Genomic DNA, 56,444 nt, shown 5'->3' on the forward strand with positions numbered 1-56,444 from the left:
GCAGACCGCCGAGAAGGCCGCTGACAAGCTCACGCACGAAGCGATCGATCTGCTGCACAAGACCTTCATCACGCCGCTCGATCGCGACGAGATCCACAAGCTGATCACGACGATGGACGACATCCTCGACCTGATGGAAGACGTCGCGACGGCCGTGTCGCTGTACGACGTGCAGTCCGTCACCTCCGAGGCGAGCCAGCTCGCGCACATCGTCACGCAATCGGCGCAACACGTGCAACAGGCCGTCGGGCTGCTGTCCGACATGAAGCAGTCGGCGCAGATCCTCAAGCAGTGCGAGGAAATCGACCGCTGGGAGTCGGAGGCCGATCGCGTGCTGCGCTCGGCGATGTCGAAGCTGTTCCGCGAGGAAGACGACGTGAAGACGCTCATCAAGCTGAAGGCGATCTACGAGCTGCTCGAAGAGATCACCGACAAGTGCGAGGACGTCGCGAACATCATCGAAGGCATCGTGCTGGAAAACGCCTGAGCGGATCACGATGCATTCGATACAACTCGCCCTATGGATGGTCGCGACGCTGGTGCTCGTCGCGCTCGTATTCGACTTCATGAACGGCTTCCACGACGCGGCGAACTCGATCGCCACCGTCGTGTCCACCGGGGTGCTGAAGCCGCAACAGGCCGTGGTGTTCGCGGCCGCGTTCAACGTCATCGCCTATTTCATCTTCCACCTGAAGGTCGCGCAGACGGTCGGCAAAGGTACGATCGACCCGGAAATCGTCGACCACTACGTCGTGTTCGGTGCGCTGGTCGGCGCGATCGGATGGAACGTGATCACCTGGTACTACGGGATTCCGTCGAGCTCGTCGCACGCGCTGATCGGCGGCCTCGTCGGCTCGGCGCTCGCGAAGTCCGGCTGGAGCGCGCTGAACATCGACGGCCTGATGAAGACCGTCGCGTTCATCTTCATCTCGCCGCTGCTCGGCTTCATCCTCGGCTCGCTGTTCATGCTCGGCGTGTCGTGGCTGTATTTCCGTACCGCGCCAAGCAAGGTCGACCGGCGCTTCCGGCGGCTCCAGTTGCTGTCGGCCGGCCTCTACAGCCTCGGCCACGGCGGTAACGACGCCCAGAAGACGATCGGCATCATCTGGATGCTGCTGATCGCGACCGGCTATGCGTCGGCGACGTCGGATGCGCCGCCCGTGTGGGTGATCGGCGCATGCTATCTGTCGATGGGTCTCGGCACGCTGTTCGGCGGCTGGCGCATCGTGCGCACGATGGGCCAGAAGATCACGAAGCTCAAGCCGGTCGGCGGCTTCTGCGCGGAGAGCGGCGGGGCGATCACGCTGTTCATCGCGTCGTTCCTCGGCATTCCGGTATCGACCACGCACACGATCACCGGCGCGATCGTCGGTGTCGGCGCGACGCAGAAGCTGTCGGCCGTGCGCTGGGGTGTGGCCGGCAACATCGTATGGGCCTGGGTGCTGACGATCCCGGCGTCCGCGCTGATCGCGGCCGGCGGATGGTGGGTCGGGCACCAGATCTTCTGATCGCGACGCCGCCCGGGTCGCATAAGAACCATGCGCCGCTAACCGAAAGGTTGCGGCGCATTTTCTTTTGCGGTGTACGGAATGCGGCGCTGCGCCGCAATGACTCAGTAGCTGCCGTTCGCGAAGCGGGCGATCGGATCGTCGGCGGTGCTGGTGCGCGGGCTGACCGGCGCCGCTTGCGTCGATGCACGCAACACCTGCACTTGCATCGGCTCGGCGCTGCCCGGCGAGTTCGGGGCAGGCATCGCGGACGGCGGTTCCGCATCGAACGCGGCCGCCTGCGCGGCCGTTAGCGCCGTCGTCGGGATCTGCGTGCCGACTTCTTCGGATGATGGGCCGATAGGCGGCAAAGCCGGCGTCATGGCCATCGTGTCGCCGCCCGCGGAGGAGACCGGCGCCGACATGCGCGGCGCCGGTTCGTACGGAGCGGGGGACGCAGCGGCTGCGGCGGCCGTCGTCACGGCCGTCGTCGTCGATACGGCCGGCACAGCAGCCTGCGCCGTCGCACGGGCCGGCGACGAAGCATAGGCAGGCCGCCGCACTGCCGCGGCCGCGACGACCGGCGCGGTGGCCGCAGCCGGCGCATCGCGCCGTGCATCGTAGATCGGGGCATCGAACGGCGTCGGCGTGCCGCGCGGCGGGGCGACGCGGCGAATGCCGTCGAAGCGCTTCGCCCAGTACGGGTTGGTCAGGTAGTCGAGCCGCACGGTGCCGCCCGTCGACGGCGCATTGACGAAGCGCAGCTTGCCGACGTAGATGCCGACGTGCGAGTGCGGCCGGCCGGTCGTGTTGAAGAAGATCAGGTCGCCCGGCGCGATCTGGTCGGGGTCGATCGACGCGCCGCGGCTGCTCATGTCGGCGGTCGTGCGCGGCAGGTTCACGTCGGCCGCGCGGCCCAGCACGTAGCGCACGAGGCCGCTGCAGTCGAAGCCGCTGGTCGGCGTGTTGCCGCCCCAGCGGTACGGAACGCCGACGAGGCTCATCGCCTGGATCGAGATTTCTTCCTGGCCGACGCTGTGATCGACGAAATTCGGGAAATTGGCCGGAGCGGGGAACGCGCGCGGTGTCGTGATCTTCATGCCCGCGCTGCGCGATGCGGACTGCGGCGGCACGCTGGAGCAGGCCGCGAGCAGTGAGACGACGGCGACGGGAACCCAGATTCGAAGCATGACAAGGTGACGAGCGCGCTGCGCGCGAATCGTATGACGACAGACACACCCGATGGTAGACGGTCCCACGGGCCTCACGCAACCATTCGTGAGAATTTACTTGAAGTTTCGCGCGTAAGTCACGCGTTTCGCGACGCAGGCGCGCGAATGCTTTCGACCCTGAAATAAAAACGGCGCTCCGAACCGGAGCGCCGCAGCAGGTCGAGCCCGGCAGAACGCCGGGCGTATCGCGTTACAGGATGTCCGACGCGTAGTCGGCGAGCCGCGAGCGTTCGCCGCGCGCGAGCGTCACGTGGCCGCTGTGGCCCCAGCCCTTGAAGCGGTCGACGACGTAGGTCAGGCCCGAGCTGCCTTCGGTGAGGTAGGGCGTGTCGATCTGCGCGATGTTGCCGAGGCACACGATCTTCGTGCCGGGGCCCGCGCGCGTCACGAGCGTCTTCATCTGCTTCGGCGTCAGGTTCTGCGCTTCGTCGATGATCAGGTACTTGTCGACGAAGGTGCGCCCGCGCATGAAGTTCATGCTCTTCACCTTCAAGCGCGAACGGATCAGCTCCTGCGTGGCCGCACGGCCCCATTCGCCGGCCGCGTCGTCGGTCTTCTGCAGCACTTCGAGGTTGTCGTCGAATGCGCCCATCCACGGCTGCATCTTCTCTTCCTCGGTACCGGGCAGGAAACCGATGTCCTCGCCGACGGGCACCGTCGCGCGCGTGACGATGATCTCGTTGTAGCGCTTGTCGTCGAGCACCTGCGCGAGGCCGGCCGCGAGCGCGACGAGCGTCTTGCCGGTGCCGGCCTGGCCGAGCAGCGTGACGAAGTCGATCTCGGGATTCATCAACAGGTTCAGCGCAAAGTTCTGCTCGCGGTTGCGCGCGGTGATGCCCCACACGTTGTTCTTGTGATGGCTGTAGTCGCGCAGCGTCTGCAGTAGCGCCGTCTTGCCGTTCAGCTCGCGCACGATCGCGTGGAACGTCGGCTCGCCGTTCTGCGGCTCGAGATAGACGAACTCGTTGACGAGCATCGACGCGACGAGCGGGCCCGTCACGCGGTAGTAGGTGGTGCCCGTCTTCGTGTCCTGCCAGCTCTCCATCCCCTTCGCGTGCTTGGTCCAGAAGTCCTGCGGCAACTCGCGCACGCCGTTATAGAGGAGATCCTTGTCCTCGAGTACCTGGTCGTTGAAGTAGTCTTCCGCGGGCAGGCCGAGCGCATGCGCCTTGATCCGCATGTTGATGTCTTTCGACACCAGCACGACCTGACGGTCCGGCCGGTCGCGCTGCAGCGCGCGCACGACGCCGAGGATCTGGTTGTCCGCCTTGCCCGCCGGCAGCCCTTCGACCGGAGCGATGTCGGCCAGCCTGGTCTGGAAGTACAGGCGGCCGAGCGCCTCGCGGCTGCCGAGTCGCGACAACGGAATGCCGGCCGAGATCGGGCCGCCGTCGGCGACCAGCGCGTCGAGCGTGCGGCTGACCTGGCGCGCGTTGCGCGCGACTTCGGACATCCCCTTCTTGTGGTTGTCGAGCTCCTCGAGCGTCATCATCGGCAGATAGACGTCGTGTTCCTCGAAACGGAACAGGCTGCTCGGGTCGTGCATCAGCACGTTGGTGTCGAGCACGAACAGCTTCTGCTGTTCGACCTCGGCCGGCTTGCGGCTGCGCGACTTCGGCGCCGCGCCGGCATCGCGCGCGGGCGCGGCAGCCGGTTTGCCGGCGGCCGGCTTGTCGTCGCGTGCGACGACCGGAGCGGGGGAGGCCGGTGCGGCGGGTTCGGCGGGCGGCTGGAGCGGCTGCAACAGCGCCGCGGTCTGTTTGGTCCTGCGACCGCGTGCGGGCGCGCTCGCGGTTTCCTGCGCCGGCGCCGCGACGGCGCGCAGCGGCGCGGCCGTATTCGCGGCTTCGGTCATCGGTTGGGCCACGCTGGCCGGGCCGTAGTCACCGGCTGTGGATGCGTCCCCTTCGGCGGATTTCTTCGCGGCTTTCGCGGGCCGCGCTTTCGCCTTGTATTCGTCGGGCGGCAGCAGGCTGCCGAGCTTGCTGGGGGGGGTAGGCAAAGGCATGGTGTCCCTCGGGAGGAATCGTGTCGCATGAAGTGCGCCGCTGATCGCATCCTGCGTGACGTAGACGCATGCAGTTTGCGCGCGGTGGCGCACAGGAATTTCGTCTAGCCGGTTCGCCTAAGTGTCGATCAACTCCTTCACGGGGTGACGGCCGGACCGAGGCCCGGCGCGCAATCCATAAAAAAAGCCGCTGCCCCGTCGACAGGGACATGCGGCTCGGCTGATACCGTCGTGATGCGCGTCAGATGCCGGAGAGCGTCGCAACGGACACCGGCGCAGCTACGAGAAATATGGGGCGAACTGGCATTCATTGCGGCCCAATATAACGCGCCTCAAAGCGCTTGTACAGCACTTAGCACGTCGTCCACGTGACCGGGTACCTTGATGCCGCGCCATGCCTGGCGAAGCACGCCGTCGGCGTCGATCAGGAACGTCGAGCGCTCGATGCCGCGTACTTCCTTGCCATACATTTTCTTCATCTTGATGACATCGAACAGCGTGCACAGCGCTTCGTCGGCATCCGAAATCAGCGGGAACGGCAGCTCGAGTTTCGCCTTGAAGTTGTCATGCGAGCGCAGGCTGTCGCGCGACACGCCGATGACTTCCGCGCCGGCCTTCGTGAACTTCGGATAGAGATCGCGGAACTGCAGGCCTTCGGTCGTGCAGCCCGGCGTGTTGTCTTTCGGATAGAAATACAGGACGAGCTTGCGGCCCTTGAGGCCGGACAGCGAAATGTCGCCGCCCGTCGCGGGTGCGGTGAAATCGGGAACTTGACGGTCAACTTCGACGGACACGTGTTTCTCCTGTTGTTATGGAAAGGCGCCGCTCGGGCGGCGCGTTCGGCGGGGTGTCGCGGCGGCAGGCCGAAACGACAGCGCCGGCTGGGCCGGCGCGCGCGAACTCAGTCGGGCTGGACGATCAGTTCGCCGGAGCGGCCGGGGATCTCACCCCACGCGACAGGGTACGATGGCAGCGAGTCGCGGTCCAGCGTTGCGTGGTAATCGCCCATCGTCGCAAACGTGTGGCCCTGCGCATGCCAGCCGGCGAGCAGTTGCTCGAACACCGGCGCGAGTTTCTGGCCTTCGAGTTCCGCATGCAGCGTGAACACCTGATCGTGCGGATTGGTCTCGGTGAACTTCAGCAGATGCGCGGCGACGTTGTGCGTGTCGATGCCGTCGATGCCGAGCACCTCGTCGAGCGTCGGCAGCGTGGTGGGCATCTGCACGTGCGACAGCGTGCGGCCGCCCACCACCGGCAGATACGGCGAATGGCCGCGACCATCGGACGCATAGTGCATCCCCCATGCGTCGATCTGCTCGAATGCCGCGTCGTTCATCTGCCAGCCGGCCGCGCCGTGCGTGACGGGCGGCGCACCGAAGATGTCGACGAAGCGCGCGTGGCTCTTCTGCATTTCACGCGTGGTCCAGTGGCGATCGCGCACGCGCACGTTGTCTTGCCAATACACGTGATCCCACGTATGGATCCCGCACTCGAAGCCGGCCTCGTGGATCGCGCGCATGTCGGCGATCGCACGGCGGCCGATGTCGGGGCCCGGCAGCAGCACGCCGTACATCAGCTGCTTCACGCCGTAGTGCTCGACCACCGACGTACGCGACACCTTCTGCAGGAAGCCCGGCCGGAACACGCGCCGCAGCGCCCAGCCCGTATGATCGGGGCCGAGGCTGAACAGGAAGGTTGCGCGCGCACTGAAGCGGTCGAAGATGCGCGCGAGATTCGGCACGCCTTCGCGCGTGCCGCGCAGCGTGTCGACGTCGATCTTGAGGACGATGCGAGCCAAGCGTGCGTCCCGTCAGTGCTGCTGCTCGACCAGCGCGCGCGCGTCGGCGACATGGCCGCGATACGCTTCGAAGATCTTGCGCAGCGCGTCGTCGAACGTCGATTGCGGCGCCCACGCGAGCTCCTGCATCGTGTTGTCGATCTTCGGCACGCGGTTCTGCACGTCCTGGTAGCCGTTGCCGTAGTACGCGCCCGAGGTCGTCTCGACGAGCTTCACCTGCTTGGCCGAATCGGCGTACTCGGGGAATTCCGCCGCCAGTTCGAGCATCTTGTGCGCGAGCTCGCGAACCGAGAAGTTGTTGTGCGGATTGCCGATGTTGTAGATCTTGCCCGACGCGACGCCGCCCTTGTTCTCGATGATCTTCATCAGCGCGCTGATGCCGTCGTCGATGTCGGTGAACGCGCGCTTTTGCGAGCCGCCGTCGACGAGGCTGATGTTCTCGCCGCGCACGATGTGGCCGAGGAACTGCGTGACCACGCGCGAGCTGCCTTCCTTCGGCGTGTAGATCGAGTCGAGGCCCGGGCCGATCCAGTTGAACGGACGGAACAGCGTGAAGTTCAGGCCTTCCATCCCGTAGCCCCAGATCACGCGGTCCATCAGCTGCTTCGAGCACGCGTAGATCCAGCGCGGCTTGTTGATCGGGCCGTAGGTGAGCGCCGATGCGTCCGGATCGAACTGCTCGTCCGAGCACATGCCGTAGACCTCGGAGGTCGACGGAAACACGAGGTGCTTGCCGTACTTGACGGCCGAACGCACGATCGGCAGGTTCGCCTCGAAGTCGAGCTCGAACACGCGCAGCGGCTGCTTCACGTAGGTGGCGGGCGTCGCGATCGCGACCAGCGGCAGGATCACGTCGCACTTCTTCACGTGATACTCGACCCACTCCTTGTTGATCGTGATGTCGCCTTCGAAGAAATGCATCCGCTCGTGGTTGACGAGGTCGCCCAGCCGGTCGGTCTGCATGTCCATGCCGAACACTTCCCAATCGGTGGTTTCAAGAATGCGCTTCGACAGGTGATGGCCGATGAAGCCGTTCACACCCAGGATCAGGACTTTTTTTGCTTTCATGAATGACGGGAAGAATGAATGAACTGCGCGAATTCGGCCGGCGTCACGACGGTTTCGCTGCCGTCGCGCTGCTGCCACAGCTCGAGAATGGATAGGGCGCGGCTGTCGCCGCAGACGCCGAATAGCGCATTATCGCTTACGTGCAGGCCGGCGGGCAAATTCGCCGCGGCCGTCGCGGCGGCGCTGCCGGGCGCCGCGAGGCGCGCGCGCGCGATCACGAAGCGCATGCCGCCGACGTCGGTGAACGCGCCCGGATAAGGCGGCGCGACGGCGCGCACGAGGTTGTAGACCTGCGCGGCCGGCTTCGACCAGTCGATGCGGCCGTCCTCCGGCTTGCGTCCGCCGTAGTAGCTGCCGCTCGCGAGATCGTTCGGCAGGTGCGGCGCGTCGCCGGCCAGCAGCGCGGGCAGCACGCGCCAGAGCGTCTGCTCGGCGGCGACCGTGACCTTGTCGAACACCTGCGCGGCCGTGTCGTCGGGCAGGATCGGCACGGCCGTCTGGCCGAGGATCGCGCCGGCGTCGGGCTTCGCGGCCATCTCGTGCAGCGTCGCGCCGGTTTCCGTTTCGCCGTTCAGCACGGCCCAGTTGGTCGGCACGCGGCCGCGGTATTTCGGCAGCAGCGAACCGTGCATGTTGTACGCGCCGCGCGGCGCGATCGCGAGCAGGTCCACCGGCAGCATGTGGCGGTAGTAGAACGAGAAGATGAAATCGGGGCGCGCATCCGACACCGCGCGACGCAGCGCGGGGTCGGATGGATCGGCCGGCGTGATGACCGGGATGCCGTGTTCGGCGGCGACGGACGCGACGCTGCCGAACCAGATGTTCTCGCTCGGGTTGTCTTCGTGCGTGACGACGAGCGCGACGTCGACGCCGCGCGCCAGCAGCACCTGCAGGCAGCGCACGCCGACGTTGTGATACGCGAACACGACGGCGCGCGGCTTCATCGTGCGGCTCCCATACGGTCGGCGGCGGCCGGCACCGCGGGCACGCCGTCGTGCTGTTCGAGCACGGCCTGGACCAGATAGCGCGGCCGCGCGCGCACCTGCTGGTAGATGCGGCCGATGTATTCGCCGAGCAGGCCGAGCGCGAACAGGATCACGCCGAGCAGGAAGAACGTGATCGCGAACAGCGTGAACACGCCTTGCACTTCCGCGCCGACGATGAAGCGGCGCACCAGCAGCAGCACGAACAGCGCCGCGGAGCCGAGCGACAGGATCACGCCGATGAACGACAGCCACTGCAGCGGCACGACCGAGAAGCCGGTGACGAGATCGAAGTTCAGCCGGATCAGGCTGTACAGCGAGTATTTCGACTGGCCCGCGAAGCGCTCCTCGTGCGCGACCTCGATTTCGGTCGGGTTCTGCGCGAACGTATAGGCGAGCGCCGGGATGAACGTGTTGACTTCGCCGCACACGTTGATGGTGTCGATGATGCGGCGGCTATACGCGCGCAGCATGCAGCCCTGGTCGGTCATCTTGATCCGCGTGATGCGCTCGCGCAGCCGGTTCATCACCCGCGACGCCTTGCGCCGCCACAGGCTGTCCTGGCGCTGCTTGCGGATCGAGCCGACGTAGTCGTAGCCCTCGCGCATCTTCGTGATCAGCTTGCCGATCTCCTCGGGCGGATTCTGCAGGTCGGCGTCGAGCGTGATCACGATGTCGCCGCGCGACTGCGCGAAGCCCGCGAGGATCGCCATGTGCTGGCCGTAGTTGCCGTTGAGCAGCACGACGCGCGTCGTGTCGGGACGCACGTGGAACTGGTCGGCCAGCATCGCGGCCGAGCGGTCGCGGCTGCCGTCGTTGATCAGGATCACTTCGTACGACGTGCCGAGTGCGTCGAGTGCCGGGTAGAGCCGCGCGAACAGCGCGTCCAGGCCGTCTTCCTCGTTGTACACGGGGATGATGACCGATACCTCCGGGGTCGCGGCGCCCGGATGCCCGGCGCGTGCTTCAAGGTGATTCATGTACGCTTACTTTCCGTATTGTTCGCAAATCTGATTGATGGCGTCGGCCACGCGACGCACGTCGTCTTCCGTCATCTGCGTGAACAGCGGCAGCGTGACGGTCGAGGCGCCGTACCGTTCGGCGTGGGGGAACATGCCCTCCTTGAAGCCGCGCGCACGATACAGCGTGAAAAGATGGATGGCCGGATAGTGGACGCCGGTGCCGATGCCGCGCTCCTTCATCTGCGCCATGAAATCGGCGCGCGAGAGCGACAGCCGCTCGAGCGGCAGCGTGACCTGGAACATGTGCCAGTTGCTGTTCTCGAAGTCGGCGACCGGCAGGCCGAGCCCGAGCTTCACGGCCGCACCGCCGTCGAGCGCGGCGAAATACGCGCGCGCGAGCGCCCGGCGCTGCGCGGTGAAGCGCTCGAGGTGCGGCAGCTGGCCGAGGCCGACGCGCGCGGCGACGTCGGTGAGGTTGTACTTGCCGCCGAGCACGTCGCAGTCCATGCCGTCGAAGCCGGTGCGCGTGATGCCCTGCAGCCGGTACTTCTGCGCGAGCGCCGCCTCGTCCTCATCGTTCAGCACGAGTGCGCCGCCTTCGATCGTCGTCAGGTTCTTGTTCGCGTGGAAGCTGAACGACACGATGTCGCCGATCGCGCCGATGCGCTGGCCTTTCCACGTCGAGCCGAGCGCCTGCGCGGCGTCTTCGATCACGCGCAGGTCGTGCGCGCGGGCGATCGCGTACAGGCGGTCCATGTCGACCGGCAGGCCGGACAGGTAGACCGGGATGATCGCCTTCGTGCGCGGCGTGATCGCCTGTTCGAGCTTGTCGAGGTCGATGTTGCGCGTGACCGGATCGATGTCGGCGAACACGGGCGTCGCGCCGGTTTCGATAATCACGTTGCTGGTCGACACCCACGTGGCGGGCGTGGTGATCACCTCGTCGCCAGGGCCGACGCCCGCGATGCGCAGGCCGATCTCGAGCGTGCAGGTGCCGGAGTTGAACGCGCGCACCGGACGGCCGCCGCAGTACTCGGACAGCGCGGCCTCGAACTTCTGGTTCTGCGGGCCGGTGGTGATCCAGCCCGAGCGCAGCACTTCGACGACGCCCTGAATGGTTTCCTCGTCGATTTCGGGGCGGGTGAACGGCAGGAACGGAGCGGTAGTCTGGCTCATGAACGCGTTGGCCTGTAATGGCGTGTAATAAAGGGGTCGGGCGATCCGGTCCGAAACCGGCATTAAACACCGGTTGTCGGATTCGTACCGTGATTTTTTGTAGGCGGGCGCTTAATGCACATCTGGCACACAGGACACGCAACGCCCGCCGCGCACGGTCAGCTGCGCGCGAGCACGAGCACGCCGATCAGGATGATGCCGATGCCGACGAGCCGCTGGACCGACAGCACTTCGCCGAACAGATACCACGCGGCGAACGCGTTGACGACGTAGCCGAGCGACAGCATCGGGTACGCGATCGACACGTCGACCCGCGACAGCCCGACGATCCATACGACCACGCTGAGCACATAGCAGCCGAGGCCGCCGATGATCGGCAACTGGGTCGCGATCTTCAGCCCGACGGGGATGATGTTCGCACGGCTGAATTCGAAGTGTCCAACGGCGTTGACGCCGGCTTTCAGCAACAGCTGGGCGCATGCATTGAGCATCACGCCGGTGATGATGCAGACGAACGAAACGGGATTCATGTGACGGACGTCCTTACGATTGCGGTTTCTCGACGATCACGCGGCGGTTGTCGCGTGCGATCACGCGCATCGGCACGCCTTGCCGGGCGAGCGCGTCGTACTGGTCGGGCGGCATGATCGCGAGCGCGTGGGTTTCCTGTTTCCAGCGTTCGATCCACTGGCCGACGGTCGGGATCCATTTGTCCGGTTCGACCGAAATGCCGAAGCCGAGCTCGTCCTTGCGCTGGACCATGATCGTCGTGTGGCCGACGTAGAACGGGAACGTGTGATCGAGCATCTCGATCGAGTAGAACGGCGTGTCGGCCGGCAGCTTCGCGAGTTCGGCGCGCACGGCCGGCGCGAGCAGCGCGCCCGAGCTGTAGCGGCCGAACTCGTCGTGACCGGTGCCGCCGATCGTGCCGAACGCGAGCCACGCGGCGCCGAACGCGGTGATCGCGGCGGCCACGCCGGCGCGCCGGTTCAGCCACGCGGCGGCGAGCGTCAGCGCGGCGGCCACCGCGAGGCCCGCGTACAGCCACATCTGGAAGGCGCGGTACAGTGCGTTCGGCGTGCGTGCGTCGCCCTGGTACGCGAGCGCGATGATCCCGAACGCCGCGGCGACCAGGAACACGAGGTAGCCGAGCAGGTGCCGGCGGAACCGCTCGGCGCTCATCAGCGGCAGGTAGGCGCCGATGATCAGCGCGAGCGACGGTGCGATCGGCAGCACGTACGAGATCAGCTTCGAATGCGAGGCGCTGAAGAACAGGAAGATGAACGCGCTCCAGACCAGCAGCACGAGCATCGGCGAGAAGCCGTTCGGCTGGCGCGGCATGCGCAGCGCGTGGCGGATGCTCTGCCAGGCGACCGACAGCCACGGCAGGAACCCGACGAGCAGCACCGGCACGAAGTAGTAGAACGGGCCCGGGCGGTTCTGCTCGGGCGTCAGGTAGCGGCGAAACTGCTGGACGACGAAGAAGAAGTTGAAGAACTCGGGGTTGCGCTGCTGGACCAGCACGAACCACGGTGTGACGATCGCGAAGAAGATCACGAGGCCGCTCACCAGGTACAGCCGCTTCCACAGCGCCCAGTCGCGGGCGATCAGCGTATACAGCACCAGCACCGCGCCGGGCAGGATCAGGCCGACGAGCCCCTTGGACAGCACCGCGAACGCCATCGCGGCCCAGCAGACCCACATCCAGCCGCGCACCGAGCCGGCGCGCAGGCCCGGCCGCTGCGCGAGCAGCAGCGCGCACAGCGACAGCGCCATCCAGAACGCGAGCCCCATGTCGAGCGCGTTGAAGTGGCCCATCAGGTTCCAGTACGGCGAGCAGGCGAGCACGACGGCCGCGAGCAGGCCCGACAGCGGATTGAACAGGCGCGCGCCGGTGTAGCCGACGAGCAGCACGCCGGCGAAGCTGGCGAGACCGGTGTAGAGACGCGCCTGCCATTCGCCGATGCCGAACCACGCGAACGTCAGCGCGTTCAGCCAGGTCTGCAGCGGCGGCTTCTCGAAATATTTGTAGCCGTTGTAGCGCGGCGTGATCCAGTCGCCGGTGACGAACATTTCGCGCGCCATCTCCGCGTAGCGGCCCTCGTCGCTCGGGATCAGGTGGCGCAGCCCGAGCGGCGCGAACCAGACGATCGCGAGCGCGACGAGCAGGAGGACGAGCGTGATGCGATTGAGCGGTAGCCTTGCGGGCGTATCGTTCATGGGTTTTCAGCCTGTTGGTTGTTGTATGGACCGCCGGACGGGTGGCGCCGGCGGCGGGCCGCCCGCCGGTCGGTCGGCCCGGCGGGCGAGCGGGGATCGACCCGACGCGCCGGCCCGTGTTTTACCGCATTGACGATTAACGTTCAATTAAGAGCGCGGCGGCGACTTTACGGCCCTCGGCCATCAGGATGTTGTAGGTGCGGCAGGCGGCCTGGAAATCCATCGTCTCCACGCCGATCCGCTCGGCCGTGAGCGCGGCCACCAGGCGCGGGTGCGGAAAGCGCAGCCGGGCGCCGCTGCCGAAGATCACCAGCTCGGGCGCGGGCTCGAGCAGCATCGCGAAATGCTCGGGCGCGAGTGCGTCGAACGACGCCACGGGCCAGTCGCGCACCGGCGCGCCGGGCAATACGATGACGCTGCCCTCGTGGCGTTGGAGGTTGACGTCGACATAATCGGGGCCGTAGCCGGTGACGGTGTTGAGCGCGCCGCTCGTGTCCTGGTGCAGTTTCAAATCGGTGTTCCGCGGTTCCGTGGAGGGAAGGTCTGGCGCGGGCCGCACGGGCCCGCGCGGCCGATTTCGCGCGGCGCGCATGCGGGACGCCCGACGGCGCGGGCCCGCAGCGGCCATGGTGCATTGCGAAAGTCGGCCAAAATCCGCTAAATTATAACTTTTTGGTCGCCCCCGGGCGCCACTTGCGTCGAGCGTCGCCACAAGCTGCGTCCAGCCGCCCGCTTTTTCCCAGTCTAGACAGCGCGCACAGACCGGCCGCTTTCCAGTTTTGATCCCGTCCCCTCGGCCGCAAGGCCAACCCAGGAACCGTGTCGTCGTGAAACCGATTCAGAAGTCGAACAAGCTGCTCAACGTCTGCTACGACATCCGTGGCCCGGTGCTCGAGCACGCGAAGCGCCTCGAGGAAGAAGGCCACCGTATCATCAAGCTGAACATCGGCAACCTCGCGCCGTTCGGTTTCGACGCACCGGACGAGATCATCCAGGACATGATCCGCAACCTTCCCGCGTCGTCGGGCTATTCGGATTCGAAGGGCGTGTTCTCGGCGCGCAAGGCCGTGATGCACTACACGCAGCAAAAGGGCGTGGTCGGCGTGAGCCTCGACGACATCTACATCGGCAACGGCGCATCCGAGCTGATCGTGATGGCGACCCAGGCGTTGCTGAACGACGGCGACGAGGTGCTGCTGCCGGCGCCCGACTACCCGCTGTGGACGGCCGCCGTGAGCCTGTCGGGCGGCACGCCCGTGCACTACGTGTGCGACGAGCAGAACGCGTGGATGCCCGACCCCGACGACATCCGTCGCAAGATCACGCCGAACACCAAGGCGCTCGTCGTCATCAACCCGAACAACCCGACCGGCGCGCTGTATTCCGACGAATTGCTGCTCGAGCTGCTCGAGATCGCGCGTCAGCACGGGCTGATCGTGTTCGCCGACGAGGTCTACGACAAGATCGTCTACGACGGCCTCGAACACACGGCGCTCGGTTCGCTGTCGGAGGACGTGATTACCGTCACGTTCAACAGCCTGTCGAAAAGCTATCGCTCGTGCGGCTACCGCGCGGGCTGGATGTCCGTGTCGGGCCTCGGCGGCGACAACCGACGGCGCGCGAACGACTATCTGGAGGGGCTCGGCATTCTGTCGTCGATGCGGCTGTGCGCGAACGTGCCGGGGCAGTTCGCGATCCAGACCGCGCTCGGCGGCTACCAGAGCATCAACGAGCTGATCGTGCCGAGCGGGCGCCTGTACAAGCAGCGCGAACTCGCGTACGACATGCTCACGTCGATTCCGGGCGTGACCTGCGTGAAGCCGCAGGCCGCGCTGTACATGTTCCCGCGGCTCGATCCGAAGCTGTATCCGATCCAGAACGATCAGCAGTTCATCCTCGACCTGTTGCTCGAGGAGCGCGTGCTGCTCGTGCAGGGCACAGGCTTTAACTGGGCGCAGCCGGATCACTTCCGCGTGGTTTTCCTGCCGAACCTCGACGATCTGGCCGATTCGATCAGCCGGATCGCGCGCTTCCTCGACGGCTACCGCAAGCGCCATTCGGTCTGAGCGGGCCGGGTTTTCGCGCATTCATTCATTCTTACTAGCGAATCACAAGCAGCATGGAACCGATCAAAGTTGGCCTGTTGGGCTTCGGCACCGTCGGTAGCGGCACCTTCACGGTGCTGCACCGCAATCAGGAAGAAATCAAACGGCGCGCGGGGCGCGGCATCGAGATCGCGCGCATTGCGGTGCGCAACCCCGCCAAGGCGCAGGCCGCGCTCGGCGCTGACGCCGGCGTCGTCGAGGTCACCGACGACTTCAACGCGGTCGTCGACGATCCGTCGATCTCGATCATCGCCGAGATGATCGGCGGCACCGGCATCGCGCGCGAGCTCGTGCTGCGCGCGATCGCCAACGGCAAGCATGTCGTGACCGCCAACAAGGCGCTGCTCGCGGTGCACGGCACCGAGATCTTCGAAGCCGCGCGCGAAAAGGGCGTGATGGTCGCGTTCGAGGCGGCCGTCGCGGGCGGCATCCCGATCATCAAGGCGCTGCGCGAAGGCCTGACCGCCAACCGCATCCAGTACATCGCCGGCATCATCAACGGCACGACCAACTACATCCTGTCGGAGATGCGCGACCGCGGCCTCGATTTCGCGACCGCGCTGAAGGCCGCGCAGGCGCTCGGCTACGCGGAAGCCGATCCGACCTTCGACATCGAAGGCGTCGACGCCGCGCACAAGGCGACCATCATGAGCGCAATCGCGTTCGGCGTGCCGGTCCAGTTCGACCGCGCTTACGTCGAAGGCATCAGCAAGCTCGACGCGACCGACATCCGCTATGCGGAAGAGCTCGGCTACCGGATCAAGCTGCTCGGCATCGCGCGCCGCGCCGAAGACGGCATCGAGCTGCGCGTGCATCCGACGCTGATTCCCGAGAAGCGCCTGCTCGCCAACGTCGAAGGCGCGATGAACGCGGTCGTCGTGCACGGCGACGCGGTCGGCACGACGCTCTACTACGGCAAGGGCGCCGGCGCGGAGCCGACCGCCTCGGCCGTCGTCGCGGATCTCGTCGACGTCACGCGCCTGCATACGGCCGACCCGGAACACCGCGTGCCGCATCTCGCCTTCCAGCCCGACAGCCTGTCGAACACGCCGATCCTGCCGATCGACGAAGTGACGAGCGGCTACTACCTGCGCCTGCGCGTGGCCGACGAGACGGGCGTGCTCGCCGACATCACGCGCATCCTGGCCGACGCCGGCATCTCGATCGACGCGCTGCTGCAAAAGGAATCGGAGCAGGTCGACGACGCGAACGGCGAAACCGACATCATCCTGATCACGCACGAAACGCGCGAAAAGCACGTGAACGCGGCGATCGCGCGAATCGAAAGCCTCTCGACGGTGGTGTCGAAGGTGACGAAGCTGCGCATGGAAGCGCTGAACTGAGGACGCGGAACGACATGAACTACATCTCCACGCGCGGCGCCGGCATCGGCGAGCGCCACACGTTTTCCGACATCCTGCTCGGCGGCCTCGCGAAGGACGGCGGGCTGTACCTGCCGAGCGAGTATCCGCAGGTGTCGGCAGACGAGCTCGCGCGCTGGCGCACGCTGCCGTATGCGGATCTCGCGTTCGAGATCCTCACGAAATTCTGCGACGACGTGCCCGCCGACGACCTGCGTGCGATCACGCGCCGCACCTACACGGCCGCCGTCTACAGCAACACGCGCCACGGCGAGAACGCGTCCGACATCACGCCGCTGAAGCCGCTCGGCACCGAGCAGGGCACGGCGCTGTCGCTGCTCGAGCTGTCGAACGGCCCGACGCTCGCGTTCAAGGACATGGCGATGCAGCTGCTCGGCAACCTGTTCGAGTACACGCTCGCGAAGCACGGCGAAGCGCTGAACATTCTCGGCGCGACGTCGGGCGATACGGGCAGCGCGGCCGAATACGCGATGCGCGGCAAGGCCGGCGTGCGCGTGTTCATGCTGTCGCCGCACCGCAAGATGAGCGCGTTCCAGACCGCGCAGATGTTCAGCCTGCAGGATCCGAACATCTTCAACCTCGCGGTCGAGGGCGTGTTCGACGACTGCCAGGACATCGTGAAGGCCGTGTCGAACGATCACGCGTTCAAGGCCCGGCACAAGATCGGCACGGTCAACTCGATCAACTGGGCGCGCGTCGTCGCGCAGGTCGTCTATTACTTCAAGGGCTATTTCGCGGCCACCCGGTCCAACGACGAGCGCGTCTCGTTCACGGTGCCGTCGGGCAACTTCGGCAACGTCTGCGCCGGCCACATCGCGCGCATGATGGGTCTGCCGATCGCGAAGCTGGTCGTCGCGACCAACGAGAACGACGTGCTCGACGAGTTCTTCCGCACCGGCGTCTACCGCGTGCGCAGCGCGCAGAACACCTATCACACGAGCAGCCCGAGCATGGACATCTCGAAGGCGTCGAACTTCGAGCGCTTCGTGTTCGACCTGCTCGGTCGCGATCCGGCGCGCGTGATGCAGCTGTTCCGCGACGTCGACGAGAAGGGCGGCTTCGATCTCGCGGCGAGCGGCGATTTCGCGCGCGTCGCGCAGTTCGGCTTCGTGTCCGGCCGCAGCAGCCATGCGGACCGCATCGCGACGATCCGCGACGTGTTCGCCCGTTACGACACGATGATCGACACCCATACGGCCGACGGCGTGAAGGTCGCGCGCGAGCACCTCGACGCCGGCGTGCCGATGGTCGTGCTCGAGACGGCGCAGCCGATCAAGTTCGGCGAGACGATCCGCGAAGCGCTCGAGCGCGAGGCCGAACGGCCGGCCGCGTTCGACGGGCTCGAAGCGCTGCCGCAACGCTTCGACGTCGTGAAGGCCGACGCGCAGCAGGTGAAGGACTTCATCGCCGCGCATACGGGCGCGTAACGCGGCGCCGGGCCGCCCGCTGGGGCGGCCGGCGGCGCACTACGGCCGGAATGTCGATTCGTCGCACGGATCGGGATTCCGGCCGTTTTGCTTGGCTGTGGCATTTGCGCGATGGGCGCGGGCGGCGTCTGCCGTTTGCCGTCGTCAGCCGGCGCGAAGCCGTGCGTGCGCGCGCCTGCCGGTCGCGGCAATCGCCGTGTGCGCATGTCGGCCATACCGCGCGCGGCTGCAGCAGCGTCGCTACAATGGCGTATTGAATTCCAACGATCTCCGCTTCCATCGATGTCGAACCCGAATCCCGCGGCGCCGCGCGCGCCGATGCTGTCGACCGCCGAGGCGCTCGCCGCGCTGCTCGATGCCGCGAAGCCGCTGCCCGGCGTCGAAACCGTCGCGACGCTCGACGCGCTCGGCCGCGTGCTGGCGGCCGACGTGATCTCGCCGCTCGACGTGCCGCCGATGCATACGAGCGCGATGGACGGCTATGCGGTGCGCGTCGCCGATCTGCTGCACGGCGAGCGCCGCTTGCCGGTGTCGCAGCGGATCCCGGCCGGCCATCCGGCCGCGCCGCTCGTGGCCGGCACGGCCGCGCGCATCTTCACCGGCGCGACGGTGCCGGCCGGCGCCGATGCCGTCGTGATGCAGGAGCAGACGTCGGCCGACGGCGACGCGGTCGAGATCCTGCACACGCCGAAGGCCGGCGAATGGATCACCGCGCAGGGCGCGGACATCCGCCAGGACTCGGTGATCCTGCCGGCCGGCACGCGGCTCACGCCGCAGGCGCTCGGGCTCGCCGCATCGGTCGGCTGCGCGCAGTTGCCGGTGGTTCGCCGGATTCGCGTCGCGGTGTTCTTCACCGGCGACGAACTGACGATACCCGGCGAGCCGCTGAAGCCCGGCGCGATCTACAACTCCAACCGCTTCACGCTGCGCGGGCTGCTGGAGCGGCTCGGCTGCCACGTGACCGACTACGGGATCGTGCCCGACTCGCTGGCCGCGACCCGCGACACGCTGCGCGAGGCCGCGCGCGATCACGACGTGATCCTGACGAGCGGCGGCGTATCGGTCGGCGACGAGGATCACGTGAAGCCCGCCGTCGAAGCGGAGGGGCGGCTCGCGCTGTGGCAGATCGCGATGAAGCCCGGCAAGCCGCTCGCGTTCGGCGCGGTGCGCCGCGGCGACGCATGCGCGGACGCGCATTTCATCGGGCTGCCGGGCAACCCCGTGTCGAGCTTCGTCACGTTCCTGCTGTTCGTCCGGCCGTTCCTGCTGCGCCTGTCGGGCGTACGTGACGTCGCGCCGCGCGCGCTGTCGTTGCGCGCCGACTTCTCGCAGCACAAGGGCGACCGGCGCAACGAATTCCTGCGTGCGCGCGTGAACGCGGCCGGCGGCCTCGATCTGTTCCCGAACCAGAGCTCGGCGGCGCTGACCTCGACGGTCTGGGGCGACGGCCTGATCGACAATCCGCCGCAGCACGCCATCAGCGCGGGCGAGACCGTGCGTTTCATTCCGTTTTCCGAACTGCTGTCGTAAGCGACGGTTTTCCGACCTATGAAGATTCAGCTGAAATTCTTTGCAAGCGTGCGCGAGGCACTGGGCGTGTCCGACGAGCAGGCCGACGTGCCCGACGGCGTGACGACCGTCGGCGACGTGCGCGCGTGGCTGCGCCTGCGCGGCGGCGCGTGGGCCGAGACGCTCGCCGAAGGGCGTGCGTTGCGGATGGCCTGCAATCACGAGATGACCGACCCGGAAACGCGGCTCACCGACGGGTGTGAAGTCGCGTTTTTTCCGCCGGTGACCGGCGGTTGACCGAGCACATGGCCGGCGTCGGCGCTGCCGTGCACGCGCCGGCCGACAGGAACAGACGATGCCGACAGTACGAATCCAGACCGCCGATTTCGACCTGAATGCCGAGGTCGCGGCATTGCGCGCGCGCAATCCGCGGATCGGCGCCGTCGCGTGCTTCGTCGGCACGGTGCGCGACCTGAACGAAGGCGATGCGGTCGCCGCGCTGGAGCTCGAGCACTATCCGGGCATGACCGAGAAGGCGCTCGAGAAGATCGCCGCCGAAGCCGGCCGGCGCTGGCCGGGGATCGACGTCGCGATCGTGCACCGGGTCGGCCGGCTGCTGCCGCTCGACCAGATCGTGATGGTCGCGACCGTCGCGGCGCATCGCGGCGATGCGTTCGCGTCGTGCGAATTCGTGATGGATTACCTGAAGACCGAGGCGCCGTTCTGGAAGAAGGAAACGACGCCGGACGGCGAGCGCTGGGTCGATGCGCGCAGCACCGACGACGCGGCGCTCGCGCGCTGGGGAATCGAGTCGGGCAACCGGCCGCGCTGAGCGGTGCGTACGAGCCCCGCGACGATCCGCCGCAGGCGCGCGCATGGGCATGGCGGGCATCAGGCGTCGGGGCCGGCTTCGGGCTCGCTGCCGCGCCCGATGATCTTCGCCGGGAACGGCTCGCCGCGCGCGCGCGACGGCAGCGCGTGCCCATCGTCGTCCGCGTCGCGGCGGCGCGGCGCGATCGCATCGAGCAGCGCCTGCTGCTCGGCCGGAATCCGATAATCCCACCCGAAGCGGCTCAGCTGCAGGCTCTGCGCGATTCTGAGCGCCGGCTCCATGAAGCGCACGGCCGCCGCCGGCGTGTAGCGCGCTTCGACCGTCTTCAGGAACAGCGACAGCCAGCGGCTGAAGTGCGCGGGCTCGATCCCGTCGAGCGGCTGATGCGCTTGCTGCACGTTGCCGCGATAGCCCTTGGTGCCGAGCACGAGGCTCGACCAGAAGCTGACCATTTTCGGCAGATGCGTGTCCCAGCGCCCGTCCAGCTTTGCATCGAACACCGGCCCGAGCAGCGGATCGGCGCGCACGCGATCGTAGAACGCGTACACGAGGTCGCGGATGTTGGCTTCGGTCGGTTCGGCGTCGCGGATGCGGGCCGGCGCGGTGTCGGACGAGGCGGGCAGGGAGGTCATGACGAAAAAGGGCCGGGAAAGTCGGGGCGTTGGCGGTGCGGCTGCGCGCTTCAGGCGCAGGACGCGCGCACGATTTTGACGCAAAATAGCGTCGACCAAGGCCGTAAAAATGCGCAGATGTAATGCATCTTATTGCGCGCCGGCCATTCCGGCAACCGTATCGCGTCGCGCGATCGCGCCCGCCGCCCGGCGAGCGTTCCGATTGATGCAGCGTGCATAATCGGGCCCGATCGACATTTTTGCGTACCGCTCATGAGACTCACCGACTACACCGACTACGCGCTGCGCGTGATGCTGTACCTTGCCGTGCGCGGCGACGGGCTCGCGACGATCCAGGAGATTTCGGATGCCTACGGCGTCTCGAAGAATCATTTGATGAAGGTCGTCCAGCAGCTCGGCGAGCTCGGCTGGGTCGATACCGTGCGCGGGCGCAACGGCGGCTTGCGGCTGTTTCCCGCGTCGCTGAAGCTGACGATCGGCCAGGTCGTGCGCGCCACCGAGAACGATTTCGCGCTGGTCGGCTGCTTTTCGCCGGACGGCGGCGAGTCGCGCGGCTGCGTGATTCAGCCGCAGTGTCAGCTCAAGGGCGTGCTGGCGGCGGCGCGCGACGCGTTCTTCGCCGAGCTCGACCGCCATACGATCGGCGAACTGTCCGTGCCCGCGTCGCCGCTCGTCGCACTGCTCGGGATTCGCCCGGCCGCGCCCGCGCGTGGCGATGCATCGCCGGACGCCGCACCGGACGCCGCTTTGCCGACCAAGGCCGATTGAGGTCTGCCGCGCCTGCCGCCAGGCGCCCGCGGTGCCCGTGCGGGCCGCCTCCCGCCGCCCGGCAACTGTTGAGTTGAATCAACCGGATTTTCGCTTGAAACCCGTATAACGATCCTCATCTTGGTGTTAATCGAAAATTGGAGGCTTCACCCAAATGAGAATCGACAAGCTAACCACCAAGTTCCAGGAAGCGCTCGCGGACGCCCAGAGCCTCGCCGCCGGCCGCGACAATCAATACATCGAACCCGTGCACGTGCTGGCGGCGCTGGTCGCGCAGCAGGACGGCTCGGCGCGTTCGCTGATGTCGCGGGCGGGCGTACACGTGCAGGCGCTGCAAGGCGCGCTCAACGAAGCGATCTCGCGCCTGCCGCAGGTGACGGGCACCGGCGGCGACATCCAGATCGGCCGTGAACTGGCCGGGCTGCTGAACCAGGCCGACAAGGAAGCGCAGAAGCTGAACGACACGTTCATCGCGAGCGAGATGTTCCTGCTCGCCGTCTCCGACGACAAGGGCGAAGCCGGCAAGCTCGCGCGCCAGCACGGCCTCACGCGCAAGGCGCTCGAAGCCGCGATCGCCGCGGTGCGCGGCGGCTCGCAGGTGCACAGCCAGGACGCGGAAAGCCAGCGCGAGGCGCTGAAGAAATACACGGTCGACCTGACCGAGCGCGCGCGTGCCGGCAAGCTCGATCCGGTGATCGGCCGCGACGACGAAATCCGCCGCTCGATCCAGATCCTGCAGCGCCGCACCAAGAACAACCCGGTGCTGATCGGCGAGCCGGGCGTCGGCAAGACCGCGATCGTCGAAGGGCTCGCGCAACGGATCGTCAACGGCGAAGTGCCGGAGACGCTGAAGGGCAAGCGCGTGCTGTCGCTCGACATGGCCGCGCTGCTCGCCGGCGCGAAGTATCGCGGCGAGTTCGAGGAGCGCCTGAAGTCCGTGCTCAACGACATCGCGAAGGACGAAGGCCAGACGATCGTGTTCATCGACGAGATCCACACGATGGTCGGCGCGGGCAAGGCCGAAGGCGCGATGGATGCGGGCAACATGCTGAAGCCGGCGCTGTCGCGCGGCGAGCTGCACTGCATCGGCGCGACCACGCTCGACGAATACCGCAAGTACATCGAGAAGGACGCCGCGCTCGAACGCCGCTTCCAGAAGGTGCTGGTCGACGAGCCGAGCGTCGAGGCGACCATCGCGATCCTGCGCGGGCTGCAGGAAAAGTACGAGCTGCACCACGGCGTCGACATCACCGACCCGGCGATCGTCGCGGCGGCCGAGCTGTCGCATCGGTACATCACCGACCGGTTCCTGCCGGACAAGGCGATCGACCTGATCGACGAGGCCGCGTCGAAGATCAAGATGGAAATCGATTCGAAGCCCGAAGAGATGGACAAGCTCGATCGCCGGCTGATCCAGCTGAAGATCGAACGCGAGGCCGTGAAGAAGGAGCAGGACGAGGCGTCGCAAAAGCGCCTGCAGCTGATCGAGGAAGAGATCGAGCGGCTCGGTCGCGAATACGCGGACCTCGAGGAAATCTGGACCGCCGAGAAGGCAGCGGTGCAGGGCAGCGCGCAGCTCAAGGAAGAGATCGAGAAGGTGCGTGCCGACATCGTGCGTCTGCAGCGTGAAGGCAAGCTGGAGAAGGTCGCCGAACTGCAGTACGGCAAGCTGCCGCAGCTCGAGTCGCAACTGAAGCAGGTCACGCAGGCCGAAGCGCAGGAGCAGCACGCGCCGACGCGTCCGCGTCTGCTGCGCACGCAGGTCGGCGCGGAAGAAATCGCGGAGGTCGTGTCGCGTGCCACCGGGATTCCGGTGTCGCGGATGATGCAGGGCGAACGCGAGAAGCTGCTGCACATCGAGGAAAAGCTGCACGAGCGCGTGGTCGGCCAGGACGAGGCGATCAGCGCGGTGGCCGATGCGATCCGCCGCTCGCGCGCGGGGCTCGCCGATCCGAACCGTCCGTACGGCTCGTTCCTGTTCCTCGGGCCGACCGGCGTGGGCAAGACCGAGCTGTGCAAGGCGCTGGCGTCGTTCCTGTTCGACTCGGAAGAGCATCTGATCCGGATCGACATGAGCGAGTTCATGGAGAAGCACAGCGTCGCCCGCCTGATCGGCGCGCCGCCGGGCTATGTCGGCTACGAGGAAGGCGGCTACCTGACGGAAGCCGTGCGCCGCAAGCCGTACAGCGTGATCCTGCTCGACGAGATCGAGAAGGCGCATCCGGACGTGTTCAACGTGCTGCTGCAGGTGCTCGACGACGGTCGCATGACCGACGGGCAGGGCCGCACGGTCGACTTCAAGAACACGGTGATCGTGATGACGTCGAACCTCGGCTCGCAGGTGATCCAGTCGCTGACCGGCTCGCCGCAGGAAGAGATCAAGGACGCGGTGTGGATCGAGGTGAAGCAGCACTTCCGCCCCGAGTTCCTGAACCGGATCGACGACGTCGTCGTGTTCCACGCGCTCGATCGCAGCAACATCGAATCGATCGCGAAGATCCAGCTCGCCCGCCTGCACGACCGGCTCGCGAAGCTCGACATGGCGCTCGACGTGTCGCCGGCGGCGCTCGAGCAGATCGGCAAGGTCGGCTACGACCCGCTGTTCGGCGCGCGGCCGCTGAAGCGCGCGATCCAGCAGGAGATCGAGAACCCGGTCGCGAAGCTGATCCTCGCGGGCCGCTTCGGTCCGAAGGACGTGATCCCGGTCGACGTCAGCGACGGCCAGTTCGTGTTCGATCGCGTCGTGCACTGAGCGGCATCGGCCGCCCGCACGCCCGGCTCGCGCCGGGCGCGCAAAAACGAACGCCCCGCTTCGTGCGGGGCGTTTGCATATGGGCCGGCGCAACCGCCGCCGGACCGTCGGGCCGTGCGCTGCGCGCTCAGCCTTGCTTGTTGCCGCCGAACATGCCGGCGAGCTGCGTGAGCGTGCCCAGCACGTTCGACGTGTCGATCTGGCCGCCGGCCGGCACTTCGCCGTTCGGCGTCGCGCCGTTGACCACGTGCGGCAGCACCTGCGCGAGAATCGACGAGGCCTGCGACGGGTCGATGCCGACCTTGCTCGCGAGCGAGCCGACGACGTCGGAGCCGAGCACGTTCTGCAGCGTGTCGGCCGAGATCGGCTGGTTTTCGCCGGTGCCGACCCACGAGCCGATCACTTCGCCCGCGCCGCCGGCCTTGAACTTCTCGATCAGCCCGTTCAGGCCGCCCGGCTGGTTGTTGATGAATTCGAGCGCGGTCGCGATGAGCGCGCTTTGCGAGTTGCCGCCGGCCTGGCCGCCGATCAGACCGCCGACGATGTCGAGGAGACCCATGATTCTTCACCTTCACTGAAAAGGGCGCCGTACGACGGCGCCCGTTGAACGAATGCCGCGCGCACGCGGCGTATGTCAGGCGCCCGACGCCGCGGCGGCGGAGGCGGCCTTGTCCTTCTTGCTCTTCTTCTTCGAACCCTTGGTCGCTTTCGCGGACGACGCTGCGGCCGGGGCGCTCGCGCCTGCATCGGCCGACGCCGCTGCTGCTGCTGCCGCCTTGTCCTTCTTCGACGCACGCTTGCTCTTCGCCGGCTTGGCCGCCGCGTCGGACGCGCTGGCGGCAGGCGCGGTCGCGGTCGCCGGCGTGCCGGTGGTCGCGCTCGGCGACGTCGTGGCCGACGGGGCCGGAGCCGGAGCCGCCGACGGCGTCGCGGCCGGCTTCGACAGCTTCACGCCCTTCGGCGGCGTCGACGAGCCGCCGATCGTCAGACCGTTCTCCTCGAGATGGCCGACCGATTTCGTGCCGAGCCCCTTCACGCGGTTCGCGAGATCGTCCGCATCCTTGAACGGGCCGTTCTTCGTGCGTTCGTCGATGATCGCCTTCGACTTCACGGGCCCGAGGCCCTTCACCGCTTCGAGCGCCGCCTGGTCGGCGGTGTTGACCTCGACGGCAGCGGCCAGACCGGCGGCAAGCGACAACGACAGCGCGACGAACAGCATCAGCAGCTTCTTCAGCATGGCAGGCTCCCTGATTCGGACGGACGGATGGATGGCGGTAGCAATCGACGGCGACGCGACACCCGCCGCGTGCCGCCGTTAAGCATAGGTCAAATGCGTGCCCTTTTTGAGACAGGCTTCCCGCATCTTGCTGAAGGCTTGCGCCGGTGTAAAGACGCAAAGCCGCGCGGCACGGTGCTTTTGACCATTCTTGACGGTGTGCGGGGGTGCGGGCGGGTGTGTGACGCAGCGCGTGACGGCGATCGGGCCTGGCCGTTCGATCGTGCTTGACTTAGAGTGAACTCTAACTCCTAACCTTGTTCCTGCCATGTCGAAAACCGTTTCCAGATCCACCGCCGCCGGCCCGCTGACGATCGGGCAAGTCGCCGAACTGACCGGCGTGTCGACGCACACGCTGCGCTATTACGAGCAGGCCGGGCTGTTGCGCGCGATTTCACGCACGGCCGCCGGGCACCGGCTCTATGCGCCGGCCGACCTGGACTGGCTCGCGTTCGTGATGCGCCTGAAGGCGACCGGCATGCCGATCGCGCAGATGCAGCAGTTCGCGGCGCTGCGGGCCGAAGGCGAGTCGACCTTCGGCGCGCGGCGGCGCTTGCTCAGTGCGCATCGCGATGCGGTGCGCGCGCACATCGCCGAGTTGCAGGCGAGCCTCGACGCGATCGGCGACAAGATCGCGTACTACGAGCAGCAGGAGCGCGAGACGGAACGACGGGCAAATCCTACTCACTTACCCTCGGAACAGGACGGATACCATGGAACGACTCGTTGACGATCGCTTTGCGCGCGGCTGGAACAAGCTGAAGGAAATCGACGGCGAAGTGGGCGAGCGCGTCATCGCGGCGCTTGCGCCGATCGCACCGGACTTCGGACGGCTGTTGGTCGAATTCGGCTTCGGCGACATCTACAGCCGGCCGCAACTCGACCTGAAGGCGCGCGAGATCGCGACGATCGCCGCGCTGGCCGCGCTCGGCAATGCGCAGCCGCAATTGAAGGTGCACATCGAGGCCGCGCTGAACGTCGGCTGCACGCGCGACGAGATCGTCGAGGTGTTCATGCAGATGGCCGTCTATGCGGGCTTTCCGGCAGCATTGAACGCACTGTTCGCCGCGCACGAGGTGTTCACGCGGCGCGTCGACGCGGCCGGCGCCGACGCCCGCACGGAAGCGGCCGTGGCGCACTGCGGGTGAAGCGAAGCGCGCGTCGGCGGGCGGACGCGCCGACGGATCAGATCCGGTGCGGCGCGACGATCCGGTGCTTGGCGATGCGCCGGTACAGCGTCGCGCGCGAGATGCCGAGCGCGCGCGCGGCGGCGTCGGGCCGCCAGCGATGGGCGGTGAGCGCCGCGACGATGCGGCCGCGCTCGTCGTCCGGCGGCACGCCCGCGCCGTGCGCGCCGAGCCGGACACCGAGCTGCGCGGCGAGGTCGGCCGGCAAGTCGCGCCGCGTCACGCGCGCGCCGTCGCATACCGCGCACGCGTAGCGCAGCACGTTGCGCAGCTGGCGCACGTTGCCGGGCCACGGGTAGGCGGCGAGCTCTTCGGCGAGCGTCGCGTCGAGCGTCAGCACGTGGCCGGTGGCCTGCGCCTCCTCGGCGAACACCGCGGCGATCACGTCGCGCACGTCCGCGCGCTCGCGCAGCGGCGGCAGCGCGAACGTCGCGCCGCTCAGCCGGTAGTACAGATCCTCGCGGAACGTGCCGTCGGCGACCATGCGGGCGAGATCGCGGTGCGTCGCGCAGATCACGTCGAGATCGACGCGCACCGGCGTGTCGCTGCCGAGCGGCACGACCTCGCCGTCCGCGAGCACGCGCAGCAGGCGCGTCTGCAACGCGAGCGGCATGTCGCCGATTTCGTCGAGGAACAGCGTGCCGCCGTCGGCGAGCGCGATCTTGCCGCGCGCGCCGTGCTTGCGCGCGCCGGTGAACGCGCCGGCCGCATAGCCGAACAGTTCGCTCTCGATCAGCGCCTCCGGCAGCGCGCCGCAGTTGACCGCCACGAACGGCCGCGCGCGCCGCGCGCCGGCGTCATGTACTGCGCGCGCAAACACTTCCTTGCCCGCGCCCGTCTCGCCGAGCACGAGGATCGGCAGCCGCTTGCTCGCCACGCGCAGCGCGAGTTCGGCCTGCTGCGCGACGCGCGCGTCGCTGCTGTTCAGGAACGGCGTGAGCGCGCCGACGTGACGCTGCTCGGCGCCCGGGCGGCGCGCCGTCTTGTCGGTCTCGCGGCTCGCGCGCCGCAGCGGCGCCCGCAGCCGTGCATAGAGCGGCGCGCCGGTGGCGCGCAGCCGCAGCGCGACGATCGCATCGAGGCGCGCGGCGTCGCGCAGCGGCATCTCGGTCGCATCGAAGATCTCGTCGATATGGCGCGGCTCGTTCAGCGCCGGCAGCGCGTCGCGCGCGTGCCGGTTCGCGGCGACGATGTTGCCGCATTCGTCGAACGCGATCAGCCATTCGGGTTGCGCCTCGACGTAATGACGGTTCGGATGACCGAACAGAATCCAGTGCTGCGCGGTGCTGTGCACGAAGTAGCCGTCCTCGATCAGCGCCGCGCTCTGCCGCACGAGCTGGTACACGAGGCGCTGGCTGTCGCGGCTGTCCGGCGACTGCACGGCCGATGCGTCGAGCACGCCGATCAGCTCGCCGCCCGGCGAGAAGATCGGCGCGGCGCTGCAGGTCAGCGTGGTGAACGCGGCGCGGAAGTGGTCGGTCTTGTGCACGGTGATCGGCGCGAGATCGGTCAGCACGCTCGCGACGCCGCAGGTGCCTTCCTCGCTTTCCGACCAGCAGGTGCCGATGTGCAGCCCCGCATGACGAAAATCGTTGCGGCGGTCGCGCTCGATCCGGTAGTCGATCGTCACGCCGTGCGCGTCCGTCAGCATCACGCAATAGTCTGCAACGCGAATCATGTCGTGCAGGCGCGTGAGGCACTGGCCCGACGCGCGCAGGAACGCCTCTTCCTTGTCGCGCACCTCGCGCAGCTCGGCCGCGGTGAGCACGCGCGGGCCGATCGACGACGCGGGATCGAGCGCGTAGCGCTCGAGCGAGCGCTGCCACGACGACACCAGACGCGCGGACTCGGCCGGCGCGGGCAGGCGTCCGGCGAGCGCGCCAAGGACGCGATCGGCGTGCTGGGCCTGGGGGACGGCATAGGGCATGGTCGGCTCCGGTTCCATACGGCAGGGAATTCGACCTTCTTGTAGCACATCCGCTTGCGCGGATCACATTGCATCGCAGCACGCGGCACGCGTGAGACGTTCGTCTCAGCGCGATCTCGGCCGTCTCGCGCCGTTGAGACGCGCGGGCGGGCCGGCCGCGACGTTCGGCCGGCGCGCGCCGTGCCGCGACACGCATGGCTCGGCGGCCGAACCGCGCGATGGGCGACGTCGCCGCGGCAGCCACCCGTGCGACTCGGCCCCGTGAGACGCACGGGGCGTTTCGTGCGGCGGCGAGCCGTCGCGCCGGCCTGCGTCACCGCCCGGCAGCGGTGCCGAGCCTGTATCCGCGCGGGTTTCGCGGTCGTGGTGCGCACGATGGCACGCCGCTTGCAGATGTGATCGGCAAGCCCGGCGCGTTGGCGTCGGCGACGACGATCCGCTGCCCTCGATGACGGCGGACGAGACATGCAGGGCCGCTGCGCGAGCGCCGGCCCAATGGATGGAGACAAGCCCGTGACGACGCCCGTGACCGTCGGCGTGATCGCGAACCCCGCATCGGGGCGCGACATTCGCCGTCTGACGACGCATGCATCCGTGTTCCCGACCGCGGAGAAGGCCAACATGGTCGTGCGCCTGCTCGCCGGCCTCGGCGCGATGGGCGTCGAGCGCGTGCTGACCTTGCGCGACAAGACGGGCATCGCGACGCTGCTGATGCGTGCGCTCGATACGCACCGCGCGGTCGCGCCGCACGAGCGCTGGCCCGAGGTCGAATTCGTCGATCTGCCGATCACCGACAGCGTCGCCGACACGCAGGCGGGCGCCGCCTACATGCACCGGATGGAAGTGTCGCTGATCGTCGTGCTCGGCGGCGACGGCACCCATCGCGCGGTCGCCGCGCACTGCGGCGCGACGCCGCTCGTCGCGCTGTCCACCGGCACCAACAACGCCTTTCCCGAACATCGCGAGGCAACCGTCGCGGGCGTCGCGGCCGGGCTCGCCGCGACCGGCGCGGTGCCGGCCGAGATCGCGTTCGTGCGCAACAAGCGGCTCGTCGTGCGCTGCATCGCCGGGGCCAACGCGGGGCGCGAGGAGATCGCGCTGGTCGACGTGTGCGCGGCGCGACAGCGCTTCATCGGCGCGCGTGCGGTCACCGGGCCGGCCGACATCGAGACGCTCTACCTGACCTTCGCGGAGCCGGACGGCATCGGCCTGTCCGCGCTCGGCGGCGCATGGGCGCCGCTCGAGCGCAGCGCGCCGCACGGGCTCGCGATGCGCTTTGCCGTCGACGGGCGGACGGACGGCACGCCGCTCGTCGCGCCGATCGCACCGGGGCGCGTCGATCGCGTCGTGATGCGCAGCTGCGAGCGGCTGGAGCCCGGTGCATGGCAGACCATCCCGTTCGAGCGCGGCACGCTCGCATTCGACGGCGAGCGCGAGATCGAGGTCGCGCGCGGCGAGCGCTACGAGATCGCGCTCGACTGGCACGGGCCGCTGACCGTCGACGTCGGCCGCACGCTGCGCTACGCGTCGTCACGACAGGTGCTGCGCGAAGCCGGCGCGTGGCGCGATTGAAGGTGCGTGTACCGGCAAGCCATTTCGATATCCATAACGACGAACACGGAGACATCGCCATGACAACCCCTCTGGAAGGACAGGTCGCGATCGTGACCGGCGGTGCGCGCGGCATCGGCCGCGGCATCGCGCTGACGCTCGCGGCCGCGGGCGCCGACATCCTGCTGGCCGATCTGCTCGACGACGCGCTCGACTCGACCGCGCGCGAAGTGCGCGCGCTCGGCCGCCGGGCGGTGCTCGCGAAGGTCGACGTCACGCAGGCCGCGCAGGTCGACGCGATGGTCGCGCAGGCGCTCGCCGAGCTGGGCGGGCTCGACATCATGGTGAATTGCGCGGGCGTGATCAGCATTCATCCGGTCGAGGCGCTGAGCGAGCGCGACTGGGATTTCGTGATGGACGTGAACGCGAAGGGCACGTTCCTCGGCTGCCGCGCGGCGCTTCCGCATCTGAAGGCGCAGGGGCATGGCCGGATCATCAACGTCGCATCGATCGCCGGCAAGGAGGGCTTCCCGAATCTCGCCCACTACAGCGCATCGAAGTTCGCGGTGGTCGGTTTCACCAACGCGCTGGCGAAGGAACTCGCGCGCGACGGCGTGACCGTCAACGCGATCTGTCCGGGCATCGTGCGCACCTACATGTGGGACCGGCTGTCCGACGAATGGAAGACCGATGGCGAATCGGTCGAGCAATCGTGGCAGCGGCATCAGCTCACGCTGATCCCGCAGGGCCGCGCGCAGACGCCCGAAGACATGGGCCGCCTCGCGCTGTTCTTCGCGACGATGGACAACGTGACCGGCCAGGCCGTGAACGTCGACGGCGGCTTCACGTTCCATTGACGACGCACGCCGAGCAATCCGTCGCCGCGGCGCGGCCGCGGCGGCATTCGCAGTCAGACCTACTCAGGAGACACACATGACCGTTTCGACCCAGCTCAGCAGGGACACGCTGCTGGACGCCTACCGGCTGATGCGCACCATCCGCGAATTCGAGGAGCGCCTGCACGTCGAGTTCGCGACCGGCGAAATCCCCGGCTTCGTTCACCTGTACGCGGGCGAGGAGGCGTCCGCGGTCGGCACGATGCTGCACCTCGGCCTCGAGGATTACGTCGCCACCACGCACCGCGGCCACGGCCACTGCATCGCCAAAGGCGTCGACGTGCACGGGATGATGGCCGAGATCTACGGCAAGAAGACGGGCGTCTGTCACGGCAAGGGCGGCTCGATGCACATCGCCGACCTCGCGATGGGGATGCTCGGCGCCAACGGGATCGTCGGCGCGGGCGGCCCGCTCGTCTGCGGCGCGGCGCTCGCGGCGAAGCACAAGAAGACCGGCGGCGTCGGCGTGTGCTTCTTCGGCGACGGCGCATCGAACCAGGGCGTGATCTTCGAATCGATGAACCTCGCGTCGGTGTGGCGGCTGCCGGCGATCTTCGTCGCCGAGAACAACGGCTATGCGGAAGCGACGTCGGCGAGCTGGTCGGTCGCGACCGACAACATCGCCGACCGCGCGAACGGCTTCGGGATGCCGGGCGTGATCGTCGACGGCTTCGACTTCTTCGCGGTGCACGAAGCGCTCGGCGAAGCGGTCGCACGCGCGCGCAACGGCGGCGGCCCGACGCTCGTCGAGGTGAAGTTCACGCGCTACTTCGGCCACTTCGAGGGCGACGCGCAGACTTACCGCGCGCCGGGAGAAGTGCAGAAGCTGCGCGACGAGAAGGACTGCCTGAAGCACTTCGAAACGCGCGTGGTGCGCGCCGAAGTGCTGACCACCGACGAACTGCGCGCGGTCGATGCGCAGGTGAAGGCGCTGATCGACGACGCGGTCGCGCAGGCGAAGGCCGCGCCGCTGCCCGATGCGGCGGACCTGCTCGCCGACGTGTACGTGTCGTATCCGTGAGCGCGGCCTGACCGAGCAACTGCCGGCCGACACGGCGAACCGAATATTCCAGGAGACAGACATGGCAAGGAAGATCACTTATTCGCAGGCGATCAACGAGGCGCTCGCGCAGGAAATGGCGCGCGACGACAGCGTGATCGTGATGGGCGAGGACAATGCAGGCGGCGCGGGCGCGCCCGGCGAGGACGACGCGTGGGGCGGCGTGCTCGGCGTGACGAAGGGGCTGTTCCACAAGTTTCCGGGCCGCGTGCTCGATACGCCGCTGTCGGAAGGTGGCTACATCGGCGCGGCCGTCGGCGCGGCCGCGTGCGGGATGCGGCCCGTCGCGGAGCTGATGTTCATCGACTTCATGGGCGTGTGCTTCGACCAGATCTTCAATCAGGCCGCCAAATTCCGCTACATGTTCGGCGGCAAGGCCGTCACGCCGGTGGTGATCCGCGCGATGTACGGCGCCGGCCTGCGGGCGGCGGCGCAGCATTCGCAGATGCTCACGTCGCTGTTCACGCATATCCCGGGGCTGAAGGTGGTGTGCCCGTCGACGCCGTACGACGCGAAGGGCCTGCTGATCCAGTCGATCCGCGACAACGACCCGGTGATCTTCCTCGAGCACAAGCTGCTCTACACGCGTGAAGGCGAGGTGCCCGAGGAATCGTATGCGATCCCGTTCGGCGAGGCCAACGTCGTGCGCGAAGGCGACGACGCGACGATCGTCACCTACGGCCGCATGGTCCATCTCGCCACCGACGCGGCCGCGAAGCTCGCGAAGGACGGCATTCACGTCGACGTGATCGACCTGCGCACGACGTCGCCGCTCGACGAGGAAACGATCCTCGAGAGCGCGGAGCGCACCGGGCGCGTGGTGGTCGTCGACGAGGCGAACCCGCGCTGCTCGATCGCCACCGACATCGCGGCGCTCGTCGCGCAGCGCGCGTTCCGCTCGCTGCAGGCGCCGATCGAGCTGGTGACCGCGCCGCACACGCCCACGCCGTTCGCCGGCGTGCTGGAAGACTTGTACATCCCGTCCGCCGATGCGATCGCGCAGGCGGTACTGAAGACGAGGAGCTGACACGATGTCGATTCACATGATCACGATGCCCAAGTGGGGGCTGTCGATGGAGCAGGGGCAGGTCAATGGCTGGCTGAAGTCGATCGGCGAGCGCGTGACGAAGGGCGACGAAGTGCTCGACGTGGAGACCGACAAGATTTCGTCGGGCGTCGAGTGCGCGTTCGACGGCACGCTGCGCCGGCAAGTCGCGCAGGAAGGCGAGACGCTGCCGGTCGGCGCGCTGCTCGGCGTGGTCGCCGCAGCTGATGCGAGCGACGCCGACATCGACGCGGCGATCGCCGAATTCCAGCGCGATTTCGTGCCGAGCGCGGCCGCCGACGACGCGGCCGGCCCGCAGCCCGAGAAGGCGCAGATCGGCGGGCGCACGCTGCGGTTCCTGAAGCTCGGCGACGGCTCGGGCACGCCGGCCGTGCTGATTCACGGCTTCGGCGGCGATCTGAACAACTGGCTGTTCAATCACGCGGAACTCGCCGCGCATCGGCCGGTGTGGGCGCTCGACCTGCCGGGGCACGGCGAGTCCGGCAAGGCGGTCGAGACCGGCAGCCTCGACGAGCTGGCCGACGCGGTGCTCGCGCTGCTCGATGCGCAGCAGATCGAGCGCGCGCACCTGATCGGCCATTCGATGGGAGGCGCGGTGGCGATGGCGGCGGCCGAGCGCGCGCCGCAACGCGTGGCGTCGCTGACGTTGATCGCGAGCGCCGGGCTCGGCGCCGACATCAACCGCGATTACATCGACGGCTTCGTCGCGGGCAACAGCCGCAACACGCTGAAGCCGCATCTCGGCGCGCTGTTCGCGGATCACGCGCTGGTGACGCGGCAACTGGTCGAGGATCTCGTCAAGTACAAGCGGCTCGAAGGCGTGCAGGCGGCGCTCGAGAAGATCGCGAACGCGGCGTTCGACGGCGCGGCCCAGCGGCGCGTGTTCCGCGATCGCGTCGCGTCGCTCGCGCCGCGCACGCTGGTGATCTGGGGCGAGCACGACCAGGTGATTCCCGCGCAGCACGCGCAGGGCTTGCCGGACGGCGTGCGCGCCGAGGTGATCGCCGGCAGCGGCCACATGGTGCAGATGGAGGCGGCTGCCGACGTGAACCGCCTGATCGTCGCGTTTCTCGGAGACTGACGATGGCCGCCGCGCTCGAACGACCCAGCCTCACCGCGCTCGGCCAGCCGGGCGCGCGCAGCCGCGACAAGCTCGCGCGCATTCCGGTGCGCGTCGAGCCCGCGGCGGGCGCGGCGCTGCCGAAGCCGTCGTGGCTGCGGGCGCGGCCGATGTCGAGCGGGGCGGTCGCCGACATGGCGGCCGTGCTGCGCGATCATCGGCTGCATTCCGTCTGCGAGGAGGCGATGTGTCCGAACATCGGCGAATGCTTCGCGCAGCGCACCGCGACCTTCATGATCATGGGCGGGCTGTGCACGCGGCGCTGCCCGTTCTGCGACGTCGCGCACGGCCGTCCCGAGCCGCTCGATCCCGACGAGCCCGCGCGGCTCGCCGCGGCGGCGGCCGCGCTCGGGCTGCGCTACGTCGTGATCACGTCGGTCGATCGGGACGACCTGCGCGATGGCGGCGCCGCGCATTTCGCCGCCTGCATCGCGGCGGTGCGCGCACGCGTGCCGGGCATCGGCGTCGAGGTGCTGACGCCCGATTTTCGCGGCCGCGTCGCGCGTGCGCTCGACGCGTTGTCGTCGGCATGGCCGGACGTGTTCAATCACAACATCGAGACGGTGCCGTCGCTGTATCGGGCCGCGCGGCCCGGCGCCGATTATCGCGGCTCGCTCGAACTGCTCGCGCAGGCGAAGGCCGCGCGGCCGGCGCTCGTGACGAAATCGGGCTTGATGCTCGGGCTCGGCGAGCGCGACGACGAGGTGCGCGCCACGCTGCACGACCTGCGCGCGCACGAGGTCGACGTGCTGACGCTCGGCCAGTATCTGGCGCCGTCCGTGCATCATCTGCCGGTGCGGCGCTACGTGAGCCCCGACGCGTTCGACGCGTGGCGCGACGAGGCGCTGGCGCTGGGGTTTCGCGAAGTCGTCGCAGGCCCGCTCGTGCGCTCGTCGTATCACGCGGCCGACGTGCTGAAGCCCGCGTGAGCCGCCCGCCGCGCGTCAGGCGCCAGCCTGCGCGCGGCTCACGCGGCGCAGATAGACCGCGAGGCCGGCGCCGGCGAGCATCAGGCTGAGCGTGTTCGCGAACCAGAAGCCGCGCGCACCGGTCAGCCAGGCCGGCGTGATGCCGCCGACGTCGAAGCCGAGCAGATAGCCGCCGCCGAGCCCGACGCCCCACAGCGCGATCGCGTAGATCACGGTCGGCACGACCGCGACCTTGTACGCGCGCAGCACGAACGCGGAGGTGACCTGCAGCGCGTCGAAGAAGTGGTAGCAGGTGACGATCGCGACGAGCGGCAGCGCCGCGGCGGCGACGGCCGGATCGGGCGTGTACGCGCCGACGATGAGCGGACGCAGCACGAACACCAGCACGCCGTAGGTGGCCGCGACCGCGCACGCGAGCATCACGCTGTGGCGGCCGAGCAGGCGCGCCTCGTCGTGGCGGCCGGCGCCGAGCGCACGCGCGACCAGCGTCGACGCGGCGACGCCGATCGACAGCGGCGTCATGTACAGCACGCCGCCGATATTGCCGGCGATCTGGTGGCCGGCGAGGGAGGTCGTGCCGAACTGCGCGATGAAGAGCGCCATGCAGGTGTACGACGTGACCTCGATCAGGTACGACAGCCCCATCGGCACGCCGAGCTGCAGGATCGCCTTCTGGCGTGCCCACACGGGCCAGCAAAAGCGCGAGAAGATCGCGAGCGGCGCGAACACGTCGAGCTTCGCGAGCAGCGTGAAGCCGATCGCCGCGAGCGCCCAGTTGATCAGCGTGCTCGCGAGCCCGCAGCCGGGGCCGCCGAGCGCCGGCACGCCGAAGCCGCCGAACACGAACCACACGTTGAGCGGAAACTTCAGCAGCAGCGCGCCGATCTGCAGGATCATCGCGAGGCGCGGCTTGCCGGCCGCGTTGGTGAGCGCGTTGTAGATGCGGAACACGAGGCTCGCCGGCAGGCCGTACGACAGGATGCGCAGGTATTCGACCGTGCGGTCGTGCAGCGTGGGCGGCGCGTGCGCCGCTTGCAGCAGCGCGTCGGGAAAGTGCAGCAGCAGGAAGCCGGGCACCGCGAGCAGCAGCGCGAGCCACAGCGCCTGCCGGACTTCCTCGCCGATCTCGGCATAGCGCCGTGCGCCGTACAGCTGCCCGGTGATCGGCTGCAGCGCCGACAGGATCCCGGTGAGCCCGATGTAGACCGACACGTAGATCGACGAGCCGAGCCCGAGCGCGGCGAGATCGGTGGCCGAATAGCGGCCGACCATCGCGGTGTCGATCACGCTGAACGCGATGATCGCGAGCTGGCCGACCAACACCGGCCATGCGAGGCCGACGATCCGGCGGATGTCGGCGAGCATCGTCACTCGACCGCGCGATGGCGCGGGCCACGGCGCTTGACGGGCGTCTTCGGCCGCTCGATGCGCTCGTAGAGCCGGAAGCGCTCGTCGCGGTCGGCGACGCGGCGGCCTTCCCACACGAGACGCCAGACGTATTGCGACATCGCGCTCGGCTCGCCGAAGTCCGCGCGGTCCTGGCGCAGGATCACGTCGCATTCGCCGGAGAATTCGAAGTGCATGTCGCCGAAATAGGCGAACGTCGCGAGCTGCGCGTCGCCGAGCCGCACGGGCGAGATGCATTCATAGTCTTTCGGCAGGTGCGACGCGATCTGTCGCGCGACATCGCTGTAGGTGCGGCCGTAGTTGACGATCGGCAGCCACAGCGTCATCAGCAGCACCCACATCAGCGTGGTGCCGGCGCCCGATAGCACGACGCTGCGCCACAGCACCTTCGGCTGACGCGACACGCGCCAGCGCGCGAGCACGAACCAGCACACGGTGACCACCACCGCGCAGATGAACGACAGGATCTTGAAATGCGGCTCGTAGCCCGGCACGAGGCGCGCGAGGTTGCGCGCGAGCGGGTGCGGGAAGCCGGTCAGCGACGCCAGCCACACGAGCCAGACGAACGTGCCGAGGATGGTGAAGCTCAACACCGCGAACCAGTCGAACGCGTTGATCGCGCCGCGCTTGAGCGTCGGCAGCGCGAAGGTCGCGAGCACCGCGAGCGGCGGCAGCAGCAGCATGTACATCCGGTTCGACTGCTGGCTCTGCAGGATCACGAGCGCGACCAGCGGCACCACCACCGACAGCGGAATCGCGATATGCGCGCGGCGGCGCATGCCGGCCCAGCTCCACCAGGCCCAGATCGCGAGCGGCCACGCCGGCCACGTGAACAGCGGCAGGTTCTTCGCCGCGTAGGCGAGCACCGCGGTCGGCGGGCCGGAAAAGCGCATCAGGCTGCCGTGGATCCACTGGTTGAAGAACCACGCGGCGTCGTCGGGCGTCGCGTTGAAGGCAGCGAGCGGCCACAGCGCGAAGATCGCGGCCGCGAGCGGGACGCCGACCAGCGGCAGGCGCAGGTTGCGCATCTCCGGCGTGACGAGCCACAGCACGGCCGTGCCGGCCAGCAACGCGGCCACCAGCACGGGATTGCCCGACAGGGCGACCAGCCCGACCGCGGCGCCCCACCACAGCGCGCCTTGCATCGGCTTGTCGATGCCGCGCACGATGCCGTACACGAACATCGCGATCCACGCGAACTGCGCGAGCTGCGGCGTGGTTTCATGGCCGCGCTCGGCGAGGCCGAAGCAGGCGACGAGAATCAGCAGCGCGCCGTCGGCGAGCGTGCGGCCGTAGTCGCGCGGCTCCGGCTCGCCGCCGAATGCGTACTTGAACGGTTGTACCTCGGCGCGTCGGCCGAGCAGGTAGGCCGCGTACCAGACGAACGCGCAGGCGATGCAGAACAGCACGCCCGTATCGACGCGCGACGCGTTGCTCGCGTCGACCCACGGCGCGAGCGCGCGGATCGACAGCGCGCCGAGCCAGTAGCCGAGCGGCCCGTCGGTCGTGATGAACTTGCCGACCAGATTGGGTAGCAGCCAGTCGTGCCAGCCGCCGGTCGCCATCGTCCACATCACGCCGAAGCCCGCGGCGTCCTCGTTCTTCCACGGGTCGCGGCCGAACAGGCCAAACGCCGCATAGACGAGGCACAGCGTGAGCAGCAGCCAGCGCGGCAGCGCGCGCGTGGCGGAGGCGGTGAGACGAACGACAGGCTTCATGCAGATCAGCGATTTGATTTGTTATGGGCAGGCGGCCGGCACGATCGTGCGCGGGCGGGCCGGATTCGAGCATCCGGCATTGTAGACGCGACGGCCGTTGCGCGTCAGACGATTGCCGCGCTGGGTGCCGGCGCGTGTGCTGTCCCGGCGAGCGGCGACAAAAAAGGGCAGCCTGGGCTGCCCTTTTGTGCGGTACCGGTGCGTTGCAACCACCGGATCGGTGCGAAGCTTACTTCGCGACCTTGCCGCTGGCGCGTGCGCCGAACTTGTTCTTGAACTTCTCGACACGGCCTGCCGTGTCCATGATCTTCTGCTGGCCGGTGTAGAACGAGTGCGATTCCGACGACACTTCGATCTTGGCGAGCGGGTAGGTCTTGCCTTCGTGGTCGATGGTTTCACGCGTCTGGATCGTCGAGCGCGTGATGAACTTGAAGCCGTTCGACATGTCTTGGAAGACGACTTCGCGGTAGTCCGGGTGAATGCCAGGTTTCATGATGTTCCTTGGTGAGAGCGGTAGCCAACCCGCCGCTTGCCGTACCGGACCGCACGCATTCGTGCGATTCGGCCGCCGTCAAGCCCGGCGCGAGCCACTTGCCTAAGGTCGAAAAACGGCGATTATGCCAGAAAATCAGACGGTTGACGATTAATTTTCATCATGCGTCGAGCGCGCCCGTGCCGGCCGGATCCTGCCGATAGTAGCGGGCGAGCAGCCGGTACAGCTCCGGAAATTCGGACTCGAACGCCTGCGGCCGCACGAACAGCGCCTCGCTGCACACCGCGAAGAATTCCGACGGGTGATCGGCCGCATACGGATCGATCAGCGAGTCGCGCTCGAAGCGCGCCCACGCGCGCTCCGGCACCGCATCGACGCGCGCGCAGAACTGGTCGTAGGCGTGCTCGAACACGTCGGCCCACGCCTGCGCATCGAGGTGCGGCGCGTGCCAGCGGCGAAACAGCGGCGGGTAGCCGTCGGCCGCGCCCGTCAGCATGTCGATCTTGTGCGCGAATTCGTGGATCACCACGTTGTACGCGTCGCGGCCGTCGGTCATCTGCGCGTCTTCCCACGACAGGATCACCGGGCCGCCTTCCCAGGCCTCGCCGCTCGCGTCCTGCTCGACCTCGTGCACCACGCCGTTCTCGTCCTCCACCGTCTTGCGGATCACGAATTCGCCCGGATACACGACGATGCCGACCCAGCCGTCGTACAGCGACAAGTCGAGATTCAGCACCGGCAGGCAGGCCTGCGCCGCGATCGCGACGATCATCCGGTCGGTCAGCTCGAGCCCGTGCGCGGTCGAAAACGACTTGCGCGCGATGAACAGGCTCGTCAGCTCGCGCAGCCGGCGCTGGTCGTCCGGCGCAAGCGCGCCGAGGAAGGGCAGGCGCGCGACCGTGTCGTCCCACAGCGCATCGGGGATCGGGTGGCTGCGCAGCGCGCGATCGCGGCGGCGGTCGTCGAACCAGCGGGTCAGTTTCGAGAGCATGGAGGCGGCGCGGGAAAATCCAAAGCCTGTCTTTTAACTCAATCGATCTCTTTTTGCCATGCCGCGAACAGGCCGCCGACGAGCGCGACGCCCGCGAGGTAATAGAAACCGTCGAGCGACGCGAGGAACGACGCCTGTTGCGCGACCATCCGCGCGATCGATGCGATCGCGAGCGCGTGCGCGTCGCTGAGCGCGTGGCCGGCGGCCGCGTAGCCGCGCGTGAGCGTGTCGACGCTCTGCTGGAACAGCGGGTCGAACACGTTCGCGCGCTCGACGAGCCGCGTCTGGTGCACGGCCAGCCGGTGCTGCTCGACGATGATCACCGACGACGTCGCGAACGAGATCGTCAACTGGCGCACGATGTTCTTCAGCCGGTAGCCGTGCGTGTACTCGTCGATCGCGAAGATCCGGAACGTCAGGTTCGCGACCGGCAGCACGATGAACAGCAGCAGCAATCCGCGCAGCAGCAGCGGGACGACCAGCGCGGCGTCGCCGACCTGCGGCGTCATCCGGGTCATCCACAGCGCGGCGACGATCGCGATCGCGAACCCCGGCACCACGAACCATTTCTTGTGCGTGACGCGCTTCGCATGCCGCAGGTACGCGAACAGCGCGGTGGCCGAGATCAGCGACATCGTGCCGACCAGCCGCCCGGCGTTCTCGACCGGATAGCCGAGCCCGCGTTCGAGCAGCCGGGAGGTCAGGTAGCTGAAGCCGGTCGACTCGTAGTAATAGAACATGTACAGCAGCAGCCCGACCTGGAAAGTGCGCTCGCGCAGCGCATGCAGCCGCACGAGCGGCGCCGGATGGTGCCACTGGTGATACGCGAACCATGCGAGCGCGCCGATGCCCGCGAACGTCAGCAGCATCAGCGTCGGCGAGCCGCTGTAGAGCTGGTAGTGCACCTGCTGCAACACGATCTGCAATGCGCCTTGCGCCAGCGCAAACACGACGTAGGGCCAGAAATGCCCGGGGCCGCGCTCGTCGTCGAGCGTCCTGCCCGAGTCGGGCAGCGTGACGAACGCGAGCGCCGCGAACGCGATGCCGAACGGCGCCGTGCAGGCGAACAGCGCGCGCCACGTCGAATGCGCGACGAGCAGCCCGCCGACGATCGGCGCAAGCGCGCTGCCCAGCAGGATCATGATCAGGAACGCGCGCGTGGCGGGCGCGCGCTCCTGCGGCTTGAAGCTGCTCTGGATAAGGATCCGGCACGCGCCCATCATCGGGCCGATGAAATAGCCCTGGAAGCCGCGCGCGAACGCGAGCTCGAGCGACGTGTCGGCGAGCGCGGCGGCGATGGCACCCAGCGAGAACATCAGCATGCTGCCCGCCACGTAGCGGCGATGCCCGAGCCGGTCGACCCACCATTGCTGCTGCAGAATGCCGAGCACGGCCGTCACCGCATACGCGCTCGACGACCACACGAGTTCGTCCGGCGACGCATTGATGCCGCCGGCGATGTAGCTCGCGAAGAACGAGAACGCCGCGTTGTCGAAGTAGTCGATGCCGGTGACGAGCGCGAGCGCCCACGGGAGCAGGTCCGCGCGCAGGTTCGCGCGGCTCCACAGCGGCGAGCGACCGGGCGCGACGTTCATTCGCGGTCCTTGCGCGCGCGTCGCGCGCCGGCTTCGGCGCGCCGCTGCGCCATCAGCGCATCGGGGTTTTCGCCGGCCAGGCGTCGTTCGATGTAGTCGAGGTCGTGCTGCAACTCCTTGCGCAGCGCGACGGCTTCCTTCAGCTCGCGCTGCACGGCCGCGATCCGCTGGTCGAGCGTGCCGATCTGCGCGGCGAGCCCGGTGCGAATGTCGCGCAACGAGGCGTCCGAATAGCGGCGCCGGCCATCGTCCGTCTGCTCCAGCGGGCGCTTCAACATCTCGGTGATGCCGTGCAGCGAGAAGCCGAGCGCGCGCAGCCGCAGGATGCGCGCGAAGCGTTCGAGCGCGGCTTCGTCGTACAGCCGGTAGCGGCCGCCGCTGCGCGACGGCGTGACGAGCCCGCGTTCCTCGTAGTACTTCAGCGTGCGCGGCGTGACGCCGAGCCGCGCTGCGGCGTCGCTGACGGTCAGCAGTGGCGTGGTGGCTTCGTTCGACATCGGATGTTCGGGCTTGAGTGGAGACGATGGTTCGTATTATAGATAAACCTGTGCGTTCACGTATAGGTTGGCGCGAAAAAACGGCCGCCGTGCGAGATGCAGGGCGGCCGTTCGGCGTGGAGGCGGGCGGTCAGCCGCCGCGGCGCATCAGATCGAAGAACTCGGAATTGCTCTTCGTCTGGCGGATCTTGTCGAGCAGGAATTCCATTGCCTCGACTTCGTCCATGTCGTGGATGAACTTGCGCAGCACCCAGATCTTTTGCAGGATTTCCGGCTTGATCAGCATTTCTTCGCGGCGCGTACCCGACTTGTTCAGGTTGATCGACGGATAGACGCGCTTTTCGGCGAGACGGCGCTCGAGGTGCACTTCCATGTTGCCGGTGCCCTTGAATTCTTCGTAGATCACGTCGTCCATGCGGCTGCCGGTTTCGATCAGCGCGGTGCCGATGATGGTCAGCGAACCGCCTTCCTCGATGTTGCGCGCCGCGCCGAAGAAGCGCTTCGGACGCTGCAGTGCGTTCGCGTCGACACCGCCGGTGAGCACCTTGCCCGATGCCGGGATCACGGTGTTGTATGCGCGCGCGAGACGCGTGATCGAGTCGAGCAGAATCACGACGTCGTGCTTCATTTCGACGAGGCGCTTGGCCTTCTCGATCACCATTTCGGCAACTTGAACGTGACGCGTGGCCGGTTCGTCGAACGTCGATGCGATCACTTCGCCGGCGACCGAGCGCTGCATTTCGGTCACTTCTTCCGGGCGTTCGTCGATCAGCAGCACGAACAGGATGACGTCGGGGTGGTTCTGCTTGATCGCGTGTGCAATGTGCTGGAGCATCACGGTCTTGCCCGACTTCGGCGATGCGACCAGCAGGCCGCGCTGGCCCTTGCCGATCGGCGCGATCATGTCGATGATGCGGCCCGTGACGTTCTCTTCGCCGCGCATTTCACGCTCGAGCGACAGCGGCTTGTTCGGGTGCAGCGGCGTGAGGTTCTCGAACATGATCTTGTGTTTCGAGGCCTCGGGCGGCTGCCCGTTGACTTTGTCGACCTTCACCAGCGCGAAGTAGCGCTCGCCGTCTTTCGGCGTGCGGACTTCACCTTCGATGGTGTCGCCGGTATGCAGGTTGAAGCGGCGGATCTGCGACGGGCTGATATAGATGTCGTCGGTGCTCGCGAGGTACGACATTTCCGGCGAACGCAGGAAGCCGAAGCCGTCGGGCAGCACTTCGAGCGTACCGTCGCCGAAGATCGTCTCTCCCGTCTTGGCGCGCTTTTTGAGAATGGCGAACATCAACTCCTGCTTGCGCAGGCGGTTCGCGTTTTCGATCTCCAGGCCATTGGCCATTTCGATCAGTTCGGACACGTGCAGAGACTTGAGCTCGGATAAATGCATACGGAGAACCCGCCAGGGAGGAGATGCGACGAAAAGAAATAAGGGAGGAGGGCGAGCGGAGGCGCTCTGAGACTTAATGCGTCTTGTAGACGTTTTTTGATTCTAGCATATGCCGATTCGCGCTTGAGCGGCCGATCGGCGGTGTGACGGCGGGCGTGTTGTCGGTTGACAACACGCCCGCGGACTTGCCGGTATTACAGGTGGCTGTCCAGGAATGCGGTGAGCTGCGACTTCGACAGCGCGCCGACCTTCTGCGCGGCGGCCGCGCCGTTCTTGAACAGGATCAGCGTCGGGATGCCGCGCACGCCGAACTTCGCGGGCGTTGCCTGGTTGTCGTCGACGTTGATCTTCGCGATCTGCAGCTTGTCGCCGTAATCCTTCGCGACTTCGTCGAGGATCGGGGCGATCATCTTGCACGGGCCGCACCATTCGGCCCAGAAGTCGACCAGCACGGGCTTGTCGGATTTGACGACGTCCTGTTCGAACGATGCGTCGCTGATGTGTTTGATCTGTTCGCTCATTGGGTCAATACCTCTTTCGGTTCGGGGACTGCCTGCTCGGCGCGTTGGGCGCTCCGGCCGCCTCGCGGCTGCCGGCCGCTGCGGCAGGTCACTCGGCTCTCCCGAAGGAAGGGCTTAAGCGCTGCATGGCGCGGCTCGCGGGTCGTTCGGGCGTCATATTAGCCTAAATTGCTATCTGCTGCGGGCAGCGATAGTAGCCGCTACGCGAGTAGGGGTACGACGCGCCGTTCGACCGTTGCTCAGCCAACGTGGAGGCCGGTTGGCGAATTGCAAGAGCAGTGCGGAGGCGGCCGCAATTCACGCCGTTCGCATGTGTGCCATTGCGCGCCCGAATGCACTGTCGCGAACAAACGGTCGCATTCGGCCGGAAGCGGTGATAGAATATGCCGTGACGGGCCTCCTCGCATGGTGGGGCGGTGAACCTGGTCAGGTCGGGAACGAAGCAGCCACAATCGTTTTCCGCCAGTGCCGAGGGTCGGGCTCGTCACCTTTCCTCTCGCCCCGTTCGTCGGGCGTTTTTGTTTCTGCGGCAATCTCCGTTTTTCTCCACGTGTTTCCCGTCGTCGGTACCGTTTGGCGTGTCGGCGCGACGCGGCGTTACTGATACAATTTCCCGATGACCTATCAAGTTCTCGCACGCAAGTGGCGTCCGAAGGATTTCGCTTCGCTCGTCGGCCAGGAGCACGTCGTCAGGGCGCTCACGCACGCGCTCGACGGCGGGCGTCTCCATCACGCCTATCTGTTTACCGGGACCCGCGGCGTCGGCAAGACGACGCTGTCGCGGATCTTCGCGAAGGCGCTCAACTGTGAAACCGGCGTCACGTCGCAGCCGTGCGGCGTGTGCCGCGCGTGCCGCGAGATCGACGAAGGCCGCTTCGTCGACTACGTCGAGATGGACGCCGCGAGCAACCGCGGCGTCGACGAGATGGCCGCGCTGCTCGAGCGCGCGGTGTACGCGCCGGTCGATGCGCGCTTCAAGGTCTACATGATCGACGAAGTGCACATGCTGACGAATCACGCGTTCAACGCGATGCTCAAGACGCTCGAGGAGCCGCCGCCGCACGTCAAGTTCATTCTCGCGACGACCGATCCGCAGAAGATTCCCGTCACCGTGCTGTCGCGCTGCCTGCAGTTCAATCTGAAGCAGATGCCGGCCGGCCACATCGTGTCGCACCTCGAGCGGATTCTCGGCGAAGAGCAGATTTCGTTCGAGCAACAGGCGCTACGCCTGCTTGCGCGCGCGGCGCAGGGCAGCATGCGCGATGCGCTGTCGCTGACCGACCAGGCGATCGCGTATTCGGCGAACGAAGTGACCGAATCGGCGGTGTCGGGCATGCTCGGCGCGCTCGATCAGACCTACATGGTGCGTCTGCTCGACGCGCTCGCGGCCGGTGACGGCCCCGAAATCCTCGCGATCGCCGACGAGATGTCGCTGCGCAGCCTGTCCTTTTCGACGGCGCTGCAGGATCTCGCGAGCCTGCTGCATCGGATTGCATGGGCGCAGTTCGCGCCGGGCTCGGTGCTCGACGAATGGCCGGAGGCGGCCGACCTGCGCCGGTTCGCGCAGACGCTGAGCCCCGAGAAGGTTCAGCTGTTCTATCAGATCGCAACGGTCGGGCGCGCGGAGCTCGGCTTGGCGCCCGACGAATATGCGGGCTTCACGATGACGCTGCTGCGGATGCTCGCGTTCGAGCCGGCTGTCGGCTCGGGCAGCGCGCCCGGTGGTGAGCCCGCCGTGCCGCGTGGGGTGCCGGCGGCTGCGCCGCGCGCGGCCGCTGCTGCTGCCGCTGCGACGCCGCGTGCTGCGGTATCGGGCGGGGCAGGCGAAGCGGCGCGTCCGCAGGCCGCCGCGCCGGTTGTGCCTGCGGCGCGTTCGGCGTCGGCTCAATCCACCGCGCCGGCCAAATCTTCGGCACCGAATCAATCTTCGGCGCCGAGCCAATCTTCGGGATCGAGCCAATCCACGGCATCGGACCAATCCACGGCATCGAACCGATCCGCGGCATCGGCACAATCCGCGGCACCGGCCCAATCCGTGACACCGGACCAATCCACGGCACCGGCACAATCGGCGGCGCCGACCCAATCACAGGCACCGGCCGAAACCCCGGCACCAGCCCAATCCGCCGACGCAGCCGCTACACCCGCCGCGAACCCTGCTGCTGCGCAAGCACCGGTAGTGGCGACGCCCGAAGCACCGGTCGCTGCTTCCGCGCAACCGCCGTCGGCAGCGCGCGCCGCACCGGCAAACGATGCACGTCCGTCGGCGCCGTCAGATCCTGACGCGTCCGCTGTCGCACCGCGCAGCGCGGCCCCCGCACCGTCCGCCGAGCCGGCACCGCGCACCGCGCCGGCCGAGTCGGCGCTGCGTGCCTCCGCCCGCGGCGGCGCGGCCGCCGCGCTCGACGTGTTGCGCAACGCGGGCATGCGCGTGTCGTCCGAACGCTCGCGGCCCGGCGCCGCGCCGAAGGCAGCCGCCGCACAACCGGCGGCCGAAAAGCCCGCGCCGTCGCGTCCGGCCGTCGTGGTGCCCACTCCGCGAGCCGCCGCCCGCGCGCCGCAGCCTGCCGATACGCGTCAGGCGCCGCCGCCGTGGGAAGACATTCCGCCCGACGAATACGTGCCGCTGAGCGCCGACGAGATGTTCGGCGCCGCGGCCGACGACGGCTTCGTGCCGGTATTCGACAGCGGCCCGGACGACCTGCGCATCGCGCCGAAGCCGGCGGAAGCGCGGCCGTCGGCGCCGGTCGACGCGCGCCCGCTGCCGCCCGCGATCGCGCTCGATGCGATCGGCTTCGACGGCGAATGGCCGGCGCTTGCCGCACGGCTGCCGCTGAAGGGCGTCGCGTATCAGCTCGCGTTCAACAGCGAGCTGACGGCCGTCGATGCGACCACGTTGAAGTTGTCGGTGCCGGTGCCGCAGTATGCGGACGCCGCCCAGGTCACGAAGCTGAAGGCCGCGCTCGCCGATGCGCTCGGCAAGCCCGTGGAGGTTCTGGTCGAGGTCGGTCCGGCACGGCGCACCGCGGCGGCGCTCGATGCGGCCGCGCGCGCGGCGCGCCAGCGCGAGGCCGAGCAGGAGATCCACGGCGATCCGTTCGTCCAGCAGCTGATGCGCGATTTCGGCGCGCGTATCGTCGACGGCTCGGTGCGCCCGCTCGCGGATGCCGCGCCGGACGGCGCGTCGCCGACCTTGCATTGAACTGCATTGAACCGCATTGAACGATAAGCACCGCGACAGGCACAATCACGCCCGCACACATTGACCGGCACGCGCCGCGTGCCGGTTTTCACACGATCAAGAAGGAGTATTCCCATGTTGAAAGGCAACCTCGCCGGACTGATGAAGCAAGCGCAGCAAATGCAGGAAAACATGAAGAAGATGCAGGAGCAGCTTGCGCAGATCGAAGTCGAAGGGCAGTCGGGCGCCGGCCTCGTCAAGGTGACGATGACCTGCCGCAACGAAGTGCGTCGCGTCGCGATCGATCCGAGCCTGCTCGCGGACGACAAGGACATGCTCGAGGATCTGGTCGCCGCCGCGTTCAACGATGCGGTGCGCAAGGCCGAAGCGACGTCGCAGGAAAAGATGAGCGGCATGACGTCGGGCCTGCCGCTGCCCCCGGGCTTCAAGCTGCCGTTCTGAGCGCAGCGTCCATTCAGCCCGCTCAGCTCTCTGCCGCCGCATGAAACAGCCGTCCGCCCTGTCCTCGCTCGTCGAAGCGCTGCGCGCGCTGCCCGGCGTCGGGCCGAAGTCCGCGCAGCGCATCGCGTATCACCTGATGCAGCACGATCGGGAGGGCGCCGAGCGGCTCGGCCGGTCGCTGCTGTTCGCGACCGAGCACCTGCAGCACTGCGAGAAGTGCAACACGTTCACCGAGGCGCAGATCTGCGAGGTGTGCAGCGACGACGAGCGTGATCCGACGCTGCTGTGCGTCGTCGAGACGCCTGCCGACCAGATCATGCTCGAGCAGACGATGACGTACCGCGGGCTGTACTTCGTACTGATGGGGCGACTGAGCCCGCTCGACGGGATCGGCCCGAAAGAAATCCACTTCGACCGCCTCGTGCGGCGCGCGTCCGACGGCGTCGTCAAGGAGGTCGTGCTCGCGACCAACTTCACGAACGAAGGCGAAGCGACCGCCCATTACCTCGGCCAGACGCTGAAGGCGCGCGGGCTCGCGGTCACGCGCCTCGCACGCGGCGTGCCGGTGGGCGGCGAGCTCGAATACGTCGACGCGGGCACCATCGCCCGCGCGATGCTCGACCGCCGCACGATGTAGGCCGGACGCCGCCGCCCGGCGGCGTCGTTCCTCATGCCAGGGAGACACATGAGCACCACCCAGGGCCCGCTCGCGGGCGTCAAAGTGCTCGAATTCGGGACGCTGATCGCGGGGCCGTTCGCGTCGCGCCTCTTTGCCGAATTCGGCGCTGAAGTCATCAAGATCGAGGATCCGAACGGCGGCGATCCGCTGCGCAAGTGGCGCAAGCTGTACCCGGAACAGGGCGGCACGTCGCTGTGGTGGTCGGTCCAGGCGCGCAACAAGAAATCGGTCACGCTGAACCTGAAATCCGAGGCCGGCAACGCGATCGCGCGGCAGCTCGCGCGCGAGGCCGACATCGTGATCGAGAACTTCCGCCCCGGCCTGCTCGAGAAGCTGGGCCTCGGCTACGACGTGCTGTCGGCCGAGAACCGCGGCCTCGTGATGGTGCGCCTGTCCGGCTACGGGCAGACCGGCCCGTACCGCGACCGGCCCGGCTTCGGCGCGATCGCCGAGTCGATGGGCGGCTTGCGCCACATCACCGGCTATCCGGACATGCCGCCGCCGCGCATCGGTATCTCGATCGGCGACTCGATCGCGGCGCTGCACGGCGTGATCGGCGCAATGATGGCGCTTCACCATCGCAACGTGAACGGCGGCGCGGGGCAGGTCGTCGACGTCGCGCTGTACGAAGCGGTGTTCAACATGATGGAAAGCGTGGTGCCCGAGTACGGCGTATACGGCATGGTGCGCGAGCGCACCGGCGCGTCGCTGCCCGGCATCGTGCCGTCGAACACCTATGCGTGCCGCGACGGCAGCATCGTGATCGGCGGCAACAGCGATCCGATCTTCAAGCGGCTGATGAAGGCGATCGGGCGCGACGACCTCGCCGACGATCCCTCGCTCGCCAGCAACGACGGGCGCGTGCCGCGCACGCAGGAAATCGACGATGCGATCGCCGCGTGGCTCGCGCCGCGCACGATCGACGACGCGCTCGCCGTGCTCAATGCGGCGGACGTGCCGGCCGGGCGCATCTACAGCGCGGCCGACATGTTCACCGATCCGCAGTTCATCGCGCGGCAGATGATCCAGCGCTTCAAGCTGCCCGACGGCACCGAGATTCCGCTGCCGAACGTCACGCCGAAGCTGTCGGACACGCCGGGCGAGACGCGCTGGCTCGGTCCCGAACTGGGCGAGCATACGGACGAGGTGCTGCGCGGTCTCGGCTACGACGCGCAGGCGATCGCCGCGCTGCGCGAGGCGGGCGCGATCTGAGCGGCGCGTGAGCGTGGTTCGGGCCTCGGCCGCGCCGCTTGCGGACCGCGCGCGTTCGCAGCGCGCGGCCCGACCGGGAACGGTGACGGGAGTCCGCCGAGCGATGCACGAAACGTCCGGCGGATCGGCATTTTCCCGAGTGCGGCGAACGCCGCCGCGCGATGCGGCGGCGCACCGTAACGGCGCTGCCCGCGCCGGGCCGGTCGGCGCCGGACTGTCGCTCTCGCGCCATCTTTCCTCGGTTACAATCGCCGGATGCGAATCCTACTCAGCAACGACGACGGCTATCTCGCCCCCGGTCTCGCCGCGCTCAGCGACGCGCTGCAGCCGCTGGCCGACGTCACGGTCATCGCGCCCGAGCAGAATTGCAGCGGCGCATCGAATTCCCTGACGCTGTCGCGGCCGCTGTCGGTGCAGCGCGCAGCCAATACGGGTTTCTTCTACGTGAACGGCACGCCGACCGACTCGGTGCACGTCGCGTTGACCGGGATGGCCGACGCGCGGCCCGACCTCGTCGTCTCGGGGATCAACAACGGCCAGAACATGGGCGAAGACACGCTCTACTCGGGGACGGTCGCGGCCGCGACCGAAGGCATCATGTTCGGCGTGCCGGCCATCGCGTTCTCGCTGGCCGACAAGGGCTGGGCGCATCTGGCGGACGCGGCGCGCGTCGCCGCCGAAATCGTCGCGCACTATCTCGCGCACCCGCTGCCCGGGCAGCCGCTGCTGAACGTCAATATTCCGAACCTGCCGTACGACGCGCTGAAAGGCTGGCAGGTCACGCGCCTCGGCAAGCGCCACCCGTCGCAGCCTGTTATTCGCCAGACCGATCCGCGCGGCGAACCGGTCTACTGGATCGGCGCGGCCGGTGCGGCGCTCGACGCCAGCGAGGGCACCGATTTCCACGCGATTGCAAACGGTTTCGTATCGATCACGCCGCTGCAGCTCGACCTCACGCACACCCAAATGCTGCCCGCGACGCGCGACTGGGCGCGCGCGGCAGGGCGGGCTTCATGAGCGGCGAGCGCGCGAAGCGGTTTCCGCTCGCGCTCGAAGATCTCAAGCGAGCGCCACGCAAATCCGACGGTCGGGCCGGCGAACGCCATGCGGCAATCGCGGCGCCGAAGGCCGCCGACAAGCCAGCCGCCGTGCCGAAGCCGGTCGCGCTGAAGCCCGGTGTCGCGCGCATGCCGCCCGGCACGGCCGCCGCGAAGCCGGCCACCGCGCTGAAGCCGACCGTGCCGAAGCCCGCGATGCCCAAGCCGATCGCCGCGAACGCCGCGCCGGCCGGCGCGTTCGCGCTCACGTCGGAACGCGTGCGCGAGCGCATGGTCGAACGCCTGCGCGCGAACGGCGTGACCGATCCGCGCGTGCTGGACGCGATGGCGGCGGTGCCGCGCCATCTGTTCGTGGACGCGGGCCTCGCGACGCAGGCCTACGAAGATTCCGCGTTGCCGATCGGCCATCAGCAAACCATTTCCAAGCCGTCGGTGGTCGCGCGCATGATCGAGCTCGCGATGGCCGGCCGCACGCTCGAGCGCGTCCTCGAGATCGGCACCGGTTGCGGCTATCAGGCCGCCGTGCTGAGCCACGTGGCGCGCGACGTGTATTCGATTGAACGCATCAAGCCGCTCTACGAGCGCGCCAAGCTGAACCTGCGGCCGCTGCGCGTGCCGAACATCCGTCTGCACTACGGCGACGGGCGGGTCGGGCTGCCATCCGCAGCGCCGTTCGACGCGATCGTGATCGCGGCGGCCGGGCTCGACGTGCCGCAGGCGCTGCTCGAGCAGCTCGCGATCGGCGGCCGGCTCGTCGCGCCGGTCGGCGCGCAGAGCGGGCAGCCCCAGGTGCTCACGCTGATCGAGCGCGTCGCGCACGCGCAGTGGCGGGAGTCGCGGCTTGATCGCGTTTTCTTTGTCCCTTTAAAATCCGGAGTGATTTGAAACCGATGAGTATGTTGCGCGTGATGCAAAACAACCGAACCAGGGAACCGCTCACGTTCGCGCAGCGCGCGATCTGTGTGGCCGCGTTCTCCACGCTGCTGGCCGCCTGTGCGACGCGGCTCGACAACGCGCCCGTCGTCGACCGCTCCGGTTCGCTCGGCACGACCGCCGCCACGCAGCCGGCGGTGCCGCTCGGTCCGCCGCCGCCCGGCTTCTATCGCGTGAAACCCGGCGACACGCTGTACCGGATCGCGCTCGAGAACGGGCAGAACTATCGCGACATCGCCGCGTGGAACAACCTCGCGAACCCGAACCAGATCGAAGTCGACCAGTTGCTGCGCGTCGCCCCGCCGGGCGGCTCAGCGACGGCCGGCGCGCCGGTCGCCGCACCGATCGGCGGCGCGGCCGTGACGACCGCGCCGCTGAGCAGCGGCCCGGCGACGCCGGCAGCCGGTTCGTCGTCGGCGAGCACGCCGCCGTCGGCCCCGGCAGCCAGCGATGGCGCGGCAGCGCCGAGCGGTCCCGTCACGTTTGCGTGGCCGGTGCGCGGCCCGGTGCTGAACGGTTTCGACGACGCGAAGAACAAGGGCGTCAATATCGGCGGCACCGCGGGCGAGGCGGTAAAGGCGGCGGCCGACGGCCGCGTCGTCTACTCGGGCAACGGCCTGCGCGGCTACGGCAACCTCATTATCATCAAGCACGACGCGACTTACCTCACGGCGTATGCACACAATCGCGCTTTGATGGTAAAAGAGGGGGACGCGGTGACGAAGGGGCAGAAGATCGCCGAGATGGGTAACAGCGATGCCGACCGCGTGATGCTGCATTTCGAGGTTCGCCGGCAGGGCAAGCCTGTCGATCCGCTGAAGTATTTGCCGCCTCAATAACCGAGACGACCATGCCGAAATCGAAGCGCCACGAGCCGCAAGCCGAGTCTGAGAAGATCAGTCGTGCCACGCAAGCATCGGTGAAGCGAGCTGGCGCTTCGACGGACGACGAAGAAGACGTCGCGGAAACCGAAACCGGTCTCGACACGCGCGAGGTCGAAGCCGACGGCGACGACGAACGCGAAGGCCGCGCGGAAGCCGCCCCCGACGTCGACGATTTCCGCGCATTGCTGCAGGCCGAGCTCACGGCCGACACGATCCAGCACTACCTGAACCGTATCAGCGTCAAGCCGCTGCTGACCGTCGAGGAGGAGCAGCGCTATTCGCGTCTCGCGAAAGCGGGCGAATTCGACGCGCGGCAGGTGATGATCGAGCGCAACCTGCGTCTCGTCGTCAGCATCGCAAAGGGCTATCTGAACCGCGGCGTGCCGCTGCTCGACCTGATCGAGGAGGGCAATCTCGGTCTGATGCACGCGATCGAGAAATTCGACCCGACGCGCGGCTTTCGCTTCTCGACCTACGCGACATGGTGGATTCGCCAGAGCATCGAGCGGGCGATCATGAATCAGGCGCGTACCGTGCGCCTGCCCGTGCACGTGATCCGCGAGCTGAACCAGGTGCTGCGCGCGAAACGCCACCTCGAAAAGAACTCGATGTCGACGGGCGACGCGGCCGAACGCCGCGAAGCCAGCATCGACGACATCGCCTACCTCACCGGCAAGACCGCCGAGGAAGTCACCGACATTCTCGCGCTGAACGAGCACACCGCGTCGCTCGACGCGCCGCTCGATCTCGATCCCGCGAGCAGCCTGCTCGATCTGCTGCCGGACGACCAGAGCCAGTCGCCCGATGCCGAAGTGCAGCACCGCGAGCTCGAGACGCTCACGCGCGCATGGCTGTCGCGGCTGTCCGACAAGCACCGGCACGTGATCGAACGCCGCTTCGGGCTGAATCACATCGAACCGGCCACGCTCGAGGAACTGGCCGACGAGATGGGGCTCACGCGCGAGCGCGTGCGGCAGATCCAGCAGGAAGCGCTGGTGCGCCTGAAGCGGTTCTTTGCCTCCAACGGCGTGCGCAAGGACGCCGTTCTGTAATCGATGACTCCGATTCTCGTTTTTGACATCGAGACCATTCCCGATGTCGACGGCATTCGCCGTCTGGAAGACCTGCCCGCGACGCTCGACGATGCGGCGGTGGCCGAGCATGCGTTCGCCGCGCGCCGCGAGAAGACCGGCAGCGATTTCCTGCCGCATCATCTGCAGCGCATCGCGGCGATCTCCTGCGTGTTCCGCGACAACAACGGCTTTCGCGTGCGCTCGCTCGGCACGCCGCAGGACAACGAAGCCGCGCTGGTCCAGTCGTTCTACCGCGTGATCGAGAAATACACGCCGCAACTCGTGTCGTGGAACGGCGGCGGCTTCGATCTGCCGGTGTTGCACTACCGTGCGCTCGTGCACGGCATCCCGGCGACCCGCTATTGGGATCTCGGCGAGGACGACCGAGAGTTCAAGTGGAACAACTACATCTCGCGCTATCACTCGCGGCACACCGATCTGATGGATGTGCTCGCGATGTACCAGGCGCGCGCCAATGCGCCGCTCGACGCGCTGGCGAAGCTGTGCGGCTTTCCGGGCAAGCTCGGAATGGACGGCAGCCAGGTGTGGCCGGCATTTCGGGATGGCCGGATCGACGAGATCCGCAACTACTGCGAAACCGACGTCGTCAACACGTATCTGCTGTACTGCCGCTTCCAGCTGATGCGCGGCGGGCTCACGCCGAACGAATATGCGGATGAAATCCTGCTCGTGAAGAACGCGCTCGCGCAGGAACCCGCGGCGCACTGGGCCGAATACCTGGCCGGCTTCGACGCCTGAGCACCGGCCGCCGACCGCGCGGCCGCACCGCGTTTGCCCTCAATCGAGTTCGAGCACGACCGGCTGATGATCCGACGCGCGCACGTCGCCGTCGATCTCGCAGCGCGTGATGCGCGGCAGCAGCGTCTCGGTCACGAACACGAAATCGCACGCGAGCGGCCCGTCCGACCATTGCACCGTGTCGTAGACGCCGGCCGTCGGCGGCGGCGTGCGGCCGGGATGGCGCGCGACCCACGCGTCGACGAACGACGGCGCATCGGCGATTGGCTCCAGCATGCGCCGGTACGCGTCGCTGTCGAACGCGCTGTTGAAGTCGCCGCAGACGATCGCGTCGCGCGGCTGCGCCGTCGCGCTGAACGGTCCCGTCGCGTTTTCGGCCGGCGCCGGGTGGTCGGCGTGCGCGCAGGCCTCGCGGTGGCGGGCGCGTAACGCATCGACCTGCGCGAGCCGCTGGCGCGCCGAATAGAACTCGAGGTGCGTCGTCACCACGCGCACGGGGGCCGACGGCGTCAGCAATTCGACCTCGAGCGCGACGCGCGGCATCGACGGCGCACCGGCGTCTGCCGGCCACGGCAGCAATTGCCGCAACACGCGCCCGACCGGCAGGCGCGTCGCGATTGCGTTGCCGAATTGCCGGCGCGGCGCGCCGGGTTCGAGCGCCGGCAGGTCGGCGCCGATCGCATCGACGATCGTATAGCCGGGCAGCAGCGCGGCGAGCTCCGCGAACTGGTCCGGTCCGGGCCCGCCGGGCAGTGCGCCGAAGCCACGCGTGACCTCCTGCAGACACAGCACGTCGAAGTCGCCGAGCCGGCGAGCGGCCGCGACGGTGCGCGGCAGATCGACGACGCCGTCGGCATCGCGTCCCCATTGAATGTTCCAGTCGATCAATCGCATGGTCGAGCTCCGAGTTCGATGGCGGCCGGCAGCGCCCGCGCCGCCCGCGGGCCGGGCCGTGTCCGTTGCGCCGGCGCCCGCGCCCGCGCGACGAAAGCGGGCGACGCGGGCTTTCGTCGTCTACAATCTCGCCTTCTTCAACGTTTTGTCAGGAAAAGCTGGTGTCCGAAGCCGTCCCCACTTCTACGCGCAAATCGAAAAATGCGCCCGTCCCGCCCGGGCCTGCCCCGGTGCTCGAGATCGAATCGCTCGACATGGAAGCGCGCGGTGTCGGCCGCACGGCGACCGAGGATGGCACGCCCGGCAAGGTGATCTTCGTCGAAGGCGCGCTGCCCGGCGAGCGCGTGACCTATTCGAGCTATCGCCGCAAGCCGAGCTACGAGCAGGCGACCGTCGTCGACATTCTGCGCCCGAGCGTGATGCGCACGAAGCCGAAATGCGAATTTTTCGGCACCTGCGGCGGCTGTTCGATGCAGCACCTCGACATGCGCGCGCAGGTGGCGATCAAGCAGCGCGTGCTCGAGGACAACCTGTGGCATCTGTCGAAGCTGCGCGCCGAGGCGATGTACGCGCCGATCCACGGCCCGTCGTGGGGCTATCGCTACCGCGCGCGCCTGACCGTGCGCAACGTCGCGAAGAAGGGCGGCGTCCTGGTGGGCTTCCACGAAAAGAAGAGCAGCTACGTCGCCGACATGACGAGCTGCGAAGTGCTGCCGCCGCACGTGTCGGCGATGCTGGTGCCGCTGCGCCGGCTGGTCGAGGGCCTGTCGATCCGCGATCGGATGCCGCAGATCGAGCTGGCGGTCGGCTCGCAGGTGACCGCGCTGGTGTTGCGCGTCCTGGAGCCGATCAATGCCGACGACGAAGCGCTGCTGCGCGCGTTCGCGGACGAGCACAACGTGCAGTTCTGGCTGCAGCCGAAGGGCCCCGACACGGTCGCGCCGTTCTATCCGCTCGACGTGGCGCTCGACTACACGCTGCCGGAGTTCGGCATCCGCATGCCGTTCAAGCCGACCGACTTCACGCAGGTCAACCATCAGATCAATCGCGTGCTGGTCGGGCGTGCGCTGCGTCTGCTCGCGCCGTCGCGCGACGATCGCGTGCTCGACCTGTTCTGCGGGATCGGCAACTTCACGCTGCCGCTGGCGCGCCTGGCGCGCGAGGTGATGGGCATCGAGGGCAGCGAAACGCTGACGACGCGCGCGCTCGCGAATGCGCGCGAGAATGGCGTCGACGGCCATACGACGTTCGCGTGCCGGAACCTGTTCGAAGTGACGGGCGACGATCTGCGCGCGCTCGGCGCGTTCGACAAGTTCCTGATCGACCCGCCGCGCGAAGGCG

The 56,444-nt window shown here is 67.9% G+C and carries 52 protein-coding genes, 1 other RNA gene and 1 pseudogene (2 of these 54 cut by a window edge); 30 read left to right on the forward strand and 24 right to left on the reverse strand.

Features of this window, described 5'->3' with window-relative positions; translation table 11 throughout:
- A protein-coding gene (locus EX20_RS27570) for a DUF47 domain-containing protein (RefSeq protein ID WP_011885019.1) crosses the window boundary here: on the forward strand, nt 1-487 show its 3' portion. It extends 140 nt beyond the left edge of the window; 487 of the gene's 627 nt are visible here — the last part of the coding sequence; the start codon falls outside the window, past its left edge; it ends in the stop codon at nt 485-487.
- A gap of 10 nt (nt 488-497) precedes the next feature.
- Entirely contained in the window at nt 498-1,508 is a 1,011-nt protein-coding gene (locus tag EX20_RS27575) for an inorganic phosphate transporter (protein ID WP_011885018.1), read from the forward strand.
- Nucleotides 1,509-1,612: 104 nt separating this feature from the next.
- Here EX20_RS27575 and EX20_RS27580 read toward each other — a convergent pair whose 3' ends face one another.
- Together EX20_RS27580 and EX20_RS27585 are read right to left on the reverse strand one after the other, a co-directional pair.
- A complete protein-coding gene (locus EX20_RS27580) occupies nt 1,613-2,677 on the reverse strand; it encodes a C40 family peptidase (RefSeq protein WP_034195387.1) in 1,065 nt (354 codons plus the stop codon).
- Between the two features lie 232 nt (nt 2,678-2,909).
- Complete coding sequence (locus tag EX20_RS27585; RefSeq protein ID WP_011885016.1) at nt 2,910-4,727, reverse strand: PhoH family protein; 1,818 nt, start codon at nt 4,725-4,727, stop codon at nt 2,910-2,912.
- Here EX20_RS27585 and EX20_RS33380 point away from each other — a divergent pair.
- Nucleotides 4,623-4,864, forward strand: a pseudogene (locus tag EX20_RS33380) (hypothetical protein); the annotation flags it as partial. The gene EX20_RS27585 and the pseudogene EX20_RS33380 sit on opposite strands and share 105 nt — an antisense overlap.
- A 195-nt stretch (nt 4,865-5,059) precedes the next feature.
- On the opposite strand, the gene EX20_RS27590 reads toward EX20_RS33380, so the two are convergent.
- The 9 genes from EX20_RS27590 to EX20_RS27630 form a co-directional block, all read right to left on the reverse strand.
- On the reverse strand, nt 5,060-5,521 hold the full coding sequence (locus EX20_RS27590) for a peroxiredoxin (protein ID WP_011885015.1): 462 nt from the start codon (nt 5,519-5,521) through the stop codon (nt 5,060-5,062).
- A gap of 107 nt (nt 5,522-5,628) precedes the next feature.
- Nucleotides 5,629-6,525 (reverse strand): polysaccharide deacetylase family protein, encoded by an 897-nt coding sequence (locus EX20_RS27595; protein WP_034195388.1) that lies wholly within the window; start codon nt 6,523-6,525, stop codon nt 5,629-5,631.
- Nucleotides 6,526-6,537: 12 nt separating this feature from the next.
- Nucleotides 6,538-7,593 (reverse strand): bifunctional UDP-4-keto-pentose/UDP-xylose synthase, encoded by a 1,056-nt coding sequence (locus EX20_RS27600; protein WP_011885013.1) that lies wholly within the window; start codon nt 7,591-7,593, stop codon nt 6,538-6,540.
- Nucleotides 7,590-8,537, reverse strand: coding sequence for a formyltransferase (locus tag EX20_RS27605; RefSeq protein ID WP_034195389.1), 948 nt, complete (start codon nt 8,535-8,537; stop codon nt 7,590-7,592). The genes EX20_RS27600 and EX20_RS27605 overlap by 4 nt, the downstream gene beginning before the upstream one ends.
- A complete protein-coding gene (locus tag EX20_RS27610; protein WP_034195390.1) occupies nt 8,534-9,556 on the reverse strand; it encodes a glycosyltransferase in 1,023 nt (340 codons plus the stop codon). Before EX20_RS27610 ends, EX20_RS27605 begins: the two co-directional genes overlap by 4 nt.
- Nucleotides 9,557-9,562: 6 nt before the next feature.
- A complete protein-coding gene (locus tag EX20_RS27615; protein WP_034195391.1) occupies nt 9,563-10,714 on the reverse strand; it encodes a DegT/DnrJ/EryC1/StrS family aminotransferase in 1,152 nt (383 codons plus the stop codon).
- 158 nt (nt 10,715-10,872) lie between these two features.
- On the reverse strand, nt 10,873-11,244 hold the full coding sequence (locus EX20_RS27620) for an EamA family transporter (protein ID WP_011352303.1): 372 nt from the start codon (nt 11,242-11,244) through the stop codon (nt 10,873-10,875).
- A gap of 13 nt (nt 11,245-11,257) precedes the next feature.
- Entirely contained in the window at nt 11,258-12,934 is a 1,677-nt protein-coding gene (locus EX20_RS27625) for a glycosyltransferase family 39 protein (RefSeq protein WP_034195392.1), read from the reverse strand.
- Between the two features lie 136 nt (nt 12,935-13,070).
- Entirely contained in the window at nt 13,071-13,445 is a 375-nt protein-coding gene (locus tag EX20_RS27630; protein WP_014723124.1) for an Mth938-like domain-containing protein, read from the reverse strand.
- Nucleotides 13,446-13,761: 316 nt separating this feature from the next.
- On the opposite strand from EX20_RS27630, the gene EX20_RS27635 reads away from it, so the two are divergent.
- From EX20_RS27635 to EX20_RS27660, 6 genes are all read left to right on the forward strand, one after another.
- Complete coding sequence (locus EX20_RS27635; protein WP_034195393.1) at nt 13,762-15,000, forward strand: pyridoxal phosphate-dependent aminotransferase; 1,239 nt, start codon at nt 13,762-13,764, stop codon at nt 14,998-15,000.
- 53 nt (nt 15,001-15,053) lie between these two features.
- Complete coding sequence (locus EX20_RS27640) at nt 15,054-16,382, forward strand: homoserine dehydrogenase (protein WP_011885006.1); 1,329 nt, start codon at nt 15,054-15,056, stop codon at nt 16,380-16,382.
- A gap of 14 nt (nt 16,383-16,396) precedes the next feature.
- Nucleotides 16,397-17,848 (forward strand): threonine synthase, encoded by a 1,452-nt coding sequence (gene thrC, locus EX20_RS27645; protein ID WP_034195394.1) that lies wholly within the window; start codon nt 16,397-16,399, stop codon nt 17,846-17,848.
- A gap of 282 nt (nt 17,849-18,130) precedes the next feature.
- Entirely contained in the window at nt 18,131-19,378 is a 1,248-nt protein-coding gene (glp, locus tag EX20_RS27650) for a molybdopterin molybdotransferase MoeA (protein ID WP_034195395.1), read from the forward strand.
- Nucleotides 19,379-19,396: 18 nt separating this feature from the next.
- Nucleotides 19,397-19,654 carry a molybdopterin converting factor subunit 1 gene (gene moaD / locus EX20_RS27655; RefSeq protein WP_011885003.1) on the forward strand — a complete coding sequence of 86 codons (258 nt, stop codon included), beginning with the start codon at nt 19,397-19,399 and terminating at the stop codon, nt 19,652-19,654.
- Nucleotides 19,655-19,712: 58 nt separating this feature from the next.
- Nucleotides 19,713-20,189, forward strand: a complete 477-nt coding sequence (locus tag EX20_RS27660; RefSeq protein WP_011885002.1) for a molybdenum cofactor biosynthesis protein MoaE — start codon at nt 19,713-19,715, stop codon at nt 20,187-20,189.
- Nucleotides 20,190-20,248: 59 nt separating this feature from the next.
- Here the strand turns inward: EX20_RS27660 and EX20_RS27665 are convergent, their stop codons facing one another.
- Nucleotides 20,249-20,821: a group III truncated hemoglobin gene (locus tag EX20_RS27665; protein ID WP_034195396.1), complete on the reverse strand. Its 573-nt coding sequence runs from the start codon at nt 20,819-20,821 to the stop codon at nt 20,249-20,251.
- Between the two features lie 252 nt (nt 20,822-21,073).
- Here EX20_RS27665 and EX20_RS27670 point away from each other — a divergent pair, with 252 nt between their 5' ends.
- Both EX20_RS27670 and clpB read left to right on the forward strand, forming a co-directional pair.
- Nucleotides 21,074-21,589: an Rrf2 family transcriptional regulator gene (locus EX20_RS27670; protein WP_014723120.1), complete on the forward strand. Its 516-nt coding sequence runs from the start codon at nt 21,074-21,076 to the stop codon at nt 21,587-21,589.
- A 154-nt stretch (nt 21,590-21,743) separates the two neighbouring features.
- Nucleotides 21,744-24,341: an ATP-dependent chaperone ClpB gene (clpB, locus tag EX20_RS27675; protein WP_034195397.1), complete on the forward strand. Its 2,598-nt coding sequence runs from the start codon at nt 21,744-21,746 to the stop codon at nt 24,339-24,341.
- A 127-nt stretch (nt 24,342-24,468) separates the two neighbouring features.
- Here clpB and EX20_RS27680 read toward each other — a convergent pair whose 3' ends face one another.
- Together EX20_RS27680 and EX20_RS27685 are read right to left on the reverse strand one after the other, a co-directional pair.
- Nucleotides 24,469-24,900 carry a YidB family protein gene (locus EX20_RS27680; protein WP_011884998.1) on the reverse strand — a complete coding sequence of 144 codons (432 nt, stop codon included), beginning with the start codon at nt 24,898-24,900 and terminating at the stop codon, nt 24,469-24,471.
- A 75-nt stretch (nt 24,901-24,975) separates the two neighbouring features.
- Nucleotides 24,976-25,578, reverse strand: coding sequence for a ComEA family DNA-binding protein (locus tag EX20_RS27685; protein WP_011884997.1), 603 nt, complete (start codon nt 25,576-25,578; stop codon nt 24,976-24,978).
- Nucleotides 25,579-25,885: 307 nt separating this feature from the next.
- Between EX20_RS27685 and EX20_RS27690 the strand changes: the two genes are divergently transcribed.
- Both EX20_RS27690 and EX20_RS27695 read left to right on the forward strand, forming a co-directional pair.
- On the forward strand, nt 25,886-26,347 hold the full coding sequence (locus EX20_RS27690; RefSeq protein ID WP_034195398.1) for a MerR family transcriptional regulator: 462 nt from the start codon (nt 25,886-25,888) through the stop codon (nt 26,345-26,347).
- Nucleotides 26,331-26,765 carry a carboxymuconolactone decarboxylase family protein gene (locus EX20_RS27695; protein WP_011884995.1) on the forward strand — a complete coding sequence of 145 codons (435 nt, stop codon included), beginning with the start codon at nt 26,331-26,333 and terminating at the stop codon, nt 26,763-26,765. Before EX20_RS27690 ends, EX20_RS27695 begins: the two co-directional genes overlap by 17 nt.
- A 37-nt stretch (nt 26,766-26,802) precedes the next feature.
- Here the strand turns inward: EX20_RS27695 and EX20_RS27700 are convergent, their stop codons facing one another.
- Nucleotides 26,803-28,731 (reverse strand): sigma-54-dependent Fis family transcriptional regulator, encoded by a 1,929-nt coding sequence (locus tag EX20_RS27700; RefSeq protein ID WP_011884994.1) that lies wholly within the window; start codon nt 28,729-28,731, stop codon nt 26,803-26,805.
- A gap of 513 nt (nt 28,732-29,244) precedes the next feature.
- Between EX20_RS27700 and EX20_RS27705 the strand changes: the two genes are divergently transcribed.
- From EX20_RS27705 to lipA, 6 genes are all read left to right on the forward strand, one after another.
- Nucleotides 29,245-30,303, forward strand: coding sequence for an ATP-NAD kinase family protein (locus EX20_RS27705; RefSeq protein ID WP_034195399.1), 1,059 nt, complete (start codon nt 29,245-29,247; stop codon nt 30,301-30,303).
- Nucleotides 30,304-30,362: 59 nt separating this feature from the next.
- Nucleotides 30,363-31,139 carry an SDR family NAD(P)-dependent oxidoreductase gene (locus EX20_RS27710; protein WP_011884992.1) on the forward strand — a complete coding sequence of 259 codons (777 nt, stop codon included), beginning with the start codon at nt 30,363-30,365 and terminating at the stop codon, nt 31,137-31,139.
- Between the two features lie 76 nt (nt 31,140-31,215).
- Complete coding sequence (locus EX20_RS27715) at nt 31,216-32,199, forward strand: thiamine pyrophosphate-dependent dehydrogenase E1 component subunit alpha (RefSeq protein WP_014723114.1); 984 nt, start codon at nt 31,216-31,218, stop codon at nt 32,197-32,199.
- Nucleotides 32,200-32,260: 61 nt separating this feature from the next.
- Complete coding sequence (locus tag EX20_RS27720) at nt 32,261-33,265, forward strand: alpha-ketoacid dehydrogenase subunit beta (RefSeq protein WP_011884990.1); 1,005 nt, start codon at nt 32,261-32,263, stop codon at nt 33,263-33,265.
- 4 nt (nt 33,266-33,269) lie between these two features.
- Entirely contained in the window at nt 33,270-34,385 is a 1,116-nt protein-coding gene (locus tag EX20_RS27725; RefSeq protein WP_034195400.1) for an acetoin dehydrogenase dihydrolipoyllysine-residue acetyltransferase subunit, read from the forward strand.
- A 2-nt stretch (nt 34,386-34,387) separates the two neighbouring features.
- Complete coding sequence (gene lipA, locus EX20_RS27730) at nt 34,388-35,353, forward strand: lipoyl synthase (RefSeq protein WP_034195401.1); 966 nt, start codon at nt 34,388-34,390, stop codon at nt 35,351-35,353.
- Between the two features lie 15 nt (nt 35,354-35,368).
- Here lipA and EX20_RS27735 read toward each other — a convergent pair whose 3' ends face one another.
- From EX20_RS27735 to trxA, 8 genes are all read right to left on the reverse strand, one after another.
- The gene (locus tag EX20_RS27735; protein WP_034195402.1) at nt 35,369-36,718 is read right to left on the reverse strand and encodes an MATE family efflux transporter; all 1,350 of its coding nucleotides are present in this window, start codon (nt 36,716-36,718) and stop codon (nt 35,369-35,371) included.
- Nucleotides 36,719-36,720: 2 nt separating this feature from the next.
- Nucleotides 36,721-38,478, reverse strand: coding sequence for an ArnT family glycosyltransferase (locus EX20_RS27740; RefSeq protein ID WP_011884986.1), 1,758 nt, complete (start codon nt 38,476-38,478; stop codon nt 36,721-36,723).
- A gap of 229 nt (nt 38,479-38,707) precedes the next feature.
- Nucleotides 38,708-38,971, reverse strand: coding sequence for a type B 50S ribosomal protein L31 (locus EX20_RS27745; RefSeq protein ID WP_011884985.1), 264 nt, complete (start codon nt 38,969-38,971; stop codon nt 38,708-38,710).
- Between the two features lie 160 nt (nt 38,972-39,131).
- A complete protein-coding gene (locus EX20_RS27750; protein WP_011884984.1) occupies nt 39,132-39,962 on the reverse strand; it encodes a M90 family metallopeptidase in 831 nt (276 codons plus the stop codon).
- 38 nt (nt 39,963-40,000) lie between these two features.
- Complete coding sequence (locus tag EX20_RS27755) at nt 40,001-41,557, reverse strand: MFS transporter (RefSeq protein WP_034195403.1); 1,557 nt, start codon at nt 41,555-41,557, stop codon at nt 40,001-40,003.
- Entirely contained in the window at nt 41,554-42,054 is a 501-nt protein-coding gene (locus EX20_RS27760) for a MerR family transcriptional regulator (protein WP_034195404.1), read from the reverse strand. Before EX20_RS27760 ends, EX20_RS27755 begins: the two co-directional genes overlap by 4 nt.
- A 130-nt stretch (nt 42,055-42,184) precedes the next feature.
- On the reverse strand, nt 42,185-43,447 hold the full coding sequence (rho, locus tag EX20_RS27765; RefSeq protein ID WP_006478662.1) for a transcription termination factor Rho: 1,263 nt from the start codon (nt 43,445-43,447) through the stop codon (nt 42,185-42,187).
- 194 nt (nt 43,448-43,641) lie between these two features.
- Complete coding sequence (trxA, locus tag EX20_RS27770) at nt 43,642-43,968, reverse strand: thioredoxin TrxA (protein ID WP_006402348.1); 327 nt, start codon at nt 43,966-43,968, stop codon at nt 43,642-43,644.
- A gap of 390 nt (nt 43,969-44,358) precedes the next feature.
- On the opposite strand from trxA, the gene ffs reads away from it, so the two are divergent.
- The 10 genes from ffs to EX20_RS27815 all read left to right on the forward strand — a co-directional run bounded on the left by ffs (nt 44,359) and on the right by EX20_RS27815 (nt 54,209).
- Nucleotides 44,359-44,457: signal recognition particle sRNA small type (gene ffs, locus EX20_RS31515), an RNA gene on the forward strand.
- A 127-nt stretch (nt 44,458-44,584) separates the two neighbouring features.
- Nucleotides 44,585-47,170: a DNA polymerase III subunit gamma/tau gene (locus EX20_RS27775; protein WP_034195405.1), complete on the forward strand. Its 2,586-nt coding sequence runs from the start codon at nt 44,585-44,587 to the stop codon at nt 47,168-47,170.
- A gap of 114 nt (nt 47,171-47,284) precedes the next feature.
- Entirely contained in the window at nt 47,285-47,611 is a 327-nt protein-coding gene (locus EX20_RS27780; RefSeq protein WP_006755698.1) for a YbaB/EbfC family nucleoid-associated protein, read from the forward strand.
- 40 nt (nt 47,612-47,651) lie between these two features.
- Nucleotides 47,652-48,248 carry a recombination mediator RecR gene (gene recR / locus EX20_RS27785; RefSeq protein WP_011884980.1) on the forward strand — a complete coding sequence of 199 codons (597 nt, stop codon included), beginning with the start codon at nt 47,652-47,654 and terminating at the stop codon, nt 48,246-48,248.
- A 48-nt stretch (nt 48,249-48,296) separates the two neighbouring features.
- Nucleotides 48,297-49,502: a CaiB/BaiF CoA transferase family protein gene (locus EX20_RS27790; RefSeq protein WP_011884979.1), complete on the forward strand. Its 1,206-nt coding sequence runs from the start codon at nt 48,297-48,299 to the stop codon at nt 49,500-49,502.
- 255 nt (nt 49,503-49,757) lie between these two features.
- Nucleotides 49,758-50,519: a 5'/3'-nucleotidase SurE gene (gene surE, locus EX20_RS27795; RefSeq protein WP_011884978.1), complete on the forward strand. Its 762-nt coding sequence runs from the start codon at nt 49,758-49,760 to the stop codon at nt 50,517-50,519.
- A complete protein-coding gene (locus EX20_RS27800) occupies nt 50,516-51,445 on the forward strand; it encodes a protein-L-isoaspartate(D-aspartate) O-methyltransferase (protein WP_011884977.1) in 930 nt (309 codons plus the stop codon). Before surE ends, EX20_RS27800 begins: the two co-directional genes overlap by 4 nt.
- Nucleotides 51,446-51,450: 5 nt before the next feature.
- Entirely contained in the window at nt 51,451-52,332 is an 882-nt protein-coding gene (locus tag EX20_RS27805; protein WP_011884976.1) for a peptidoglycan DD-metalloendopeptidase family protein, read from the forward strand.
- Nucleotides 52,333-52,343: 11 nt separating this feature from the next.
- Nucleotides 52,344-53,429, forward strand: a complete 1,086-nt coding sequence (gene rpoS / locus EX20_RS27810) for an RNA polymerase sigma factor RpoS (RefSeq protein WP_014723105.1) — start codon at nt 52,344-52,346, stop codon at nt 53,427-53,429.
- Nucleotides 53,430-53,432: 3 nt separating this feature from the next.
- Nucleotides 53,433-54,209 carry a 3'-5' exonuclease gene (locus EX20_RS27815; protein WP_011884974.1) on the forward strand — a complete coding sequence of 259 codons (777 nt, stop codon included), beginning with the start codon at nt 53,433-53,435 and terminating at the stop codon, nt 54,207-54,209.
- A gap of 39 nt (nt 54,210-54,248) precedes the next feature.
- Here the strand turns inward: EX20_RS27815 and EX20_RS27820 are convergent, their stop codons facing one another.
- Complete coding sequence (locus EX20_RS27820) at nt 54,249-55,103, reverse strand: endonuclease/exonuclease/phosphatase family protein (protein ID WP_014723104.1); 855 nt, start codon at nt 55,101-55,103, stop codon at nt 54,249-54,251.
- A gap of 254 nt (nt 55,104-55,357) precedes the next feature.
- Here EX20_RS27820 and rlmD point away from each other — a divergent pair, with 254 nt between their 5' ends.
- Nucleotides 55,358-56,444 carry the 5' portion of a 23S rRNA (uracil(1939)-C(5))-methyltransferase RlmD gene (gene rlmD / locus EX20_RS27825; RefSeq protein ID WP_034195427.1) on the forward strand. It continues 218 nt past the right edge of the window, so 1,087 of the gene's 1,305 nt are visible here — the first part of the coding sequence; it begins with the start codon at nt 55,358-55,360; the stop codon falls past the right edge of the window.

The sequence above is a fragment of the Burkholderia sp. WP42 genome, from assembly GCF_000745665.1.
GTDB classification, from domain to species: domain Bacteria; phylum Pseudomonadota; class Gammaproteobacteria; order Burkholderiales; family Burkholderiaceae; genus Burkholderia; species Burkholderia vietnamiensis.

What these genes read in the sequence shown, in the direction of transcription:
- EX20_RS27800 (WP_011884977.1), top strand. Translation starts at nt 50,516, where the DNA reads ATGAGCGGCGAGCGCGCGAAGCGGTTTCCGCTCGCGCTCGAAGATCTC.
- EX20_RS27775 (WP_034195405.1), top strand. Translation starts at nt 44,585, where the DNA reads ATGACCTATCAAGTTCTCGCACGCAAGTGGCGTCCGAAGGATTTCGCT.
- EX20_RS27710 (WP_011884992.1), top strand. Translation starts at nt 30,363, where the DNA reads ATGACAACCCCTCTGGAAGGACAGGTCGCGATCGTGACCGGCGGTGCG.
- EX20_RS27735 (WP_034195402.1), bottom strand. Translation starts at nt 36,718, where the DNA reads ATGCTCGCCGACATCCGCCGGATCGTCGGCCTCGCATGGCCGGTGTTG.
- EX20_RS27740 (WP_011884986.1), bottom strand. Translation starts at nt 38,478, where the DNA reads ATGAAGCCTGTCGTTCGTCTCACCGCCTCCGCCACGCGCGCGCTGCCG.
- EX20_RS27725 (WP_034195400.1), top strand. Translation starts at nt 33,270, where the DNA reads ATGTCGATTCACATGATCACGATGCCCAAGTGGGGGCTGTCGATGGAG.
- EX20_RS27790 (WP_011884979.1), top strand. Translation starts at nt 48,297, where the DNA reads ATGAGCACCACCCAGGGCCCGCTCGCGGGCGTCAAAGTGCTCGAATTC.
- thrC (WP_034195394.1), top strand. Translation starts at nt 16,397, where the DNA reads ATGAACTACATCTCCACGCGCGGCGCCGGCATCGGCGAGCGCCACACG.
- EX20_RS27720 (WP_011884990.1), top strand. Translation starts at nt 32,261, where the DNA reads ATGGCAAGGAAGATCACTTATTCGCAGGCGATCAACGAGGCGCTCGCG.
- EX20_RS27690 (WP_034195398.1), top strand. Translation starts at nt 25,886, where the DNA reads ATGTCGAAAACCGTTTCCAGATCCACCGCCGCCGGCCCGCTGACGATC.
- EX20_RS27695 (WP_011884995.1), top strand. Translation starts at nt 26,331, where the DNA reads ATGGAACGACTCGTTGACGATCGCTTTGCGCGCGGCTGGAACAAGCTG.
- EX20_RS27715 (WP_014723114.1), top strand. Translation starts at nt 31,216, where the DNA reads ATGACCGTTTCGACCCAGCTCAGCAGGGACACGCTGCTGGACGCCTAC.
- EX20_RS27780 (WP_006755698.1), top strand. Translation starts at nt 47,285, where the DNA reads ATGTTGAAAGGCAACCTCGCCGGACTGATGAAGCAAGCGCAGCAAATG.
- EX20_RS27750 (WP_011884984.1), bottom strand. Translation starts at nt 39,962, where the DNA reads ATGCTCTCGAAACTGACCCGCTGGTTCGACGACCGCCGCCGCGATCGC.
- EX20_RS27615 (WP_034195391.1), bottom strand. Translation starts at nt 10,714, where the DNA reads ATGAGCCAGACTACCGCTCCGTTCCTGCCGTTCACCCGCCCCGAAATC.
- EX20_RS27805 (WP_011884976.1), top strand. Translation starts at nt 51,451, where the DNA reads ATGAGTATGTTGCGCGTGATGCAAAACAACCGAACCAGGGAACCGCTC.
- EX20_RS27625 (WP_034195392.1), bottom strand. Translation starts at nt 12,934, where the DNA reads ATGAACGATACGCCCGCAAGGCTACCGCTCAATCGCATCACGCTCGTC.
- rho (WP_006478662.1), bottom strand. Translation starts at nt 43,447, where the DNA reads ATGCATTTATCCGAGCTCAAGTCTCTGCACGTGTCCGAACTGATCGAA.
- EX20_RS27670 (WP_014723120.1), top strand. Translation starts at nt 21,074, where the DNA reads ATGAGACTCACCGACTACACCGACTACGCGCTGCGCGTGATGCTGTAC.
- EX20_RS27600 (WP_011885013.1), bottom strand. Translation starts at nt 7,593, where the DNA reads ATGAAAGCAAAAAAAGTCCTGATCCTGGGTGTGAACGGCTTCATCGGC.
- EX20_RS27815 (WP_011884974.1), top strand. Translation starts at nt 53,433, where the DNA reads ATGACTCCGATTCTCGTTTTTGACATCGAGACCATTCCCGATGTCGAC.
- EX20_RS27580 (WP_034195387.1), bottom strand. Translation starts at nt 2,677, where the DNA reads ATGCTTCGAATCTGGGTTCCCGTCGCCGTCGTCTCACTGCTCGCGGCC.
- EX20_RS27640 (WP_011885006.1), top strand. Translation starts at nt 15,054, where the DNA reads ATGGAACCGATCAAAGTTGGCCTGTTGGGCTTCGGCACCGTCGGTAGC.
- moaD (WP_011885003.1), top strand. Translation starts at nt 19,397, where the DNA reads ATGAAGATTCAGCTGAAATTCTTTGCAAGCGTGCGCGAGGCACTGGGC.
- EX20_RS27585 (WP_011885016.1), bottom strand. Translation starts at nt 4,727, where the DNA reads ATGCCTTTGCCTACCCCCCCCAGCAAGCTCGGCAGCCTGCTGCCGCCC.
- EX20_RS27755 (WP_034195403.1), bottom strand. Translation starts at nt 41,557, where the DNA reads ATGAACGTCGCGCCCGGTCGCTCGCCGCTGTGGAGCCGCGCGAACCTG.
- surE (WP_011884978.1), top strand. Translation starts at nt 49,758, where the DNA reads ATGCGAATCCTACTCAGCAACGACGACGGCTATCTCGCCCCCGGTCTC.
- rpoS (WP_014723105.1), top strand. Translation starts at nt 52,344, where the DNA reads ATGCCGAAATCGAAGCGCCACGAGCCGCAAGCCGAGTCTGAGAAGATC.
- clpB (WP_034195397.1), top strand. Translation starts at nt 21,744, where the DNA reads ATGAGAATCGACAAGCTAACCACCAAGTTCCAGGAAGCGCTCGCGGAC.
- EX20_RS27575 (WP_011885018.1), top strand. Translation starts at nt 498, where the DNA reads ATGCATTCGATACAACTCGCCCTATGGATGGTCGCGACGCTGGTGCTC.
- EX20_RS27745 (WP_011884985.1), bottom strand. Translation starts at nt 38,971, where the DNA reads ATGAAACCTGGCATTCACCCGGACTACCGCGAAGTCGTCTTCCAAGAC.
- EX20_RS27610 (WP_034195390.1), bottom strand. Translation starts at nt 9,556, where the DNA reads ATGAATCACCTTGAAGCACGCGCCGGGCATCCGGGCGCCGCGACCCCG.
- recR (WP_011884980.1), top strand. Translation starts at nt 47,652, where the DNA reads ATGAAACAGCCGTCCGCCCTGTCCTCGCTCGTCGAAGCGCTGCGCGCG.
- EX20_RS27680 (WP_011884998.1), bottom strand. Translation starts at nt 24,900, where the DNA reads ATGGGTCTCCTCGACATCGTCGGCGGTCTGATCGGCGGCCAGGCCGGC.
- EX20_RS27665 (WP_034195396.1), bottom strand. Translation starts at nt 20,821, where the DNA reads ATGACCTCCCTGCCCGCCTCGTCCGACACCGCGCCGGCCCGCATCCGC.
- trxA (WP_006402348.1), bottom strand. Translation starts at nt 43,968, where the DNA reads ATGAGCGAACAGATCAAACACATCAGCGACGCATCGTTCGAACAGGAC.
- EX20_RS27620 (WP_011352303.1), bottom strand. Translation starts at nt 11,244, where the DNA reads ATGAATCCCGTTTCGTTCGTCTGCATCATCACCGGCGTGATGCTCAAT.
- EX20_RS27820 (WP_014723104.1), bottom strand. Translation starts at nt 55,103, where the DNA reads ATGCGATTGATCGACTGGAACATTCAATGGGGACGCGATGCCGACGGC.
- EX20_RS27760 (WP_034195404.1), bottom strand. Translation starts at nt 42,054, where the DNA reads ATGTCGAACGAAGCCACCACGCCACTGCTGACCGTCAGCGACGCCGCA.
- glp (WP_034195395.1), top strand. Translation starts at nt 18,131, where the DNA reads ATGTCGAACCCGAATCCCGCGGCGCCGCGCGCGCCGATGCTGTCGACC.
- EX20_RS27605 (WP_034195389.1), bottom strand. Translation starts at nt 8,537, where the DNA reads ATGAAGCCGCGCGCCGTCGTGTTCGCGTATCACAACGTCGGCGTGCGC.
- EX20_RS27685 (WP_011884997.1), bottom strand. Translation starts at nt 25,578, where the DNA reads ATGCTGAAGAAGCTGCTGATGCTGTTCGTCGCGCTGTCGTTGTCGCTT.
- EX20_RS27660 (WP_011885002.1), top strand. Translation starts at nt 19,713, where the DNA reads ATGCCGACAGTACGAATCCAGACCGCCGATTTCGACCTGAATGCCGAG.
- lipA (WP_034195401.1), top strand. Translation starts at nt 34,388, where the DNA reads ATGGCCGCCGCGCTCGAACGACCCAGCCTCACCGCGCTCGGCCAGCCG.
- EX20_RS27700 (WP_011884994.1), bottom strand. Translation starts at nt 28,731, where the DNA reads ATGCCCTATGCCGTCCCCCAGGCCCAGCACGCCGATCGCGTCCTTGGC.